This is a genomic window from Alteromonas sp. 1_MG-2023 (genome assembly GCF_030547075.1).
GTDB lineage: Bacteria > Pseudomonadota > Gammaproteobacteria > Enterobacterales > Alteromonadaceae > Alteromonas.
Map to the genome: position 1 here is coordinate 288357 of NZ_JAUOQH010000003.1, position 57671 is coordinate 346027.

Genomic DNA, 57671 nt, shown 5'->3' on the forward strand with positions numbered 1-57671 from the left:
ATCTTCTTCAGAAAGAATATCTGACAATGCACTTTCATCAATAACAACGAGAAACTCACTATTGCTTTCAGCTGTATATACAGCACCACCTTCAAAACCTTTATATAACGTTTTATTCGTTAGTGGATCTTCGTTCATGTACTGTATTCCCGACAAATATGGGGTCCCAAAAGGAGGGCAGAAAACTTTAACAACGATTAAAGTACTCTGACCCCATTATTCAGTAAACGTCCAGGCCACAAAGCGACTTTGTTTTTGCCCCTGCCCCATGTCTACTTTCAAAAATTTCGTTGCACCGTAGTAATTTATACTGGTTTCAATGGGCTTTAGGTGCTCGCTTTTTGACACTAAGCAGGTGAACCAATCTACTTGTTTTTTATAGGCCACACTCTCGATGATCATGCGCTGAATGAAGGCAAGTTCGCCCCCTTCGCACCACAACTCGTTGCCTGTTCCTGCAAAATTTAGCTTTATGTTACTAATATCGGGCTTCGCGTTTGTATTAGCATTGGCATCAACACGAGGCTTTTTCCCACTTCGCTTTTGCATATTTCCCTTAAGGCCGATGGCCTTGCGCTCGCTTCCCAGCGCAGCAGCTTCGGCAGATTTGTGAAACGGCGGGTTACACATAGTAAAAGTAAAGTGCTCGTTAAGCTGAATAACACCTTCAAATATTTTCGATTTTTTCGGCTGCTTTCGAACCGACAATAAACGGGTAAGCTTAGGATTTTTAGTGGCGATTGATTCGGCCGACTTCACCGATACCGCATCGATGTCGCTTCCTACAAACTGCCAACCATAGCTTTGACTACCAATGATAGGATAAATAGCATTAGCGCCTATACCTACATCCAGCCCTTTTACGCTTTTACCTTTCGGGATAACCCCTTTATTGCTAGACGCCAATATATCGGCAATGCCATGAATATAATCAGCACGGCCAGGCACCGGAGGACACAAATAACCATTGGGTATATCCCACGTTTTCAATCCGTAGTAATGAATTAGCAATGCTGCATTTAGGGTTTTAACCGCGTCTTGGTTGGTAAAATCGATACTCTTCTTGCCGCTTTTTGCATCAACCACATAGCCAGATAATGCAGGGTGTGCTTGACATAATGCAGCTATGGGGTAGCCATCTTTATGTAAATTTCGAGCATGCATGGTAGAGCCTGCTTTACCTCTAGATTTTAACGAAGGCTTAAGCGAGCTTTTTGTTTTGTGGCTGGAGTTGCTGTTTGAGTTGCTGTTAGGTGTGGAGTCTACCAAGGCGACTATCCTATTTTTAGGTATTTGGCTAAGTGAATTTCTAAATGAATTTTTAATCGCCATCGAGGCTTTAAGCATCATTTCAGAAATAACTAAATAGATGAGAAAAGGCTATTTTATAACAGTATCGCTAGGGCTATCGCCTAGTAAGAATCGAGCGCCTGCCCCTTTCTCGGCAATGCGATCGTGCTTATTGTACAAGTTACATTTGTCTAAAGACAAACACCCACAACCAATACAGCCCTCTAACGAGGATTTTAATGCCGTAAGTTCAGCAATACGGTTAGTAATATGTGCGTTAAATACTTCACTAAGCGTAGCCCAATCTTCCTTATTCGGCGTGCGGTTATCTGGCAGGGTTTGCAGTAGTTGTCGAATATCATCAAGTGCATACCCCATGTTTTGTGCAATCAAAATAAACGATACCCTGCGAATGACTGAACGAGGAAACATTCTATTTCCTCCTTGGGTTCGCACGGAAGGAATCAGGGCTTCATTGGCGTAATAGCGAATAAGCGATACTGCGTTACCGGTTCGCTTTGCGACAAAGCCAATACTTTCTAGGGGTTCTGGTGCCATTTTAAAAAGTACGCATTTATTACTTGATCTAAAGTTAACTTAAGATATTAAGCTGTTGCTGTCTATTAATCCACTGCGCTTTTCAACCAAAGAGTTAGCAGTAAAAAATGCGCAACAGTAAATAAGGAAATACCATGCAAGCAGCCTTACTTGAACACGCCAATATTACCGTTAGCAACCCAGATGCTATTGCTGACGCCTTGTGCCAACTTTTTAACTGGCACATACGTTGGAGCGGCCCAGCCAAAGACGATGGTTATACGGTACACGTTGGATCAGATACCGCTTATTTAGCGCTGTATAAACCAAAGCAGTTCGGTTCTAACCAAGGTAGCTTAAATGGAATAGCTGATGATGCTCACTCTCAGAACACATTTGATCACACCACCGTAGCCCACATAAATCACTTGGGTATTGTGGTTGAAAATTTAGATGAGGTTGAAAAAAAAGTATTCGCTCTAGGATTTGATACCTTCAACCATGGTGATTATGAACCAGGAAGGCGTTTTTATTTCATGCTTGGAGAAGGGCTTGAAGCCGAAGTGGTGTCGTATACCAGCAATAAAACGCAGCGTCCCCCTATTTTAAGCCAAGGATCAGGGAGCCAAATTCAGAGAGCCAAATCTCAAGAAGGCGTAGCTCTGCAAGGCATAGCTCAGGAAGCCCCAATTCAGGACGATAAAATTCAAGAAGCAAAAACGAGGGGACGAAGATTATTGTTCAATCAGTAAGGTTAAAAATTAGGGGCACAGTGAGTTTAGTACAAACTGACTCGGCCCCTACAGCTTATTCTACCTCTCCCTCAATAGGCGCTAACCCACCACCTAACACTTTATAAAGCGTAATACGGTTTGATAGGTCGGCCTGACGAGTTGTAATAAGGGACTGGCTGGCACTGTACATAGTACGTTGCGATTCCAATGCAGTTTGAAAACTATCTACGCCATTTTCATAACGCGCAACAGACAACTCATAACTTCGTGTTGAAGCCTCAACCAAGGCATCTTCAGCATCAAGTTGATCTTGAATAGTTGCGCGTCGTGCCAGTGCATCAGCCACTTCGGTAAAGGCACTTTGAATAGCATATTCATAAGCCGCTAAATATTTTTGTTGCTGTGCTTCACTGTAAGCCAAGTTTGCCTTGTTCTCGCCACCATCGAAAATGGGCAAACTAATACTAGGCGCTATACTCCATATAGAACTGGCCCCGCCACTGAAAATATTCGATAAAACTGAGCTGGTCAACCCGCCGGTAGCGGTTAGCGATATGGTAGGGAAGAACGCAGCGCGAGCCGCACCAATATTCGCATTGGCGGATTTTAAATTATACTCGGCCGATAATACATCAGGGCGGTTAAGTAGTACTTCTGATGACACATCTGCCGGCACGTCAGTGACTAATTGATTACTATCTGGCAGTGAATAAGCCAGCAAGCTATCGTCGAAGTCTTCACCGACTAATAAGCGAAGCGCGTTGATATCTTGTTCTACCTGAGTTCGATAACTGGCGATATCAGAACGAGCAGAATAATAGATAGTTTCAGCGCTAGCCACATCAATGCGTGAATCTACTCCATAAGATAACCGTTTATTGGTGATCTCCATCGCTTGTTGAGCGTTGGTCGCTGTTTGCTCGGCAAGTGTAAGCAAATTACTATCAGCCGCCAACGTCAACCACGCATTGGCAATCTCACCAATAAGCGTTATTTTGGCCGCCTTCGCTGTTTCTGCGGTAGCAAGATAAGTTTCCATCTCTGCTTGAGTTAAGCTACGATTCTTACCGAATAAATCTATTTCATAACTGCTGAACCCTGCTTCTGCTTCATAGGTAGTGCTGATATCTCCCGTCGAAGCCTTTGACCGATTCCCACTTAAACTTGCATCCACGTCTGGGAATAAATCTGATCGTTGAATTCGATATGTAGCTCTAGCCGACTCTACGTCAGCTAATGCTTCTTGAAGGGTTCTACTGCTGTTTAACCCCATATCGATTAGGCTTACCAAGCGTTCATCTTTAATAAAGTCTTTCCATGGAATATCTAACGCTTTCTGCGAAGACAATCCTTGTGTTTCTTCTACTTGTTTAAGCTGCCACTCATTGGCGACCGATGAGTCTGAACGCTCATAATCTGGTGCCATTGAACTACACCCTGCTAGCACCATTGCAGTAGCAATAGGCAGCAACTTAGCGCTGCCTATTGATTTAACAAGGTACTTTTTAGCACGTTTTCTTACAGTAGAGAGTTGAGAATGCTGTAATTTCAAATTATTAGTCATGGCCATTCTCCAACTGCTTTTGAGATGAGACTTGTTCTGTATGTTCATTAATTGTATCGCTATAAACTGGACGACGAGCTGGGAATAAGCCGCGTACTAATACAAAAAACATAGGAACTAAAAAGATACCCAATAACGTTGCGGTTAATGTCCCGCCAATAATACCTGTACCTATTGATATACGACTATTTGCCCCTGCTCCCGTTGAGGTAGCCAAGGGTAAAATACCGAACATGAAGGCCAACGATGTCATAATAATTGGGCGCAATCTTAGACGAGCAGCGTTTACCGCAGCGTCAATCAACGACATCCCTTTTTGGTAAGACTCTTCTGCAAACTCAACAATTAATATGGCGTTCTTGGCTGCAAGACCAATCGTTGTCAAAAGTGCAACCTGAAAATAGATATCATTTTCTAGCCCTCTTACTGTAGAGGCCAATGCGGCACCCACTACACCTAAAGGAATAACCATGATCACCGAAAACGGCACAGACCAGCTTTCATACAAGGCTGCTAACGCGAGGAACACCACTAAAATAGATATAGCGTACAATGTGGTCGACTGGCCACTTGCAATTTGTTCTTGGTAAGACAGCCCGCTCCAAGAGTAAGTCAATTTACCTTGGCCTACCTCTTCAACTAAACGCTCCATTTCAGCCATTGCTTCACCTGAACTAACACCGGAGGCGGCAGAGCCTTGAATTTGATAAGACGCGATACCGTTGAAGCGAGATAAGCTTTGAGGCGCACTTGACCAAGAATACGTGCTAAACGTTTCAAACGAGGTCATTGTGGTCTCGCCATCGGCATTGCTACCACGAACATACCAATCGTTTAAATCTCGAGGTTTAGAGCGGTATTGTGCATCACTCTCGACGTACACTTTTTTCACCCTACCGTCATCGATAAAGTCATTTACATAATTACCAGCCCAAGCTGCCGTTAACGTATCTGAAATATCCGACATCGCCAGACCCAGGGCATTTGCCTTACTATTATCAATATCAATATTTAGTTGAGGCGTATTACTTAATGCCCCTTCACGAACACTAGTGATGAGTTCGCTTTGTTGTGCACGGCCCATTAACTCGTTTTTTAACGCAGTTAACTCCTCACGGCTGGTCCCTGCTGCAGCCTGTAACTCAAACGTAAAACCGTTGCTTTGTCCTAAACCTTGAATAACCGCTTGATTTAAGGCAAACACACTTGCATCGCGTATCCCCGATAAGTTTCTGTTAATACGATTAATGAGCGCATCAGCACTTTCATCGTCCTCGGTACGATCATCCCACGGGTGGAGTGAAATAAAGCCCATACCTGCATTCTGACCAGTTCCTGAAAAGTTAAAGCCAGAAATAGAAAAGGCTCTATCAACAACATCAGGCTCTTCATTCAACAGGTAATCTTCCACTTGCGAAACGGCTGCGTTAGTGCGTTTAATAGAAGCACCTTCTGCCAAGTTAACTTGAAACATAATGCTTCCCTGATCTTCATTAGGTAGGAAGCCTGTTGGCATACGAATGATTAAGACACTCAGTCCGCCGATGATAATTGCATACACCACTAACCAACGAACTTTTTGGTTAACAATCTTACCCACACGGCTCGAATATGATTTTGTTAACTTATCAAACGTCGCATTAAATTTAGCGAAAAAGCTCGTACGCTTAGTCTTACGCTGATTTTTATCAGTGCTATCTTTAGGCGATTTATGCTTAAGAAGAGTGGCACACAGTGTTGGACTTAGCGTTAATGCAACAATAACTGACAATATCATCGAAGATACAATAGCCACTGAGAACTGCTTATAAATTACGCCTGTAGAGCCCCCAAAAAACGCCATTGGAAGAAATACAGCAGAAAGCACAACAGCAATACCAATCAAGGCTCCTGTAATTTCTGACATGGATTTAATTGTGGCATCTCGCGGTGAAAGGTTCTCATCTTCCATTAATCGTTCAACGTTTTCTACCACAACAATGGCATCGTCAACTAGGAGGCCGATAGACAACACAATCCCGAACATGGTCAACGTGTTAATAGAAAAGCCAAAAGCTGATAGCACCCCAAAAGTACCAAGTAAAACTACAGGAACCGCAATAGCGGGAATAAGTGTGGCACGCCAGTTTTGTAAGAACAACCACATAACCAAAACAACGAGTACTACCGCTTCTGCTAAGGTGTGTACCACTTCAGTGATGGAAATTTTGATAAATTCAGTACTGTCTTTGGGGAAAGCAATTTCATAACCCGCCGGCATATTAGCGGTCAATTCTGCCACTTTATTTTTAACAGCTGTTGCAGTATCTAACGCATTCGCACCTGGCGACAGCATGATTGCGATACCAGAAGCAGGGTGACTATTTAAGCGCGAAATAACGCCATAACTTTCACTTCCTTTTTCTACTCTAGCAACATCACTCAATAGAACATTAGCACCTGTAGAGCTATATTTGAGGATAATATTGCGGAACTCTTCGGCGGTTGACATCATCGATTGCGCCGTGACCGTCGCATTTAATTCTTGGTTTGGTAATGTGGGGCTAGCTCCAAGGCTACCCGCGGGCACTTGCACGTTTTGCGCTGTTAATGCACTCGTGACATCTGAGGGCATGAGATCATAGGCAGCTAGTTTTGTAGGGTCCAACCAAATACGCATCGCGTATTCTGATCCAAATACTCGAGTATCACCCACCCCTTCAACACGCGCTAAGGAATCTTCCATGTTAGAAGAAATATAGTCTGAGATATCAGCTGCGGTAACTTGGTCATTTGAATCATAGACCGACACAACAAGTAGAAAATCGGTGTTCGATTTGGTAACTGTCACCCCTTCAGATTGTACTGCTTCAGGGAAACGAGAGCTCACTTGCTCCACTTTATTTTGAACCTGTACCTGCGCATAATCAGCATCGGTATCTTGTTCAAAGGTAATATCTACTGATGCTGAGCCATCTGACGTACTTGACGATGAAAAATACAATAAGCCATCAAGTCCCGTGAGTTGTTGTTCCAAAATCTGCGTAACACTGTTTTCGACGGTTTGTGCATCTGCGCCTGTATAGGTAGTGCTAACACTAATAACAGGTGGAGCAACACTAGGGTACTGAGCGATGGGTAGTGACATTATTGATGCCAAACCCGTTAGCATAATGATAATAGAAATAACCCATGCAAAAACGGGGCGGTCGATAAAAAAACGCGCAAACATGAATTAGTTACTCCCTGTGGGTGTGGTAACAGAATCGCTATTGTTATTACTATCAATAACAACGCCATTGCTATCTACTTTGACCTCTACAGGTTTAACTTGACTGCCCTCTTTTACTTTTCCTGCACCTTCAACGAGTAGCTTCTCATTAGCTTCTAATCCGTTAATAACGACCCATTGATTGCCTATGGCAACCGCTGTCACTACAGTACGTTTTTCTATTTGGTTTGATTGATTTATGACATAAGCGTATGCCTCATCAGTCGCGCTATGATAAATGCCCTGCTGCGGCACTAAAATGGCCTGCTCATCTACTGCATCACTGACGGTGGCTCGTACAAACATTCCAGGTAGTAAAAGACCATCTGGGTTCGGGAATTCAGCACGTAAGGTTACCGCTCCCGTTGAGGTATCTACTGCCACTTCCTGCATTTTCAGTTCACCTGTTAAGTCATAATCACTTCCATCTTCTAGAGAAAGCGTTACCTCAGCAGTGCCCTCATGAATATTACTTTCGCTTATTAATTTTCTTAGTCTCAAAAGTGCTTTACTGCTTTTTATCATATCCACGTAAATAGGATCTAGCGCTCGAATTGTAGCCAATGAGGTATCTTGTTGCGCAGTAACAAGCGCCCCTTGAGTGACAGAAGATATTCCGATTCGACCCGAAATTGGCGCTAACACTTTTGTGTATTCAAGATTAATTTTCGCGGTATCTAAAGCTGCTTCATACATATCAATATTGGCTTTTGCTTCTAAGTATTCCGCGTGGGCATCATCAGCATCTTGTTGAGATATCCCCTCAACTTTTAATAAGTTAGCGTAGCGTTCATCTTTAAGCTTAGCGGTTGCTTCCGCAGCTTTTGCATTATTTAATGTTGCGGCCGCCTCGTTATAGGCTGCTTGATAGGTTTCAGGGTCAATTTGGTAAAGTGTCTGTCCTTTCTCGACAAGTTGACCTTCGGTGAACAAGCGCTGTTGAATGATGCCACTCACCTGAGGACGCACTTCCGCTTCTTTGGATGCCGTGATCCTTCCTTGTAATTGGGTATCTATTTTATGACTGCTGGGTGTGACAGTTATGTATGAAACTTCAATTTCTCTAGGTGCCCCAAAACCATCTGAAGGACTTTCGTTTTGTTGTCCGCAGCCGCTAAGTAGCGCCCCAAATACTAAGAAACCTAGCGGTAATGTTAAATTCTTCTTCATAAAGTTTCCTTATTAACTCCACAATAAAAATAGGCAGAAGCAGCTAAATCTGCAAGAAACAACTATTTGTTAGATGTCGCAAACTGTAAATGGCGAAAGGTTAAAGAGGGGTTAAGGTTGCACTTACTTGCGTTTAATCGTCGAATAAAGAGATAAGATGCATTTGAATTTGTCGGACAAAGGGTTTCTCATAAAAAAGCCTGAACAAACTCAGGCTCTTCGTTGTGGTAACGCTTTCACTGGTAACACTGCTAAATGCGCATGCGTTTTGATGACTTACAATATTAGTTAAAAGCCTCTGGTCTCGTAGCTCGTAGACTAGCCTTTAATTTGCGCCATTAAAGTGAGCAAGTATTTTACTCACCTCACTGATACGGCGTTCAAAACTCGATTTGCTCGCACGCTCATGGATGGTGTGATCGCCATCCCCGTATGGACCAAAGCCATCAAGAGTAGGCACGCCGGCAGCCGATACCACATTCGCATCACTCACCCCGCCACGTTTTTCCAGCTTAAGAGGGGCACCTAACACACTTTCTAGTTCAGCGATAAACTGCGCTTGTTCATCTGTAGGTTGCATAACATCACGTTGCAAACCACCCGTCACGGCCACTTTAACCCCTTCAACAGCAGGGTTTTGCGTGACTTCTTCAAACGCAGCTAACACTCTATCTCGCTCTTCTGATTGAGTGAACCGCGCTTCTACCGTTAAGCTAGCACTAGGAGAAATAGTATTTGCGCCTAAGCCACCTTTCATTTTGCCGGCGTTAACCGTGGTACCTTTTTCAAGGTCGGTTAAATTAGTCAGTGCAATTAACATATGAGCCGCAGCCAAGTTCGCATTAATACCGTCGGTATAATGGTTTCCTGCGTGTGCGCCTTTACCTTCAAATTCGATTTGAAAAGTTGCAATACCTTTACGAGATATGACCACATCATGATCGGGACCGGCCGCTTCAAAAACCATACAGGCGTCGTAGGCTTTGGCTAATTCACTGGTAAGCAGCTTACTGTCGTCACTACCACTTTCTTCATCGCTCACCAATAGCATATCAATGTTCGCGATATGCCCCTGCTCGGCAAATACATTTCTAAGTGCTGTTAGCGCAATATAGTTACCGCCTTTCATATCACAGACACCTGGACCATAAATCCATTCATCATCTTCGCGGAATTCGGTAAAGGTGTCTGGAGGAAACACGGTATCTAGGTGACCAAGTAGCAGTAATTTTGCGCCTTCACTCTTTTTAGACAGGTAGTGAACATGGTTACCAATTGCTTCACGTCGATGGGTTTCTACAGAGAATCCAAGTTGCTCCATCCACCCATTAAAGATGTCAGCATTGAGATCTACACCCTCTTTATTTTTAGTGTAAGAATTAAGCGATATAATTGTGGCAAGTTCGGTAAAGTTCAGACTACTATTCATGCTATTTATTCCAAGTATTGATTAAAACCAAACTACGTTGAAGCCCTTGTTTTAATTGGGCAATTAACAGTAATCACACATGCTTTAAACGTTAAAATTACAAATATTGAAAATAATTCTCATTGAGCAAAAATTAAACTTGAATAGTTCGTAATTTAGCCGTTTAATGGCGCCGCTTTTGGGAGGGACTCCTCGTACCAAGACGTACCCTAAAGTCTAATATATGTCATATTTCTCATCTAAAATAGATATTTACCACCCATTTTGGTGCAAATATTTGTTTTGAGATGTCTTCTTACTTAAACCGAACAGAATGTCAATTCATCGGTTCAAAAAAATAGGGTTAAAAGTCGTGCCAAAGTATACAGTCGGGATGTGGATGTACAGCAACAGCGGCGGTACTGCCATACAGGCTAAAATCGTCAATCAATTACGAGATCGTGATATCGAAGCAATCACCGATCTTAACTTAGGCCATGCAAACGCACATAACGGAACCATTACGTGTCATAACGTAAATATGGAAGAATTAGATGCGTTCTTTTCATACAATGCAGGCCAACAAACGCCATATCAAGTTTTTCTTTATCAAGTATTAAATGAATCAATTCCGTGCCTTAACAGTTTTGAGTCATTTTCGTTATCTGAAGACAAACTGCGTACATCACACCGATTATCTCGAGCAGGAATTCGCACGCCTGATTACCGACTATGCAATACCAAAGACAAGCCTATGCTTAAAAACACCATCCGCGAATGGGGTGGACGCTTAGTGTACAAGCCTACCGATGGTTGGGGCGGCATGGGTATTGTTAAAGTAGAAGATGAGCGTTCTTTAGATATGCTTATTCCCTTTTTGGATCAAACCAATATTCCTCACTTCTACGTTGAACGCTTTATTAACTACGACATGACAGACTATCGCATCGATATTGTTGATGGTGAATTTGTGGGCTGTTACGGGCGTCAAGCGCCAAAAGACGACTGGAAAACCAATGTTACCAGCGGCGGTTCTGTTATTCGCCGTGAACCCAATGATGAATTAGTTGCCCTAGCCATTAAAGCAGCAAAAGTTACTGGCCTAGATATCGCTGGGGTTGATGTAATTTATGACCAAGAACATGAAGAATATGTAGTATTAGAAGTAAACGGTATTCCTGCATTTGCAACACCTGAACAAGAAGCTGCAGGCTTAACGTTTAATGAAGGAAAAATCGAGCGGATCGTTAATTTGATTGAGCGAAAAGCAATTGAAAAGCGCGCTAGTATGCAAGCTGCGCTAACCTCTCAACTGTAAACGAGAAAGTAAAATGTCTACGACTAAACTACCTACTATTGGCCTACTCTATTTAGACCACGTACTGCGCTTTTTCGACAAGTCTAATTTTAAAGGCTGGCCAGATAAAATTGAAACGGTGTGTTACCACTGGGGTAACGACAAAGCCCGTTTCATTCGTGAAGTAAAAAGCAAAAATATCGACATTCTTATTGGTAATATTCCTGCTACGGCTTATGAGACGTTTCGTGAAATAGCGCGTGAACTACCTGATGTTCGCTTTTTGCCTTCAATGGACACGCAGTTTGCCAATAAGTCGAAAGAAAATGTAACCCATTTTTGTGAAAAGCACGACTTACCTATTCCAAAGACTGATATTTTTTACGAAAAAGACGAAGCAATGGCGTTTTTACGTAAAACCAGTTATCCGAAGATTATTAAAAAGTCTTACGGACCGTCTAACTATGGCGGCTACTTCGTACATAAAGTAGATAGCTTTAAAGAAGCGGCTGAACTGCTTAAGAAAAAGAAATACCACCCCGTTTACGTGCAAGAATTTGTGCCTATGATGGCAGATATTCGCGTGATGCTTGTTGGTCATAAACCTGTTTGTGCATTCTGGCGTCGTCCTCCTGAAGGCGAATGGCTAACCAACACCAGTCAAGGCGGCTCAATGGATTATTCCGGCGTGCCTAAAGAAGCGTTACAAATAGCAGTGAATGCGTCTAAAGCCGCTAAAGCTGAATATTGGGCTTCTGATATTGCATTAGGTGTTGATGGTAAGTTCCGTATACTAGAATGCGCCACTGCATTTGCCGCCTTCCCCTATATTCGTGATTGGATTGGCCAGTATATTATGTGGACCTTGTGTTCAGAGCGCTTTAAGAAGCCGCATATTCCTTTGTATAACTGGGAGGAACTGGGTAAAATTCGCACGCCGCTATTACGTACCATGAGAAACATTACTTTTGGGGAATATACCCCAAGTTGTGATAGCGCAGACTCAGCGGCAGTGACTAACCCTGAGCTATACCCATTACTACCTGTTGAATTGCAGCTAGATGAAGAATGGCCAAGTGAGTCGTGGAATTTTCAAGATAATTACACGCCAAAAAGTAAAGCTGAAGTCATTGCCGACCTACACATGGAAAATCAAGATGTAGGTGAAGATGATGGTCTACCTGAAGTAGACGGCGATGGCCTCGAAAAAGTGCTAAACATAAACAATGATGAGTTAGAAGAAACGTCTGAACTTAACGCACCTGAAAGTGATGCTCCTGAATTTAAGAGCAGTGAAGCGAAAGCAGACGAACTTATTTTAACAACGCCACAAATAGAAGCGTTTTTTAGTGGCGTTAAAGGTATAGGCCCTAAACTTACAGAGGTGATAATCAGTACTCTGGGTGAAGCGGGCACGTCAAAAGCGATTTACGCTGATCCAAGCGTGTTTCTGACGGTTAAAAACATTCAGCAGAAGAAAGTCGATGCAATTATCGCGCATTGGGATAATTTCAAGACTACGCTGGTAACCACTGATTTCTCTTAGTAAAGAAGAAATAATGAAAAAACAATATACCTCGTATCAAGAAACAATGGCGTTTTTAGAACAAGCTCAGGAAAAATACCCTGAGCTTATTCGCGTGCATAGCATTGGAACGACGTGGGAAGGTAGGCCAATTATGATGGCTACCCTTTCTGCTAACATTGAAACTGCGGACAGTAAACCCGCTATGCTTTTTACAGGAACCATCCACGCTCGTGAGTGGATTGGCAACGAGTTAGCCATTAAGTTTATTGATAACGTGCTAACCAATATTGATCACAATCCATCTATACAACAGGCGTTAGGCCGCAATACCTTATATATGGTGCCTTGCTTGAACCCAGATGGGTTTGAGTATTCTCGTACCCACTTCTCTTTTTGGCGAAAGAACAGACGCGACAATGGCGATGGCACCTTTGGTGTAGACTTGAACCGTAACTTTGGTGTTCGCTTTAAGCGCTCTGCCGATACCACGGTTAACACCTACTCAGGCCCAGCGGCGTTTTCTGAGCCAGAAACTGCGGCCATTCGTGATTTCGTACTCACGCATAAAAACATTACTATTGCGCTAGATTATCACTCGCAAGGTAACGTGTTTTTCCCTGCGCATAAGTTTAATCACGAGTCTGAAATTGAAGGCACTGACTTAAACGTATTGTGCGCCAATATGAACCGTGAAATTCATAAGGTTACAGGTCGCCAGTACGGTATACACCGTGGTAAGCCACCTACAAACCTTATCAACGGTAGTGGCCGTGAGTATTATTATTCGCTAGGTATTATTTCTGCTGTGGTAGAAGTAGGCACTCGCAACATTCCTGATTACATGGCGAATATGTCGCAAAGTGTTGATGAGAATGTGCCTGCTGTACTTTATGCACTTTCAGAAGCGAAAAACTACTCTGATGAAGCACCTGCTCGAGTAGATAACTTCACTATTGAATCAGTGGGCGTTTACGAAGCGACCCTATGCTGGGATTACCCAGAATCTGATGATATCTATTTTGAATTGTATCGTTCTGAAACGGTGAAAAGCCCTTGTCGGGAAGATAACCTTATTGCGATTATTGGCAAACACGCGTTCACAGATGTGCAGCTTAAAAGTGGCCAGAAATATTTCTACAATATACGTGCGGTTAATAAAGTTACCGATACCAAGTCGCCTTTCAGCCCTGAAATTAAGCTTAAGACCCAGCTGTCTGAAGACGAATATTTCAGAGGTTTGTTCCCATCGAAGCGCGATATTGGTTATGTAGGTCAATATACCCTTGAGAAGAACCGCGACCATTTCGGTTACAACTCATTGTTTGTAGGTGTGAACAAACGCCGTGGTATCTGTTACGGTGTTATTGCGTTCAACATGGAAAACTTACCTGAAGAAGCCCGTATTAAGAATGCGAGTTTCTCTTTGTACCCAATGAACCGTGTTAACGCGAAGGTAGAAAACTTTGGTGAGTGGACGGTATCTATCCTCGACCCATCAGAAATTTCTGACATCACAGACTTTAACCAAATTCATCAAGCGAAGCCTATTCAAACACTAGGCGATGAAATTCGCTCAGATAAGTTAACCCAAGGTATCTGGTCACACTGGGATTTGAATGTGGCAGAGCGTCGCATTATTCGTAAATCTATAAAGAACGGTACCTTGTTGCTTCGCGTTGAAGGCCCAAGAAAACTTCCTCTTGGCGCAGACTCGCAAATGATGCAATTTGATATTGGTTACGGAAAGTTTGGTTCAGGTATTCATTACCGCCCTAACTTGGAAGTTATTTATACGCTTCCAAGCAAACAGGTAGAGCTAACGCCATCATCACTTAGCACTGTGTCTAAAGCCGAAGTGAAGCAAAACGAGCTTCAGTCTGGTTTCGATGCTAACGGCGATGTGGTGTACGGGCAAATGACCTTCTTAACCGAAAATCTACCTGATCCCAAGAAAACGGTGATCACTGAAGCCTACTTAACAATGAGCAACGACAATGCCTTGCCTACATCGCAAGATATTCGTTTCACCATTGAATTAGCAGGTCTTGAAGATCTTGACTATCAAAGCGTTAAAAATAGAGAGAAAAAAGAGTTTATTGGTTATGAGGTGAGTAATGCTCAGCTTAAAGACAAAAACTCTCACAACTTTATTTTTGATAGCTATTGCCGTGAAGCGCTAGAAGAAATGCATGCTAAGCATGCGCCATTCCATTTCGTGGTTCGCTCAACATCATCAAGTGCTGAAAAGAACATGTTAGTGAATTGGCATGACTTACACAGTAACCAAGTGTGTAAGTTGGTTATTAAGTACATTGAGCGCCGTAAAGAGCCTTTACCTGCGCCGGCGAACTTAAACGTAACTTTAGAGAATCGTCAGGTGAAACTGAGTTGGAGTAACCCTAAACATGCCGATTTGGTTGGCGCGTTTGTGGTAAGAAATCGCTTCCACTCACCACGCTCACCGCTAGACGGGGTGAAACTTTACGCAGGTTCTGATGAGTATACCTACGACAACTTTGGTAACCCCAATGTTGAAAAGTACTACTCTGTATTCGCTTACGATGATGTGCCTAATTATTCTGCGCCTGTCAGTGTTTACTATTCTTCTGAGGAAGTTATTCCTGTAGAAGAAGAGAAATACGAGAAGCAGGAAGAAGAAGACGACGATGAGCCGTTAATTGATTAGTCATTAGCTGCTACGTTGTATTTGCGGTAAAAACGGGCTTATACGATAAAAGCGGTTTATGTGGTATGAAATGAGAATAGGCGCTTAAAGCGCCTATTTTTTTGCCTGCGTTTTATCTATTTTCTGATGTACTCACTATTTTCAATGTACTCAAACCTACTATTGCAGATACACTAAATGACAACATTGCGGCAACAGCAATATTTGCATTTATAGACAAAGAAACTGCCACCTTAAGGGACTCCCTATGACAATAATAAAAAAAGGATTACTTGGGCTTAGCATACTGCTTTTGGCTGTGGTTATAGTTGTGCTAGTGCGCACCATAACTTTCACTCCAGAAACCTACCAGCCCTCCCCCGATACCACTATGGTCTCACCAGATGGCAGCGTGATAGCACAACACCTTTCACAGGCTATTCAAATACAGACAATCTCTTATGAACGTGCTGAAGATCGTGACCGCACTGAGTTTCAAAAATTCATCACATGGTTGGCCAGTACCTACCCTGAAGTGCACAAAAACTTAACGCTTACTTTGCTAAACGACTACACTTTACTCTTTAAATGGCGCGGACACGCATCCTCCAAACCTAGCGTGTTGTATTCGGCCCATTATGATGTGGTGCCAATTAATCCAGGCACAGAGTCTCAATGGCAGCACCCACCCTTCGCTGGCGTAATTCAAGATGGAATTATTTGGGGCCGTGGGGCACTTGATGACAAAAGCGCAGTAATCGCCCTTATGGAATCGGTAACCTTATTACTCGAAACCTCATATACCCCAGAGCAAGACATCTACATTGCCTTTACTCACGATGAAGAGATAGGCAGCCAATTTGGAGCAAAAGCGGTTGCAGAGTATTTCACCAATCAAAATATCAAGCTTGCTTGGTCTCTTGATGAAGGCTCGTTTATTCTTGATGGCCTAGTACCTGGCTCAGACAAGCGAGTAGCCAGTATCAATGTGGCTGAGAAAGGGTTCCTTACCCTTGAGCTTATTGCAAAAGGCGAAGGTGGGCATAGCTCGATGCCGCCACAAGATACCGCTGTGAGCATTCTAGCTGAAGCCATAGTGAACGTTAAAAACTCGCCAGTGCCTGGTGGGTTAGAAGGCCTCGGTGAAACCATGTACACCAATATTGCTAAACACATGGATTTCTTCAAGCGTATGCTCTTTGCCAATCAGTGGCTGTTCAAGCCACTGATAGAGGCGTCAGTGTCTCAGTCGCCTGCGGGCAATGCCATGTTGCGCACCACCACAGCCCCCACCATGCTCTCGGGTAGTGTGAAAGCCAATGTTCTCCCGGCAACTGCGACCGCCACTATCAATTTTCGTATTCATCCCAGAGACACGATTGAAAGTGTAACAAGTTGGGTAGAAGCTGCTATCGACGACTCTCGTATCACCATTAAAACATCGCAAGCATTTAAGCCGTCAAACGTGGCCAATAGTGAAAATCAGGGGTTTAAAAATATTGCCGCGGTGACACGTGATGTTCAGGGCGATATTATCGTTACCCCTGGGTTAACTATCGCTGCGACCGATAGTCAATTTTACTCAAAAATCACTGATGCCTATCGCTTTAACCCGATGAACCTGACACCTGCTTATCTGTCAGGGTTTCACGGCACTAACGAAAGAATCGATATTAAAAACATGGAAGATGCGGTTAAATTCTATACGCGACTAATGCGCCAACCGGCGCAGTAGTGCCATATTAATGCACCACATCACAGGCAACGCAAAGGCGTTGCCTTTGCGCACTTAACGTTCATTGAGCGCTGTGGGTTCTTTAGTATGGATAATGTTTCTCGCAGCAAGCTCTAAGGGCAATCGTCTAGATGTTCTGACAGTCGACGCTTTTTGCGGTATATCAAAATATATTTTTGCATCAGTAATGCTATCCACTACTTTCTGAGTGATTAATATCACTCCCTTCTCGCTCACTGAAAATCCGAAGTGTTTGGCAATGTTAACGTCGTCAATCGCTAAGTTCGCGGGAATAGTCACGCCTTTATCTACGATAACATTTTTTAATCTAGCGCCGGCCTCGATAGTCACATCAGGCAGCAATACACAGCCTTGAAGTGAGGCGCCATCAGCAACTGTGCAATTGGATGACAAAACAGTGTGGTGTATTCGGCAATTGTTCAATTGGCAACCCGTGCCAATGAGTATTTGATTAAGATCGCACTGGCCTTTTTGAGCCCCGCCCCGTATTTGGGTTGGCGCGCTAGACAAGGCACTTCCCCAGATAGGCCAAGCCGGATCGGCTAAATTCAACATGTCGCTGTTGTTTAGCAAATCCATATGAGCACGCCAATAGCTATCGATAGTACCTACATCGCGCCAATAGGGAATTTGGCATCCGTCGGCACTTCTGAAGCGATGCGCAAACACCTTGTGCTGTTCAATTATATTGGGAATGACATTTTTCCCAAAGTCATGGTCTGACTCAAGGGTTTTTGCATCGTCTTTAAGTAGTCGATAAAAAACCTCTGCATTCACTACGTAATTTCCCATTGAAGCTAAACAATACTCTGGGGCATCTAATAATGGGTGAGGCTTACTTGGTTTTTCGTCAAACGCGGTTACGTGCCCTTTACTATCAGCGCTTAACACCCCCAATTGATTGGCCGCATTTTTAGTAGGTACTTCTATACAAGATACTGTCATTTCGGCGTTATTTTTCACATGTTCAGCCAGTAGCTTTCGGTAGTCCATTTGATAAACATGATCACCTGATAGGATCATCACATATTTTGGCGCTCGGGATTTGATATAGTCTATGTTCTGAAAACACGCATCCGCAGTGCCCTGATACCAATTTTCAGATTGTTGTTGCGATGCTGGAAGAATATCTAAACGCCCACCGAAGCTGTTGTTTAACGTACCCCAATGTTGCATTAAATGCCGAATTAAACACTGAGACTTATATTGTGTGAGTACTGCAATTCGATTTAGGCCAGAATTGACACAGTTTGAAAGGGGAAAATCAATAATTCGACAATGACTGCCAAACTCTAGAACAGGTTTAGCACGGGTTTCAGTCAGTGCTTTTAATCGTGAGCCCTGCCCACCGGCTAGCACTAACACCATGGTATTTTCTATTATTTGCTGTAAATCAATCTCTGCATTCATAACTGGCTCCGGCTAGGGTGATACCTAAATCGATGATGATTAAACTGCAATCACAATTTAATATATCTATTGAAGGAAAATTGCCGACATTGAATTCAAAAAAAATTCTACAACATGCCTTTCGCGTTAAGTCTAAGTAAACAAGGAATTTTCGTTTAGCGTATTGATCCGCATCAATACGATTGACGATGCGCGTCCATGAAGGCTTATACTCATTATAACGCCAGGCTATATAGCGTTTTCATCTGGCATCTATCTGGGTTTCATTTAGCGTGTATTGGCTTGAATGAAACAAACCAACTCCCCTCATTCTTAATTATAGTCACCATTGCTGAAGCTAAACCGCATGTGCTAGTTTGATTAATTACATGCTTATAATTCAAACCAATAAGGAAAGGGAATGAGAGCAGTTTGTACACTTGTTTTATTGTTAGTGAGTTTGCAATGTATGGCCAAGGATGTCATGGATATGCAGGCAAGGAGCGAGTTGGTTGATGAAATACTCGCACAACGATTCGAGCAGGTTTTACCCAGTCTTATGCAGCGTACTAAAATTGATATGTGGGTAATCATGTCGCGGGAATACAATGAAGACCCCGTAATTAAAACTATGCTGCCATCAACGTGGCTATCTGCTCGCAGGCATACCATGTTGGTTATCTATAACCCTGGCGAAGGAAAACCTCTAGAGCGCCTCGCCGTAGCACGTTACGCAGTGGCCGATTTATTCGAAAAAGTATGGGACAAAGAAGCTCAGCCTAATCAGTGGGAAGCACTTGCTGACGTTATTGAAGAGCGAAACCCTAAACGAATTGCAGTGAATGTGTCCGATGCATTTGCACTTGCTGATGGTATGAGTAGCACTGAAAACCGCAAGTTTATGGCCGCCCTTTCTCCTACCTTCAAAGACCGTGTGGTATCAGGTGAAAAACTTGCTATTGCTTGGCTAGAAACTCGTAGTAAGCTTGAAATGCAACACTACCCTACCCTGACTCAAATTGGTCACAAACTTATTGCAACGGCTTTTTCAAATGAAGTTATTACCCCAGGAATCACCACCACTGACGATGTCATATGGTGGCTTCGTGATCAAAGCAAGGCATTAGGGTTAGAAAACTGGTTTCATCCTTCAGTGTCTATTCAACGTGCCGACAATGAAAAATTTGATCAAATAAAAGCGTTTAGTAAGCGCGCTGGTGAAAATGTTATTCAGCCAGGAGACCTTATCCATGTTGATTTTGGCATTACTTACCTGCGCTTAAACACCGACCAACAACAGCATGCCTATGTATTGAAAGCTGGCGAAACTGCGCCTCCTGAGAGCATTATAAAAGCCTTCGCGGCAGGTAACCGTTTGCAAGATATCCTTACCAACCATTTTAAAGTGGGTCGTACTGGTAATGAGATTTTAAAAATGTCTCGAGAACAAGCCATAGAAGAAGGTCTGACACCCGCTATTTATACTCACCCCCTTGGGTTTCATGGTCACGCAGCAGGCCCCACCATCGGTATGTGGGATGCACAAGAAGGGGTTCCCGTTCAGGGCGACTATCCTATGTATCCAAACACGGTTTATTCCATTGAACTGAACGCCGCAACCTATATTCCAGAATGGGATAAAGACATACGCATTATGTTGGAGGAAGATGCGTTTTTTGATGGTGAAAAAGTAGAGTATCTCGACGGAAGACAAAAAGTACTGCATCTCATTTCTTCCCCAGAACAGTAATCTACAGATTAATGCGCGCTTATTAATGTATTTTAAGCGCGCCCCGAGTTTTCAAGATACGGCTATTGTTCCGTCCTCACTTTCGCACCGCTCACATGATTTATTTACCGCTTATATAAAAAAGCTCATACCTCATTTTCTTAAACGTAAGCTGGCTCTACTTACTTAAGAGGAAATAAAAATGAAATCATATTTACACGTAACCATCGCGACCGTACTTGCCAGCAGCCTTTTCTTTAATTGCTCTGCAGCTAATATTCAGTCACTTAATAATGAGGCTAGCCCCAAAAGCTTGAGTAGCGCCGTTGATTCAGACGCATCAACTTCAACAGTTTCCGTAAACAATGAAGGCATTAGTCGGGAAAAATTTGTAGGCCATTGGAAAGGGCAATTAAGCGTCAGCGAAAACCAAAGTATTGAATTTGTGTTTAACATCAAGAATTCAGAAAGTGGCTTGCTAGCCACTTTAGATGTTCCAGCTCAAAACCAGTTTGGCCTTCAATTCGACCGTGTTTCGCAGATAGGAAATGGCATTACGTTAGTATTAAATGCCGCAGGTATACGCTACGAAGGTACATTGGAAAAAAATGCAATAAAAGGCGTTTACCAGCAAGGTAGCTTTAGCGCACCTGTTGACTTGGTCAAAACCCAAGTCAAGGTTACTCGCCAAGCTAAACCTCAAGATCCAAGTCCAACGCCCCGCTATACGGTAGAGCAGGTTAGCTTTGAAAATGAAAAAGAAGGGCATACGTTGGCCGGCACATTGTTTATACCCGACCAGCCTTTTACTCATACCGCTGTTATTTTGTCAGGCTCAGGGCCAACCCAAAGAGACGGTGATATTGTTGGCCACAAGCTATACGCCGTGCTCGCTGATTTACTCACTAAAAAGGGTATAGCAGTGCTAAGATTCGACGACAGAGGCGTTGGTGAATCAGGCGGGGAGTATGTTAGCGCCACCAGCGAAGATTTTGCTAACGATGCAAATGCTGCACTTAGGTTTTTAAAGCACCATGATACAGTGGCTTCAAGTAAAATAGGCTACATCGGCCACAGTGAAGGCAGTCTCATTGCCGCCATCGCGTTGGCCAATACAAAGAATACTTCTGCCGACTTTTTTATCTCACTCGCGGGACCCAGCACAACAGGGGGTGAGGTATTAATCGACCAATCCTACCTGATTCAAAAGGTGCGGGGTATGGCCGGTAGTGAACTTGAGAAAGACGATAAACTGCAACGAAAACTGATACAGGCTGTAGCACAAAATCGTTCTGACGAAGATATAAAAGCACTGATATCAGCTGCCGATATACCCGCTTCTCAGCAGGATGCACAAGTGTCTCAGCTAACGTCTGTATGGATGCAATATTTTATTAAAACCGACCCGAAGACTTACCTTCAAAAGTTATCCCTTCCCGTTTTCGCAGTGCATGGTGCTAAAGACTTACAGGTTCCGGTTCGTCAAAACATCGATGGCTTTATTCAATCTATTGATAAACAATGGCTAACTTATAAAATTTACCCTAACCTAAACCACCTATTACAACCCGCAGACAAAGGCTTACCAGAAGAGTATGCAGGGATTAGCACAACCCTATTTCCCGAAGTCGTTGAGGATATAAGCCTTTGGCTAACACAACAATGAAGCAAAACATAAGCTTTTGGCTGTTCCAAATTGCTATTTGGGGCAGCTTAACCTTGTTCAACTTATTAGCCCGTGGTTACTTTACCCATTATAAACTGGGCGAGTTGGTAAACTCCTTGAGCTTGTTTTTTGCGCTTCTTGCAGCCAGCGGTTTTCTTCAAAGATTTTATCGAGACCAAGTTTCAGCTTCCATTCCCAAAGGGGTTGGGCAAGCAATATTAGGCAGTGCTGCTGCGTCGTGTATCGCTATATTAATAGTTGGCTTAGTCTTACTACCCAATCAACAGTATTTATTTGGCGACGTGGGCAGCTTACCCATACTGCAACTCGTGGCCTCCTTCCCTACTATTTTCATTTTTTTGCTATGTTGGTCAGCGGTTTACTTACTTCTAAAACGTCAAAAATCGTTGAAACTAGCCTATCGACGTGAAGCCGAATTACGCCAAGCGTTAGCGTCAAGTCAGATGGACTTGTTGATTAATCAGCTTAACCCTCACTTTATGTTCAACGTCATTAACAATATTCGAGCACTTATTTTAGAAGACACTAATAAGGCCAGAGATAGCTTAGCACAACTGTCGGAAGTACTTAGAACTACACTGCAAACTAAGCAAGACAAAGTATGGTCATTACCCCAAGAAATTGATCTTACTAAAAGCTTTATTCAATTAAATAAGCTTCAATTTGAAAACCGTTTGCGGGTAGTTTGGAACGTGTTTGGCAATACTGAAAAGTGGCAGGTGCCTTGTTTAGCACTTCAATTGCTGGTTGAAAACGCCATAAAGCATGGCATTGGGGCACTAGTATCTGGGGGCACTGTTACCATTAATATAATTGCCGATAACAATTTATCAATTGAGGTTGTTAATCCAGGTAATTTAACGCCTTCAAAAGGCTCTACAAGTTTAGGCATCACTAACATTAAGCAGCGTTTGAATTTACTTTACGCCGACAGCGCACAGTTCTCTCTAACTGAAAACCAACATCAAGTGTCTGCAAAAATTGTTATCAAGGAAGGTCAATGACATCAACCCCGCAAACCAGAAGTTATAGTGCGATGATTGTAGAAGATTCTCGATTGGGTCGTGTCGAGCTAAAATCTCAACTTACCCAAATACCCAATATTACGCTGGTAGCCGAAGCGGAAAATTTAGCCCAAGCTAGCGATGCTTTAGCCCAGCATCAAATAGACGTTATTTTTCTAGATATAAATTTACCCGACGGAAACGGGTTTGATTTACTGACTGAATTGCTGCCCGCTCCAAAGGTTATTTTCACCACTGCCTTTGAACAATACGCTTTAGATGCATTCGAAAATAACGCCGTAGATTATTTACTAAAACCAATTACACAAACCAGACTTGCGCAAGCCTGTAAAAAATTATCCCTAAGCTTAGCATTGGAAGAAACTAAGACCTCGGCTGCTTCACCTATGACAATGGAGGAGCGTTTTTTTGTTAAAGATGGTACCCAATGCTGGCTAATTCCGTTATCTAAAGTAGAACGCTTCGAGGCCATGGGCAATTACACTCAAGTACACTTTGAAGGTAAACACCCAATGTTGAATAGAACGTTAGCCCAAATTGAAAAACGCCTTCCCGACAACCACTTTTTCCGTGTAAGTAGAAGCTTCATCGTACAGTTAGATAAAATAACTGCCGTTCAACCATGTAGCTCTGGTGCGTTAGAGTTGACAATGGAAAGCGGCGCTAAAGTGGAAGTGTCGCGAAGACAAACCAGCTTATTTAAAGGCAGGTTTGCGCTCTAACATCCCACGTTACCCTGTTTACTTTTCTTATTCTGCGACCTCTTTAGAGGTTAAGCCTGTTCCTTGCGCTTCTAGCGCTTTAATATCCGCTATCAAATAATCGACAGAAGCGCTATTGAGCCCGTTGTATATGCCTCTAATATGACGATTCTGATCTATTAATAATAGGCTTTCGGTATGCAAAAAATCTTCTGTATTTTGCAAGTTACCCAAGTCGTCGCTGGCGAAGTACGCACTTTTTGCCAGTGAATAAATAGCATCTCGCTCGCCTGTCGCCAAATGCCACTTTTTACTTACAATACCGTTTTTATCCGCATAGGCTTTAAGCAATTCAACCGTATCGGTATGCGGCCTAATCGAGTGCTGAAGAATTTTTACGTTATCGTTATCAATAAACGTCTCTTGCACCTTCGCCAACTTAGAGCGGATCATCGGGCAAATACCTGGGCACGTGCTGAAGAAAAAGCCCGCTACATAGATTTTATTCTCGAAGTCTTTCTCGCTAACTTCTTCCCCATCTTGATTGATGAAACTAAAGGGCGGTATTTGGTGAAAATCGCTAAGTTCTTTGCTTCCGCTTTCTATCCAATGAGGCGTGAACTCTTTACTGTTGTAGTAAGGTATCTGGTAAGCTAAATCGTCAGCACCGCAGGCTGCAGTTGCCGTCATTGCACCGGTACTGCCTAGCAGCAACAATACGCTAGAAGCTAAGACCTGCTTGATTTTTGTAGTAATCAATAGAGATAACTTCATCTTCAAGCCCCACACAGTTGTTTGCTTTTCTAAGCCCATAAATCCGCCCATTTTTGTATTCGAAATTTGAGTATAAGGTGCCGTTTTTACGCCACGCTTGCTGCAAGCCCGTTGGTTGCCCGCTGTGATAATTAAACTTCTTAAACTTGGCACCACTTCTATACCAACGCCATCCTTCACCTTCGACCTTGCCGTTTTCATATACGAATGCCGAACGAAGGTTTCCGTTTACCCACCATGTTTTTGCGCTGCCCTCTCGTACCCCAGAAACATAGTAAGCTTCGTAACCTAAGGTGCCGTTCGAAAACCACTTTCTAGCCACGCCTGCACGGCGTCCGGCAATGAACTCATCTTCTGTCGCAAGTGTGCCTGAGGAGTGATAGCGCACCACTTTTCCTGTAAACGGTGCATTTTGAAATATGCGAACGCCTTGTTTATTAAGTGATATGTCACTTTCATACACCACTAACTGTGGTCTATCGCTAAAAGCTACCGCCACGTAAGTTGCAGCTAACCAAAGTGCGCAGAACAGCAGCACTTTGTAGGCTGGTGGTTTAGTTAATATCACTCGGCGTACCTTGAAAGTTACCTGGAAAAATAAGGTAATAGTCGCCATTTAAGTATTGTTCAGTCGATACATGATAGTGATATTCAGCATCCTCTTCTGAGGCACCGGTATAAAGGGTAATTGATGTATGGCCGTTAGATTCATCAAGGTCGGTCGGGTAGCCTACGGTTGAGTAACAACGTCTTCCGAAGATAAAAAAACCGTCAGCCATAATGCCTACCAGCGAATCATCATCGTAGGAGATAGCTTGTGGCTCTAAATGGTAGTGATAAGTTTCTGGGCCAGTGTGAGCACCATTGCGATCAAACCCTTGTATTACACCTAGCGATACATCTCCCGTACCTTCTGAATCGTTGAAAATGGGCGCGCCGCTTAAGGCAATGCCTATTGCACCTAACGGCGTGGCTGATGAAGTTGCCGCAAGCTCAGGTGACACGGGTACAGTTAAGTCGTAATCGTTAATATAATCTTCAATGTCGCCAGGAGAGCGTTGTTGGTTAAATAAGGTTTCATCTTCAGGTTCAACATATAAACCGCTGGCATTGCCTGAATCCCAGTACGACGACGTATGGTCAGGTTTTCCGGCCGACTCCAGCGACACTGTGCATCCATCTTCAGACAACACAATAGTGACATTAGGTGCTGCTACAAATTCAAGATAGGCACTTGAAAGCTCCGTCATAGGTGAGTCGCACGTTGTGGTACTCGAATCACTGTCGCTACCTGTATCTACTCCGGTTCCGGTATCAACACTGGTACCGCTATCTGCCGTTTCATCGGTAGACGAACTTCCGCCACACGCTGTTAATACCGACAAAATACTTACACAAAATAATGCACGTAGTGCGTAGTGGCTTTTCGACATAGTGATTCTCTCTATTGGTATTTACTGCAGCAATATTCATACGTTTATACACAATGCAAACAAACGTAAGGATCGTGAATAGTCAGTAAATTAGCACAGGGATTGCGTGCACAATGTGCATATTCAAAGGAGATTGAAGTTGGAAAAAGGGATAAACGAATGACCAGTGAATGGTGGCTACTTTTGTTGGTGATAAAGTACAGGGCCAGTAGCTTTAAGTAAGTAGCGCTAAGTAATTAGCATTAATAAACAAGTGTTGAGGTTTTAAGTAGGTGTGTATTTGTGTTGGTTAAAGAGGCGGATAAAGCGCAGATGCGAAGGTGTTAAATAAGTTACTGGCCCACCCAGTTGCCGAGTGGGCCATGAAACTGTAAACGAACGTTAAATCAGTGTAGCTGAACTATTCAGAAAGTGGACGTACAACTACTGATTCTGTGCTGTATGCACGAGCAAATGCTGACATTTCTTTATGGTTACAGATAATGGTTTCGCCTACTAATCCGTGCTTAACAAGTGCTTTTTCTGTACCGATTGAAACCGCATCAAGACATGCTTGTGAAGCAATATCTTCGTTCTTAGCAACAAGCGTTATCGCTTTAGCTTCTGGTGCGGTTTTGTTGCTGTATAAGTCTGCAAACTTTCTGAGGCTTACATCGTTACAAAGCAATGATGCACTGAAAGACTCAACGTTTAAACCATTCTCACGGATTAAGCGTTTTGCTGCTGTGTAGCCTTCGGTAGCGGCAGTGTAGCAAGCTTGAGTTTCAATATTTTGGTTAACTGGGTTTAAACGAACGTCTTGAGCAAAAGCATGTAAAGACGCTACTGAAGAGATTAAAGCAATGGCGAAAGTTGACAGTTTCATAATGTAGTACCTATTGTGTAATTAAATTAGAGTTTTCTTAAGCAACGAGTACATTATGACTAAAAATTACGTAAAAGAAAGCCTATTTCGTAATTTAATTACAGAAAGCGGCAAATAATTGTACTTTTCACATCAGTTCTGTAAGTTTTTTACAAAAATTAACTTTTTTAACAATCGTTGTTACAAAATACGACAATATGCAACGTACATAATTGTTATTTAATATTGAAAATGGCTATATTAAGCATGCGTGATCGTAAATTTTTGAAATTATCGAAGTGCTTAACTGTTTAAACGCATAGACCTACATTCCCAGATAGTGAAAGTGCTATGGTGGCAATGGCGGTAATGGGGGCGCTTTAGAATGGCGATAGTAAAAGTAGTGGTGATGGAAAGAATAATGGCATTAGTCATGACGATGACGGTTGGTCATAGGCTGCGTCCGGTAGAGTAATGAAAGGTGTCACACAAAAATGCCCACCGGCTTTAGTGCGGCAGGCATTAGTCATTAAGTTAATAGCGCTAACAGTTTTTATACTTTAACTACTAGGTGATTAAATCATGCATCCAGTTCAGTGAAGGAAGTTTGCGATCTTGTTGATAGAACAAACGGTTCAACCTGCCTAATAAATTCACGGGTCGAGAGGGATCGTGAGATTTCACCCTATGGGCGCTTTCATTAAGCATGAATTCCCAAGGTTGAAGGTTCATTTCATCAATCTCTTCTTGGCGCACACCTAAATTCGTTAGCGTAGATAAAATGCGTTCTGTTTTACTTTCTATCACCGGCAAAATAGTGCTGCCGTATAAATCAGTCAAAGGTGCATTAATTGCCACTAATGTATGGTTAATCGCCGACCACACCATATCATGGTCAAACTTCCAACCACGCGGAGCATAGTAGCCTTCAATTTCCCATTCTAACTCTGCGTTACTTGCTGCAATGCTACTTTCCGCTTCCGGTGAGTACGATAAGTCAGGACGCGCGCCAATATTGTAGGCATCTACACTCATGGCAACACAAATCACCAAATCGCCACACATTTCCTTGTTTTGATACAAAGCTTCAAAAGCAGCTCGCTTTACCCCCATCCAACCATGCACTTTTGAAGGCTGTTCAACAAAATGGCGGACATCGTTAGGTAAGTCTTCGCCATATAAATTAATAAGCAATGGCAAAGGGCTTTGCTCTGGCGCTTCGTCTGGCATCCATACTTCATACTCCTGCCGGTTGTCAGCCTTTCCGCGGCTTTTAATGCCATAGGAAAGGTTAACTGGGCGACAGATACTCCTATCTTCATCAACGCGATGAAAATATTCAGAGCGCATACGCTTGATAAAGGGAGCATCTAAACCCGCCAAAGCGGCGGTAGGATAGCGATAACCAATCTCGCTGTTATCTACCATGGTGAGCGTAGGAATGGCTTTTTCAAGCTTACTTTTCACGCCCTTAAGTTGCTCAACGTTTGGCAACACAATACTTCGCTCGGGCTCAATAGTTAGCCGACGGCCGTCTTCTGCAACAAACTTAGGGGTTTTATGAAATTCGTACTGAGAGAAACCTAAGCCTTCAACAGCAAGGTTGCGATACCGAGACAACTCACTGAACAGCGCAGTGTGATTTCGAATGTGTTTAAACAAAGGGCGGTTTGACGTCATACTACTTATTCCATGTCACGTATTTAAGTTAGCAATTTTTCTTTGTATAGCTTGGCAAACAACGGTCGGTAATTCGAATTACAGTGTGCCACAAAGATAACATCAGGCAAGCACCTCCGTGCTCGTACCTGTCGCGTCATTTATTGATATTTAAAAATTCATACCAGACTTCAGTGCCAGCTTTATCGTACTCTTCCACTTTAGCGCGAAAAGCTTGTCGCAGCTCTACGTTCACTAAAGGTGCTGGGAGCAGCGGATCGAACACTAAACGTTTTAGGGCATTGTCGCCCACTACATAGTATTCCTTTGCAGCATCGTCTAATGACAAACCATCTATACGCTTGCGCGACCGAGCGAGTTCAATTAGCCCTTCTTCGTAGCTTGTTTCAAGTGCTTTTGTTTGCCATAGGCCTGAGGCTTTTTTCACTGTCGCTTTGGCAAAGTCTGAGCCATTAAAAACGATGGCACTTTTATCTAATCCTAGTAGATACAATCGCTCACGTATTGTATCGACGCTGTCATTTAGATTATTCGGCCTGACATAAAAATCGGCTGAAAGCTTTTTCAGCCCCAATAATTTCAGCGCTCTGTCTTGCGCTCGAATAGCCTTGCGATCACTTTTGGCCAATGCACTGGTAAGTACGGTGATCCAGTCTCCTCGCCACTCACATAATCTAGACTCTGCAGTGTGCCAGCTACTAATTTCAGCAGCAAATTGCTCGCCTTCCTTACCTAATTGATAATAGCCTCGTTCCACCAGCTTAAGCAGGTTTGCTGACTGCAAGCGGGTAAGGGTTACCCGAATATTATTTTCAGAAATACCAAATAAGGCACCTACTCTAACCGCACTGGCTGCATCCATTTTTATACCCGGCCGAGAGCCAAGTAGCTTCATTAGCAGGTGGCGAGCCACAGGTTTTACGGTAGTTTTTCCACTACGCTGTTCGGGTAGCATATTGCGTTACCAATCTATGAGTAATTAAAACGACATCTATTGAGCACTTTACCTAAATGTCATGTATTTACAAAGAATATCCTCTTCCCTCCTACTCACTTAACCTAAGTCACTCGACTAAATTACAAAATTTGACACAAAAAGACACCAGGAGTAATGTTCAATAAATTTCTCAGGCGAATTTACTATGTCTTCCTCTACTATTAGCGCACCTACTTTTTTTAAAACTCATGATGTCGAAAATCAACCGACGCCTTTACCCGCCTATAATTTGTGGGAGCAAGACGCACTGCTAAAACACGCGGTTCTGACTAACTTAACATCGCCAAATGCTGATCCAACTACTGCACCAAATGCTAAAATAGAAACCCAGCTAAGTACCTTTGGAAAAGTAGTGGGCTTTGAATTAATGGAGCACGGCGAACTTGCCAATAAGAATAAGCCAGAGTTTCACCCTTTCGACCGCTACGGTCGCAGAATCGATGATGTGGCATTTCACCCTAGCTACCACGCGCTTATGAACGCGGCCATGTTCGGAAATGTGCATAATTACTCTTGGCAAAATGAAAGCCAGCAAGGCGCCCATGTGGTAAGAGCCGCATTAATATTTATGCAATCTCAGGCCGATGCAGGTACCACCTGCCCTCTCACCATGACCCATGCCGCCATTCCAGCACTGAGACAAGCTAAAGATTTACCAAACTATTGGGTAGATAAGGTAGTGCATGGCCAATATGATAGCCGCACACTAGCAGCAGAACAGAAAAATGGTCTATCCATCGGTATGGGAATGACCGAAAAACAAGGTGGCTCAGATGTACGTCGCAACACGACTACCGCCACCAAGCAACAAGATGGCAGTTACCGTATTGTGGGGCACAAGTTTTTCTTTTCTGCCCCTATGTGCGATGGGCATTTAATTCTTGCGCAAACTGACGCTGGACTTGGCTGCTTTCTACTACCACGAGTTATGCCTGATGGCACCTTAAACGAAGTACGCATTCAACGCTTGAAAGACAAGTTAGGCGACTGGAGCAATGCGTCATCTGAAGTAGAATTTCAAGGCGCTACAGCCCATTTAATAGGTGAAGAAGGTCGAGGCGTACGTGTGATCATTGATATGGTTTCCCTTACTCGGCTTGACTGTATGATTGGCTCTTCGGCTTCTATGAGACAAGCGCTAGTGCAAGCTCATCATCACGTTAGTAACCGTGAGGCATTTGGTGCCAAACTGATTAGTCAGCCTTTAATGCAAAATGTAATTGCCGACCTTACTCTTGAATGTACCGCTTCGCTGGCACTAACCATGCGAGTGGCCCGCGCCGTTGATGCAAGTAAAACTGATCTGAAAGAAGCCGCGCTAGCACGCATCGCAACCGCCATCGGAAAATACTGGATTTGTAAGCGCACGCCCGCTTTCATTAATGAAGCCCAAGAATGCTTAGGGGGCATTGGATATGTGGAAGAAAACATTTTACCTCGGCTGTATCGCCAAGCCCCGCTTAATTCGATTTGGGAAGGCAGCGGAAATGTACAATGCTTAGATGTACTTCGCGCCTTAAACAAGGAGCCAGAATCCAAAGCTGCGCTTTTCGATTTGCTTAATAGCGCAAAAGGGAAAAACGCTTTCTATGATATCCACCTGCAAAGCCTTATAGATTCTTTCGAAGACACCGCCACTCTTGAAATTCGCAGCCGCATTATCACGGAACAAACCGCCCTTGCTATGCAAGCAGCCTTGTTAATTAATGATGTTGACAACGTGATGGCAGATACATTCTGCGAAGCAAGGTTAGGTAAACAACAAGGGCTGGTGTTTGGCACCCTACCCGCTACCACCCCGTTTGAAGACATTATTGAAAGAGGGGCATTAGTCTTAAAGTCTGAGGAAAAATAGACAGTAATTAGTCTTTAAAAATTAGTAAATGATAGTCACAAGTGACTGACAGCTAATCAGAACAAAGGGTTGAGGCAGGAAAGGTAATATGGCGGGTGTAATTTTCAATGATTGAGTCTAACACCCCTGACCGTTTGCTTTCTGCTAAGAAGCTATTGATGCGCTGACGTAAACTCTCTAGTGCTGGTCGCATGCCGAATACCAGATTGACAGTACTTGTAGGTTGTGGCGACTGATAGCTCTTTTGCTCACAAACTTCCGGTTGAGAAAATACCTGCCAAGCATTGTAGTTATTTAGTACAGCATAATCACATCGGTTTGCCACCAGCATAGATGCCATGAGTTTCTGGCTACTGGCTTCAATGCGCACAAAATCACCGCGCTCAAAGTATTCTGTTAATCCGCTATAAACGAAACCTTCACGTGTGCATATTTTTGCAGGGATTAGGTCTTGCAACAAAGCATTAGCATCAAAGGGAGTGGCACTATACAAAAATGTTTGATGGCTAACGACAGGGTCGGTAAATATTAGCTTTTCTGGCTTCTGTAGCCATAAAGGTGTGGTTAAGAAAAGATCGAAATCGCCGCTTCGAACAAAAGCTTCAGTCCTCGCACTATTTGAATCTATATAGTCTGCATTGATGCCGCTTTGCTTCTGTAAGTGTTCAAATATCCTAACTACAATTCCACTGTAATCTGAATTTTTTTCATTCAAATAAAGGTACGGGTAAGAACCTGGGGAATTTACGCCAAAATTGTAGATATCCGCTTCAGAAAGTTCGGATTTTGGCAAATCGGGCGCGAGACTAGCTTGGGCTGTACTTGAAAAGCCAGCCCCTGCTAAGCTTGCGACAGCTATACACATACAAATGTTTAAAATAAATTGAATAGCTATTTTCACAACGCATCCAAGTAATACACTGTTTAATTATTGTTCTCAAACAAAGATATTAACCAGTTAACATGTTAATGGGTATAGGAAAGTATAAAATTTTTAAAACGGGTTAGTGCTGTAACCCTGCTCACTTAATCGGGCATGGGCTGTCATTGCAGATAAGTCCATTTCAACGCCCTCTATTAACATGTCACTTTGTACATCATTGGCTGCCGATGATTGGCCGCACACTATCACTCGCACCCCTTTATCCATAAGCACACGTAGTAAGTTCAGATTGCCGTTATCTTCACCATTTCGCTTCTGATACGCTTCGTTATTAATAACATCGAGCGTAGCTGAACCATGAACCACTAACGCTAGCTGAATGTTTTCAAGCTTTGCGCCATTCGCCACATGCATGTTAATAAAACGAGCAAGCGAGTCGAATTTCCGATTTATTTTTCCCGCATCAGCACCTTTTGCCACATCGAAAGCTACTTTGAATTGTTGCTGCGGCGACACACTCACACCCGGCACGGGCGCATGCTTGCCGAAATTTTTGAAGACTGGGCCTGCTGCAAAATTGTCACTGCCAGCATAGCCAAATGAGGAAACCGATAAGGCTGATATTAAAACAATAGAAGGTAAAAACTTCATATTTACTCCACGCGACTGCTATTAAGTTATTGTTATATAACTTATTGAAACAAAAAGCGCCCTTTCGTACAAACAAAAGAGCGCTTTGCCAATCCAGAGCAACTATTTTCCGAATATATTTATTTGCCGAACGTAGCTAGTCGCTCGCTGTTTTCAAAGTTGCAGCATAATCTTGGGCTTGTTTAAGTAGCCTTAACGCATTACCACTCCATATATCTGCTAAATCTTCCTCGGTATAACCTTCTTCAAGCAGTCGCTGAGTAATCATGGGTAGATTAACTACATCCATCATATCTTCTACGCCACCGCCGCCATCCCAGTCAGCACCTATACCCACATGCTTAGGCCCCACGATCTCTAATGCGTGTAAAAAGTGTTTCATATATACGTCAAAAGACGCTTTAACGGCGGGATGTTCATGCTCAATTTCTCTGCGCTTTTCTACCAAAGTTTCAGGCGCAACACCTTGCTTAACCATGGCCATTAAACCTTTGTACGCTTCTTTGCGTTCAGGGTTTTCAGGTAATGCGGTAAGGTAATCACTATAGGCATTCATTTGAATGACACCGCCAGATGCCGCAAGCTCTTTAAGCAAGTCATCATCTATATTTCGCGGGTGATCGTAAATGGCTTTTACACCGGTATGAGACAAAATAATGGGTGTTTTAGACAGCTTAATCATGTCTTTAACCGTTTCATCGTGAGCGTGGGAACCGTCTAAAACGATGCCAAGTCTGTTGGCCTCAGCCACAAAAGTTTCACCTAATGGCGATAGTCCATCCCACTTCACGCCTTCAGGATCGGTAGAACTATCACCAAGCTGATTGTTTTTGAAATGTACCGGACCCGCCATTCGTAACCCAAACTTGTAGAAGGTTTCAAGTAGACTCATATCCGTACCTAAAGGGTACGAATTTTCCATACTTATATAAACAATATGTTTACCGGTTTTCTTAATTTCACTCGCATCTTCGGGATCGAGCGCTAACGCAAAAGTTTCAGGGTTTTCGGTAACCATGGTGCGCACTGCAAGGGCTCGTAATAAAGCCGTATCGCGGCTTTGCTGATAACCTTCAGTAGTTAGAGGTCCTTGAGGGGTGTAAAGCACCCAAAATCCACCATCTAGCGCCCCATCTTGCATTCTTGGTACATCAACTTGTGAAAAGTCATGACCATAAGTATGCCGTTTCATAATATCAAAACCGGGCCTAACCAAATGCGCGGGAGTATCAAGGTGGGTGTCCAAGGTAACCAGTTTGCGTTGAATAGCTTCCGCTTCTTCTAACGATACCGAATTAGCGGCACGCGCTACCGTACTTAGTGTTGTAGCACTAAGGCCCAGAGCGACTACGACCGCAACCATTGCTTTATTTAACGTATTCATATTTGTTTTCGTTTTAAGTGTCATATTAGAAAGCCACCGTTAATGATGCCTGCACATTACGCGGGCTTAATGGGCGATAGAAAGCTGACCCTACAAAGGCGAACGACAGCACTTCTTCGTCAAAAAGGTTATCTACGTTTAACCGTAAACTCACGTTTTCAGGCATACCGAAAGGGTTAACACCACCTAAATCCACATAGGCACTTACCGTGGTGTAGCTATCCATTTCATAGGTTTCGGCATAATCGGTATAACGACTGCTGGTATATTTTGCAGACACATTCGCTACTAGCCATTCTGTTGGCTCGTAGGTAATGCCACCTGTCATCACCCAATCTGGGCTGTCGGCCAAGGCGCTGCCCTCAGGGTTACTGCCAAAACCGTCTACTAAGCTGGCATTTTTGTACGAGACATTAGCGTTCATGTATAACTGTTTTTTAAATACTTCAGGCTGATAAACGCCTGACAATTCAAATCCGTAGGCTTCTGACGCGCCGCCATTAATATAAAAGCTCTCTGGCTGTCCCGTGGCTGGGTTTAATACGTTGCTGGCAAATAAGCGGTTATCGAAACGGGTATAGAACAATGCTAATGCCGCATTAAAGTTTTCTTTATTTGTGCGGTAGCCTAATTCAAGGTTATCGGCTTCTTCACCTTCTGGAGTATCAGGTTCGAAACTAACCGCATTGTCATAAATGTCATCTGTACCATTAGGCAGTGCGTAGTTTTTCGAGTAAGACGCAAATATTTGATCGGTGTCATTTAGGGTGTATACCGCGCCCACAGAAGGTAAGAAATGGTTGCTGAATTTGCCGCCCACAGATTGAGGCCCATAACCCGCTTCACCGTCAATTTCGTAATCGTTATAATCACGGTACCCGTCTAGTGAATAATCAACACTTAGAGACTTAATACCCAACTCAAGCTTTAAGTTGTCGTCCATTAAACTAATGGTATCTTTCACGTATAACTGCGTAGTTTCACGTACCGAGGTGTAATCACGACGATAATATGCCACCTCGTCCCAAATTACGTCACCGTCAGCGCTGCCACCGGTTTTATTTAAGCGCTGTTGTGTACGATGGTAAGTGTCTTTTTCTTGCCAACCACCAAATTGTATATCGTGGGCATCGAGGGTTAAGTTGAAGTCGGCAACAAAGCCTTTTCTATCACCCCCTACCGACGATAAACCATACTGCACACCACGTGGATGCACTACATCTAACCCGGCTGCCGCCTGATCTTCATAAATGCTTAAAGTATTGCTGTACGAATCAGGAGAGACACCATAACCATCTTTATCTTCAAAATAGTATGTACCCGTGAACAACAAGTTATCTAAAAGATAGGTTTCTATCTGGGCAGAATAGAGTTTATCGTCACGAACGTTTACGCGATCTTCATAGTAACTTGTACAATTACTACCGGTAAACACAGGGGTAAAATCGCTTTCATCCGCTACCCCATCTTGGTTGAAATCGTAAACACCCGTTAATGGGGCAATACAGCCTTCAGGAATGGCATCTAGGTAGCTGTAATAATAGTTATCATCAAAAGTCGCTTCGGTACCTGATGGCGAATCATAATCAAAAAAGTCGTTCGCTACATAGCTAACGGTAAATTTCGTTTCGTCACTAAATGCATAAATTGCTTTACCTTCAATGTGCTCTCTGTCGATGGTGCCTGGCCCTCGCCATAAATCGCTATCGGTTTTAGAGCGGCTCACATAGGCTTTAAAGCCATTAATATCACCAGTTTCCAACTTAACAAAGGAGCGATTTAAATCATCATCGCCAATGGTGTAAGACATCATGCCACCGGCTTCGTTAGATGGGTCAACTGAATAGTAAGAAGCAATGGGCCCTAAGGTAGAATAACTTGGTGCGGAAACATCACCGGCCCCCGGAGATGCCACTACAGATGCTAAGTTCTCATTATCTACATATCTAAAAATAGGGCTGCCGCCGAAGGCATCTGAGCGCCCCATGGGTACGCCGTTCAATACAAAGCCCATTTGGCTTAAATTAAATGCGCGTACATTCACAGAGTTTCCAAACTCATACAATCCTAATGCACCGTCCGTTTGAACATTAAATCCAGGTAAACTTTCTAACATTTTTAGCCCAGATATACCGCCTGGGGCCGACAACAACGCGTCGCGAGTTACTGCTAACGTATTGGTGACTTCACCAGTACCAATCGCAACCTCGGTAGTAGAGATACGACGACCAACTACTTGAATCTTTTCTTCTTCAGCTTCAGCACTGGCGGTTTCACTTTCTTGTGCATACGCAGGGCTGACGGCAAACATCGCCGCAATGGATACACTTAATAGTGTGGGACGCAACGGTGTATTTGTTTTTATCATGAGTGTGTTTCCTGCTGTGACTGCAACTACGTACCAACTCGGAGGAAAACCAAGCGGGTGTTCAATCTACACATCACAATAAACATACCAACTACGTTAGACTTTAGTATAAATCCGAGGGCAATTTAACTTAGACTAGCATTCGTCGGGCTTGAACAACTCATCTGAGGAGTTTTATCTTAATCGTTTTTGATAGTAACTATTCCCTCATCACTTATTAACAATAAGTGATGCACCAACAACTCACTTAGGTAAAAGTCTGATGCACCAGAAAAGTGATAAAAAATACTCATTATTAAAACACTCTTTAAATTATAAACGCCTAACTTTGAGTATGAATCGGTAGCAATGGCGATATTTTTTAAGCGATACACGCGAAGTAAAACTGTATTTGGGTTGCTATTAGCCTTTCCAGTTTTTATATTGCGTAAATGAGCCCATCAGCCAACTAATTGACTATTCATGGAACCGAATTACGACAATTACTCGTATCGCGAGTTACTTGAGGCATTAGAAAGCATTGACTGTGATGCATTTCCTGGGCGAGTTAATAGCATTAAAGCCAGATTAGCCACACTAGATGAGGAGAGCGATAGCGTATCTATTCGTGGGGACTACAAAGACATTAGCTTATTACTATTTTTAATTAGTTCGGTAATTGGTGCGATATGCACTTGGACACTAGTTAAAGGAAGCGAGGATGATTTTAGGCAAATAGTTGGCGCCTTAATGCTACCCGCCGCCCCCGTTTTATACTGGTACTACAAGAAAAAGTGGAAAACTCATGCCCAGGACCACTTCATTCTAAATAAAGAGGGCGTGCTTTATAGCTTTAAAGGGCAAGATGCCAAATTAGCATGGGCGAATATTACGTCCATCGAGTACTCCCGAACCAGATATCATTCCACTCTATTCTTTGAAACAAACGATAGGGAAAAGAATATCTATATTGATATAAAAAAATTCCGATGTAGTCAGTCAATGGTGGATAGCTTCACTAGACAAAAGGCCATCAAATACAAGGTGACGTATTATAAAAGCACGACATGGAGGGGGAAAAACAAGTAGTATAAGCAAGGCCCTCAACTTCCAAAGCCCTTAAAAAAGCGGCTCACATTGAAGACCTTGCATTAGCAATGTGGGTCTTGAACTAGCCTACGCCAGTTTAGCGTTAAAAAATGCTATGGTTCTAGACCATGCTAACTCAGCATTGTCTTTGTCAAACCGCCCCGTAGAATCGTTATGAAAACCATGATTTGCATTTTTGTACATATGCATTTCGTACGAGACATCATTCGCTTTTAAGTCTTCCTCGTATTCTGGCCAAGTTGCATTTACTCGCTCGTCTAATTCGCCGAGTTGAATAAGTAAAGGCGCCTCAATATTTTTGCGTAGTTCTTTGGCTGCTGGGGTACCGTAAAAAGGAACACCTGCATCTATAAGACTACTATCGATGGCAGCTAGATAATTCACCATATAACCACCAAAACAAAAGCCGACTGCGCCAAGTTTTCCGCTAGACAATTCATGCGCTTTGATAAATTCAGCGGCGGCTACAAAATCGTGTTCTATTTTCGAACGATCGAGAGTTCGCTGCATAGCGCGACCTTCATCGTCATTGCCAGGGTAGCCTCCTAATGGAAACAACGCATCGGGAGCAAACGCAATAAAGCCTGCCTTCGCAAGTCTTCTGGCTACATCTTTAACGTAAGGGTTTAGCCCGCGGTTTTCGTGTACTACCAATACTACTGGCGCTTTCTTTTGTGTGGTTTCATCTTGGGTTAAGGCGTTCGGTACGACTAAATAACCCTTACCTTCTCCATGGCCTTTGGTTGAAGCAAAGGTTTCGTAGGTTGCGGTAATCTCAGGATCGTTGAAGGATATTTGTTCAGCCAACGCATAGTTAGGCAATAATGCCGAAGTTAAGAAAGACATGGAATAACCAAGGGCGACTAACCCTGTGAGCTTGGTCATGAATGTACGTCTATCCATGCCGCCGTGGGCATAAGCGTCGTACCAATCGAAAGCTTCTTGTGGAATGGCTTTGTTTTCCTGCTGAGGGCTGTTTTCCCGCTGAAGGCTCATAGTTAATCCTTAATTATACAAAGTGGTAGGGCTAGGTAAGTGAACTGCTAGTTAATAACTAAATGAGTGTAGGTGTCCAGAATATTATCCAATATCTTATGAGAACAGTCGTGTTTTTGCGTCGTACCGCATTTATGGCAGCGATAGTCGTAAATGTGCTGCAAAAGGTTTCATTACCACCAAGAAGGCGTTAACTTTACTGCGTTAATTTTATTTCGATACGTCATTATGATGTAGTAAACCATGAGGCTTATATGGCAACGTTAAAAGAACAAACTCAGGCGAAGGTTGAGGCTGGCCGTAAAGGCAACCCAGATTTCATGAAAAGGGTAGATGCAGAAATAGCAAAAGCTAAGTCGTTTCAGCAAGGCAGTGATGCATTGGCAATTGGTGAAAAAGCACCTGAATTCACGCTGCCAGATGCAAAAGCAAATACTGTTTCCCTCTCCACCCTTTTAAGCCAAGGGCCTGTTGTAGTGACTTTTTATCGCGGAAGTTGGTGCCCCTATTGTAATTTACAGCTTAGAGCACTTCAGTCTCGGTTAGACGATATTAAACAGCTAGGAGCAACACTAGTGGCTATAAGCCCGCAGGTGCCTGATGATTCGCTCAGCGAAGATGAAATTAGCAAAATGGATTTTATCGTATTGTCAGATCAAAGTGCTAAAGTTGCAGCCCAGTACGGCGTAGCATGGGAAGTGCCTGAATTTCTCATTGAGCACATGAAAAACGATAGGCAACTCGATCTAGAAACCATCAACAACGGTAATGGTAACATTCTGCCTATTCCAGCAACCTTTGTGCTTAATCAAGATGGCGACGTAATCTGGCGCTATGTGGATGTAGATTATCGAACCCGTTCAGAGCCGCAAGATATTATTGATGCGCTTAAAAATATATAAGCTTTATTTGCTAAAGCTTATATAAGGGCTTTGGCAGGAAAGGCTGTAACTACTCTTGCGGACGCTATTGAAATCACATGGCGCTCATGCTCACATGGCAGTCAGTCTAACGAGCCGTTAGAGAGAAGTTGAAAATGGGTAGGTATAGTTAGAATAGCAAAAAGGTGGCCATGGCCACCTTTTTTAAATTACGTGCTGAGCAACAACAATGTCTCAACAATACTCAGACTTGTTTGTTCTTACTTCTTTGAGTTTACCGCAGCCAAATCGATAATATTTACGTTAGTATTAAATTTACCGTTGGTTAAGATATTATTCATTTTATCTGGATCTTCTGCATGATCTTGCACAAATGCTAAAATATTTTGATTATTACAAGTTACACTTTCTGCAATATAACTTTTACTCAAACCAGAATCTTTAATTGATTTGTGAAGTTGAATTTTGCTGCCTTGCGCTGCAACAACACATAATTTAGAAGTAATTGAGTCGTCTGCTGCAAATAATGAATCTGCTGCGCTTGCCATACCAATAGTAGATAAAGAAAGTGTAATTGTAGCTAGTGTTTTAGTGAAAGTGTTCATCATTGTCATCCTTTAGGTTAAGTCAAAGTTAATTTTGCAACCTGAATGCCAACTAAATAAAGATACTAAAAATCATAAAGTTAAATCAAAACTATCACTATTCAAGCTTGTGTCTTAATATTTAAATAACTTAAATTTAGTTTTTTTGACCAAAATTTAGCCTAATAATAAACACCTGACTTTGTGTTTTTTTAAAAACCTATGAAAATCACCCAAATTTAAAACAAATCCATTCACATCCCGTCTTATAGATATAAAAAGCCGCTACTAATAGCGTCTAGAAATAACCACCAGTAAAAAGTGCTTTAATTATAATTAAAAAGAGAACACTAAAGCGTAACAATTAAAGTTTTGGCACCAGGATTATTCATGATCCCATTAGTTACTTAATCAGTATTTTTAAGGGGGAATCACCCGCATTGAAAATCACTTACGGAGATTAATGACATGTTAACACGAAGGAGTTTCATAAAAGCTGGTGCTGGAGCAGGCGCGGCGCTAAGTCTTGGTTCTATAATGAGTTCAACTGCTGCGGCACAGGAACTTAAGCTCAAGACTTCTGCAGGGCCGCTAATGCCTACCCTTGGGGAAATCGAAAAAGGCGCAAGCTTACCCACCAATACGATGATTAGCAGCAAACATTATCGCCCAAAATACCGAATGGGATTAGGTGGGCTTGCTGCGGGAAATGGGTTTAATACCATTTCTAGCGATGAAGAAATTCTACAAATGCTTAATACGGCATGGGATTCGGGAATTCGGCACTTTGATACATCGCCTTTCTATGGTTTAAGTTTAAGTGAAAGACGCTACGGCGATTTACTGCGAAATAAAGAGCGGGATGAATACGTGCTTTCTTCAAAAGTAGGCAGGCTGTTAACCGCTTCGTCGAAGCCATTGGAGAACAGTTGGCACTGGGCTGATCACTCACCGTTTCATTACCGCTACGATTACACCGCATCAGGCACTCGTCGCTCTATCGAGGATTCATTGCAGCGCATCGGCGTTTCATCCCTTGATATTGTGTACATACACGATTTGTCGCCTCAAAATAGCGATATGGGTGACGATTGGGTGCACTACTTTGATCAAGCCGCTAAAGGCGCAATTCCTGAATTAGCGAAGATGCGCGATGAAGGAATTATTAAAGGCTGGGGCTTTGGTATTAATACTCCCCATGCAGCATACAAAGCCCTTGAAATGTCAGACCCCGATATATTTTTGTTAGCCTTGCAGTATTCCATATTGGATCATGATGAAGCCTTAAAGAAAACCTTTCCGTTACTGGATAAGCGCGATATGTCTGTAGTAGTAGGCGCCCCATTAAATGGCGGCTTCTTAGCCGGTAGGAATCGATTTAACTATTCGAGCAAAATTCCAAACGCCATGTCACAGAAGTTTGCTGCTATTAACACTGTTGCCATGAAACACGGCATTGATATGAAAACAGCTGCATTGCAGTTTGCTGAAGCCCCGGATACCGTCTCTGCCATCATTCCTGGCGCTCGCACCATGGAGCAAGTCACAGCGAATGTTAAGGCGATGAAAGTGAAAATTCCAAGTGAATTTTGGCGTGAGTTGAAGTCTAAAAACCTTATCGCTCAGAACGCTCCCGTTCCTAGCTAATCGTTTTATAGATAAATTTTTAAGGTAATGTATAGATAGGCACTCATAGTTTTATGTTTAATAAGTAAAGTAAACAAGAGTGCCTACCTTTCCTCCACGCTAGCGATGAATTCTAAAGAGGCCATTTCTACCAATCGGCTTTTGGTGCGCTCAAATTCAAACATAAGCGAGCCACTGGTATAAATCTCTTCTTGAGGCACGTAAGCCGTCATGATTAGACTAGTTCTACTGTCGTAACATTCATCTACCAATGCTATAAATCGGCGTAATGCATCATCCATGGGTGCTAAAACCACTTCCCGCTCTCCGGTTTCGGCAGAGGCGATGTTAATATTCGAACCGTTATCTTCAGTGCCCCGCGCCTTAATTCTCTCGTACGCCTGGCCACTCATAGGTGGCACGTTGAACACTAATATGGTTTTGTACAACTTGGCTAATTCTACATAATCAAAGTGGCTTCGAGGCCCTTCACACAACGCCGAAAAATCAAAGCAAACGGCGCTGTTACTCAAACCTGATTGGCTAGTTTCACTTTGTGCAATAACGTTAATATGGCGACCTAACACCGTTATGCTCGAAGCCGCAACATTAAGCGTTAAGTCGAACTCGCGAAGGAGAGTTTGATGCAATGCCGCCTGCTTTGGCAATGACTCAGGTAATTCGAAATAACGCTGAGTGTAATTAAGCGCTCGCTTTCTATGGTCTTGTTCGCCGTTAAGGTGCACTACTTTTAAATGAGTTTTAATTGCTGCGATAGCGGGTAAAAAGCGCTCCCTCTGCAAACCATTTCGATAAAGCTCGTTCGGTGCACAGTTGCTGGTGCACACCACCACCATGTTAAGTTCAAACATGTATTGCAGTAAGTTACCCAATAACATGGCATCGCCAATATCAGACACAAAGAACTCATCAAAACACAACACTTTGTACTGCTGACTTAGTTGCTTCGCAATATGGCGCAACGGCTCAGACTTACCGGATAGTTCAGTCAGCCGCCTGTGAACGTCTTGCATGAAGTGATGGAAATGTTGTCGTTTACACACAGTACTAGGCAAACTTTTGTGTAGTAAATCCATTAGAAAAGTTTTGCCACGCCCCACCTTGCCCCACAAATAGATACCGTTAATATTTTCTAGGGTACTTTTGTAAATAACTTCGCTATCGCTATTGGCATTGTGCAACGAAAGATATAGCTGCTGAAGCAACTCAATGGCGTGATGTTGAGATGGATCTTTAAGAAGTTTGCCCGAATCGACTAACTCTTGGTATTTGATAAGCGGGGAGGAATCTAGCATTCAAATTTAACAGGGTTTGTTACCGAGAAAATTTGCGTTACGCTTAATTTAAATCTTCATATTTTTGCACCTTTAATTCGGGTGCAAAGCGTAACGCCCGATAGTTATCAGTTAACGATTAAGAGGTTTTACCCCACACTGAACTTGGCTTATTGGCTTTCTCTTTCGCTTTTTGGGCTTGCATATCAGCTTTTACATTTTCGCGTACTTGCTCTTTCGTATGTGCTGTTTTTTTCGCATCAGGACGGTATTTTTTCACCATACCTTGCAATAAGTTTCGCACTACCTGATCACCCGCTACTTTATAGTTTCTGTGATCGGGTTTTCTGAAAAAGGCAGAAAGTTCGTTCTTACTTAATCTGAAATCAGCCATTTGAAGCGCATTAATCATGTCTTCGTCTTTGTAGCTCATAGCAATACGAATTTTTCTAAGCACTTCGTTATTGCTTAAACGCTCACCGGCTTTCAAAATAACGGGCTCGACGCCTTCTTGCTTACCACGCCTTTTTATAATTAAGCCGTCTAAGAACAGAGATATAATTTTGTCTCTGCAAGGTAAATACCCTTCTTCCCCTTCTTTTTTCATAATTGAGTGAAGGTAGTCTACATCCATGTCGTAGTTTACTAACTTGAAAATACCGATAGCGGCGGTATCGTTGATAGCCAAAGCAAAACGTAGGCGTCGTAGAACATCATTGTGGATCATGGTATTTAGTCTTAATCTAGAAGGGTCTAATGTATTATGACGTAGTTTATCGTAATGGCTAATAGACCGCGAATTAAAACCACTGCTTTGCCCTAAATGTGCGTCTTTAAAGGTGGAATTTGCGTTATTTTGATAAAATTTCGATCCTAATCCGACGTTTTCATCTTTAAACAACTATAGCAGTTTCTTATTTGGCCTATTTATGACACTAACAAATAGAATTAAATACACAGCAAGAAAACATGTATCTATGACTTTCGCTTTATTGGTGCTGGCGTTTTTAGCCGGTTGTGCCAGCAAGGGCCCACAGATTAACTTGGATGAAAGCCAAAATTTTGCTGAAATAAATACCTTCTTCGTTCGCGCTCCGTTAAATAGCGTAAATCCTGAAATAGAAAATCAACTCACTTCTGCAATAAGCCGAGCCCTCATTGCCAAGGGGCTGAAGCCCTCTTCCGAAGAGGGAGCAGATGTGTTGGTGGGTTTTCTTCCATCTACCGCTAGTGAAGAAAACGATACGCGTTTAAATCTTGGACTTGGTACCGGTGTTTTTGGTCGCTCGACAGGCATTTCTCTTGGTAGCATTTTTAGTGTGCCTATTGGCGAGCGAGTCACCCAATATCAAAATCTTCAAATTGATGTAGTGAAAGGCGAAAAGTTTATCTACAGTGCTGTGGGTAGTGTGGAAGTAGAGTCTACAGATTCAGTCACTATTCAAAATAAATTGGGCGAGCTGGTTGCCAATCTACTTGAAGCCTTTCCAGCCAAGTAGAAGACAGTTAGCTTAGTAAGTGTTATAAAACGCCCTATTAATCTTGTTTTGGCATAGCCATGAACTTTAAGCATTTAAAAACCTTCGTTGAAGTGGCGCAGTGCGGAAACTTTTCGGTAGCAGCCACTAGGTTGCATACCGTACAAAGTGCCATTAGCCGGCATATTAATGCCCTTGAACAAGACTTAGGGGTAACACTTCTGAGCCGCACCACTCGCCATGTCGCACTAACACCGGCCGGAGATGCATTTTTAATTCACGCCCGCTCAATTATCCAGCACTGTGAACAAGCTAAATATGAAGCACAGCAAGTAGAAAGTGGTAAGCAGGGCATATTGCGCATAGGTTATTTAAGTTCAGCATGTGCCCACTTCTTGCCCCAAATGTTACGCCGCTTTGCCGAAGCGTCACCGCAGGTAGATGTACAAATATTTGAAATGACAGCCGGCCAGCAGTTAACCGCCTTTAGCGGAGGCCTACTCGACATTGGTTTTTCTCGCCCTGTGGAAGGAGGTTATGAAGGGCTAATTGAGCACCTGCATTTAAGCAACGACCCTATTTATTTAGTGGTTTCGAACCTTCATCCCTTGGCAGATTCAAAAGATATAGACTTAAACTCACTATCGCCCTACCCGTTAACCTTATTTGCCAGAAACCAAGCACCAAGTTTGTTCGACGCCATCATTAGTGCATTCCATCAAAACCAAATTCAGCCAATGGTAGCCAGTGAACCTTCGTCTATGCAAGCACTGCTGACTCAAGTAGCCAGCAGCAACAGCGTGGGTTTAGTGCCCGGCTGTATTAAAAACTTACAAACACAAGGCTGCCGTTTTATTCCCTTATCTCTACCTTTGCATGTTTCACTAGAAATGCATTGGCAGGCAAAACCCAGCGCGACCGCACAAACATGGCTCAATTGGTATCAAGAGCAGCCTCGGATAACCGAGAAAGCAGCAGTGGAGCCGTAGGATTTCATTTGATGCACTAGTTTTTGTTTTAGTCGCTACCTACTGCTGTATCAGCGGCCTAATGATGACTTATTTATATACACGTTAGCGAACATCTTATGAGACACTCACCTACATTAATCGCTGGCTATAAAAACTCTATACAGAAGGTTTACTATGAAAGTTATATTCTTTGCTATTACCTTATTTCTTACCGGATGCGCCAGTACAAATGGCCTTGCGGTTTTCTCTTTTTCTAATGCTGAAGTGCAGTCGTTACTTAGCAAGCAAATTCCTAATTTAACTGAGAACGTAAACTTAATGGGCTTACCCGTGAAGCTTAATGTGAACGACGTTAGTGTAGACATAGGCCCTGACAGTCGCGATGTAATTTCACTTGGCTTAGACACAGGCGCAGAAATAAACGCGTTCGCATTTACCTACCCTGTACGGCTAACATTCCAAGTTGAAGGCAGCCCTTATTATGACAGCGAGCAAAAAGCGGTATTTTTGCGTAATTTGAATTTGTTAGATTCGAGCGTAGAAGCTGGCAGCTATAAGGGAAATTTAAAGCCGCTAAATAGCGAGGTAATGAACCTTTTAAATGCTTTTTTAGCAACAAACCCTGTCTATAAATTGGATATGAGTAACCCTAAGGTGGCACTTTTAAGTAAAGTACCATTAGATATGAAAGTGGTTGAAGGTGCCGTTCAATTAGTGCCTAAGAATTGGAATAATTAGCCCATTATAAATAAGAAGAATAGGTATGAAAATTACATTACCCCGCATACTCGCTTTGACCATATTAGTGCTAACACCATCGCTAGCACTCGCTTTTACCGCTGAAAAAACGAGCCCTTATACAGCGGGCACGAAAGCAATTATTCAGCCTGCGCCTTTGGTGTCAATTGCTAATCACGATAGCTTTTTTAACAGTATTAAAGCGTTATGCGGAAAAGCGTTTGCCGGAAAAATAACGATAGATAATCAGGGGCCCGGTAGCATGTCTGGCCAAACTTTAGTCATGCATGTTAGGCGCTGTACAAATGATACGTTACAGATTCCGTTTCATGTAGGAGACGATGCTTCTCGTACGTGGATCGTTACTAAAACGGGTTCAGGCCTATCGCTAAAGCATGATCACCGCCATCAAGATGGTAGTTATTCTGAATCGACCATGTATGGCGGCCATACGCTAGATGCCGGCTGGCCGCAGGTTCAATCGTTTCCTGCAGATGCTTATTCTAAAGACTTGTTTGCTAAAAGCGGTATTCCCCAATCAAGCGCTAATATTTGGCAAATGTTTATTTACCCAGATACATTTACTTATAGACTGATAAGAGAAGGCAGAGAATTTCGGGTAGATTTTGATTTAACTCAACCAATTACACCGCCTGCTGCGCCATGGGGATATGCCGACTAACTGTACTGCTTCTGCTCACTGGTACTAGTTATCCACCGGCGCTAGCTCTCAACCGGCGCTAGTTCACTGCTTTAGCCACCGGCATCGATTAGCACCGGTAGTAGATAGCTCTCGGTAGCTAATTAATGCCGGCGCTGTTTAACAACAGAGCCGGGATGTTAGGGCTAAGGCTATTTACACTACTTGGCTAAATGCGGGGCACATACTTTAGCGATTTGAGTAGCATCGAAGATTTCAATCCAATAACCATCTGGATCTTTAATAAACCCAATACCTTTCATTGCGCCATCATTTGGGCGTTTTTGAAACGGAACATTTAGCGCTTCAAACCTTTCACACGCTGACTGTAAATCGGGGACGTGAAAACCAATATGACCAAAACCTTTCGGCTCACTATTTCCATTATGGTATTGGACAGTCTCGGCAGTATCACCCCAGTTATGAGTAAGCTCTAACATTGCCGGTCTACCAAAAGTTTGGGCAGTGCGTTTAATGTCGTCTTCGCTAATATAGGAAAAATCATCACCAGCGGCTAAAAAATAAAGGCTAAATTTCATCTCTTCAAAATCTAAGCGTTTTAAAAGTGTCATTCCCATCACGCGTGTATAGAAATCAAGAGATCGCCTAGGATCGGCAATTCGCAACATCGTTTGGTTAAAAACAAAGCCTTCAGTGGCATCATCTTTGTCTTCACATAACCCTTCGGCTTTATCAAAATGTCGGCTCATTACTATTGTATCCTTAAGTTAATAACGTGATTAGTAGTCAAAATGGGGACAAACGACGCAATAAACAACATATCTACACAGCTAAAGATGCCCTATTTCACAATGCCTTAGACTATTTTATGATGCTTAATCCAACATTTGCACTGTTAGTACAAAGCTTGACCATTTATACTTTCACACACCCTGTTTCGGTTAGTCCAATTTATAAAAATGCGAATTTTTGTTTTTATTCTGCTTTTACTTAGCGTCAGCATGTCTAACGCGCAGCAAGTCGCCCCGCCGTCACAGGATAAAAACTTATCTCAGCAAGCCAATACCCTTCTCTCAAAAGCACGCGTATCCGAGAAAAACTCACTTCAGTTGCGAATTGAGTGGGCCAATAAAGCATTACAATTATCCGAAAATTTTGAAGACTTAACTATTAATGCACAAGCTCACTTTCTGCTGGGCAAGTTAACATCGCAAGCTCTTGATAATGACGCCACCCAACAGCACTTTTTAAAAGCATCCAAAATATACCAGCAACTTAACGACACCGAAAATTACGTACTGTCGTATGCCGGCTTTATCAATGCATTAATAGAATCCAAGCAATTTACCCAAGCTGACACTGCCATTAAAAAGCTGGTGCCCGCGGCTTTCCAGCATGGTGAAGCTTTACCTATTGGCATTATCCTTAACGCTAGAGGAGATAGTTATTATGAGCAAAATAAATATGACCTAGCCATTGTGCAATACCTTATGGCGGTCGAGTACCTTACAGGTGACGACGCCTCAACTCAGCGATTGAATGGGAGAATATTGGTAAAAATTGCCCAAGCTTATAAACGTTTAAAAGCGCGAGAAAAAACGGCTGAATATTATCAAAAAGCATTAGCCGTATTTACAGATTTAAACGACACCCGATCAATGGCTCGTACGCTTAACACCTTGGCTGAAGCAGAGCGATACCTAGGTCACTTAGTCCTGGCACTAGACTTCGCATTGCGAAGCCTCTCACTGCACAATCAGATAGACGATGCAGACGGACAGGCTAAAGCGTTAATGGGAGCGGGTATTATTTACCGCCATATTGGTCGCTACGAACAATCTTTAAAACTTATCCTACAAGCTCATAAATATTATAAGCAGATCAACGATGCCACTGGTATTGCAAAAACATCGAATCAGATAGGTCACATCTATTTTAGGTTGGAACAATTCGACCAAGCACATTCTTTTTTTATGCTTACTATTAGTTTGGCAGAAAATAATGTTGCCCCCAAAACTCTTGCAACAGCGTTGAGAGAAAGTGCAATTATTGATTGGAGTAAGGGTAACTATACTTCTGCTCTAGAGTTGGCGCAAAAAGCCGATACCATTTACCGTGAAAGTGGTGATAGGGAGATGCAGTCGGTTACTCAGCGAATATTAGCGAACGTGTATCGAGACCAAAACAATCTGTCAAAAGCTCATTTCCATTATCAAGCGTCACTTTCTTTAGCGACTGAAATATCAAGTGAATTTTATCAAGTTAAGACGCTTATTCCTTTTGCCGCCATGCTAATTGAAACCAATATTGAAGAGGCTATAGATAGGTTGAAAACATCTCTTACCCTATCTCTTAAAAATGGCTATAAGGATTATACTCTAGAGAGTTATCGCTATCTTAGGTTAGCTGAGAAAAGTAGAGGCAACATAGCCGCATCGTTAGAATATGCAGAAAAAGAAATCGCCTTAACTGAACTGATTCAAGAAGATATTAATAACAATGAACTTGCATTGGAAAAAGCTAAGTTACACTCGTTGCGGTTAGAAATAGAGTTAGAAACTTTACGAGAGAAGACAAAGCTAGATAAACTAGAACTGGCTCGAAAAAATAACGAAATAGAAATAGCACAACAATCGAATGAGATAGCCGAATTACAGCTAATTAAAAACAGATATGCCAGTGTAGCCTTAGCGCTGGCACTTGCAGTATGCTTGATACTGGTTGTACTTACCTACCGTCGCTTTGTTGTTTCAACGAAGGAAAACCAAGAACTCGATTACTTGGCTACTCGAGATCCATTAACCAATTGCTTTAACCGCCGAGTGTTATTCGATTCGATGGAACGGGACTTTGCCAAATCTCCCCTACCCGTTGAATATTGTGTGCTTATGATTGATATCGACCACTTCAAAGCGATAAACGATAATTACGGACATACCATCGGTGACTCGGTACTTTGCAATGTTGCAAACACCTTACAAAACTGTGTCCGTCAAGATGATGTAGTCGCCCGATTTGGGGGAGAAGAATTTTGTATTTTGTTACCTAACACTATCTCTCAACAAGCCTTACACATTGCTGAAACAATGCGTAAAGCTGTACAAGACAGTCGATTCGAGTCTATTGAGGTAACCTGTAGCGTCGGCGTAACCTCAATTCGTTTCAAAGCCCAAACGCCTTCTGAACTTATTGTTCAGGCCGATTTGGCGCTATTTGAGTCGAAATCTTTAGGCCGCAATAAGGTTACGCTTTGGAACGAATCACTGGCTGAAGCTCAAGACCCAGTTCGTAAGTCCTGAAGCCGAAATTTAAAACCCGCGACTTAAAACGAACCTTATCTCACTTAAACTACAGTGATCACATCGTCCATTGGCAAACGTGCCTTAGGTAACCCATGGTTCCAGTCTTGTTCTACGTCAGCATAACCAAGTGCTAGCGCAACCTCACAGATATGCCCATCTAACTCTTCACTAAACAATTCGCCAATCAGGTCGACATCAACACCTTCCATCGGTGTAGACGCAATACCCAATCGCGCTAGAGTGTGAAGCAAGTTGCCAAACGCTAGGTAAACCTGAGCTTTAGTCCAAGAGCCGTTATAGCCGTTCTCATCTGTGTTTGCTTCGGCAAACGCGTAAGCGCCCATAAATGAATCTCGCATTGCTTCAGGGAGGTGACCTGAAGCCACTTCCGCATCAACCCGCTTCACAAATTTTTCTTTTGTGAACTTAGGATCGTAGGCAAACAAAATAGTGTGCGATGCTTCTTTAGCATGTAATTGGTTGAACTGATGCTTGTTAGCAAAAGTGTCGTGTAAGCGCTGTTTTGCGCCATCACTTTCTACTACAACAAATTTCCAAGGCTGAGAATTTATTGAGGAAGCAGATAACCTTAACGCTTCTAAAATTACAGCCAAATCTTCAGACGAAATACGCTTGTTGCTGTCGTATTTCTTAACGGTATAACGCTGGTTTAAATCACTGATAATTTGATGAGACACTACCTGCTCCTAATGTTTAATTCTGAAACTTTATTTGCGAAGAAGTGTAACCAGTTATACGAAAGACGATAAGCCCGCTAATTATTGAATGAGTTTACATATTTTTTTGATAATAAAAGAGTGGCTTATGAGCTGTGGTTACACAATCGAGTAAAAATATGAGGCAATTAATAGGAAATCACGCTATTTTTGTAGAAGTTCAAGATAACGACGAGCAGTAATGATAGAGCAACCGCCGCTCTCAAAGAATAAGAGTCTCACCATTCGCTTGCTGCGAGTGCTTAGATACAATAAAGCAAGGACAGAACGTGCCTTAATGCTTATGCCTGCAGAGCAAAAGCCGCTGTTCTACGTATTGCCCTTTTTGCTGCATGTTAATCATCCAGAACTTCCAGGTTATATTGAAGGGGATGACATTCCATTTGGGATCCACAACTATTCATTTCGGCATGTCGTCGAGCAAGCGCTTTTCCAGTGCTTTCCTGAAAAGCGCGAATTATTATCTGACATCAAGCCACTTTGGCCACGCCAACGCGCCATAGATTCTTTAGTGCTGATGGGCAGTATTGGCTCCATTGCCCAAACTGACACCTCTGATTTCGATTACTGGGTGTGCGTAGATGGCAATAAAATGTCCACAACAGCACTCCAATCCCTGCAAGAAAAATTAACCGCAATCGAACTATGGGCCGAGGCAACATTTACAATAGAAGTACACTTCTTTTTATCTGAAATTGATAATGTACGGCGTAACGATTTTGGCATAGCGGATGGAGAAAGCTCGGGTTCTGCACAAGCGCTTTTTCTTAAAGCGGAGTTCTATGCCACTAATATTGTGGTGGCAGGTAAAGCACCTTTTTGGTGGTTAACACCAGAAAAATGTAATGAGCAACAATATCACGGGTTACAAAAAAACTTAGAAGACGGGGGTTCGCCCGACCCTCGTTGGTTTATGGATCTTGGTAATATTGAGCGACTAGACGCCAATGAACTATTTGGCGCAACAATTTGGCAGTTAAGTAAAGCCATGGACTCCCCTTTTAAGTCACTGCTTAAAATTGCCAAGCTTGAGGTGTATTTAGCCGAAATAGACGACGGACAACCTTTATGTAACCTCCTAAAAAAACATGTTCACCGAGGCGCTAAAGCGCTAAGCAAAGTGCCCGCCGTCGACCCTTATGCGCTTATGTTTGATCAACTCATCATGCACTATGAGAACAACGGACAGCCAGAAGATGTACTGCTGCTTCAGCAATGCCTTTATCTAAAATGTGATTGCAAACTTAGCCTGCCTATTGAGCCAGATCGGTCAAGCACCTTCAAACGCCAGATAATTTCGGCGTATGTTATAAAATGGGGTTGGACCAAAAAAGACTTGGCATATCTAGACAATCAACAGGTCTGGACACTTAAAGAGCGCATAGAATTAAGCCAGCGCATTCATAAATTTCTGTTGAACTGTTACCGGCGCATTTCCACTCAGATTAGCCCCGAACAACAGAAAATGAACAGACAAGATATGACGGTGATAGGCCGTCGTTTAAGTACTTTCTACGCCAAAAAGTTAAACAAAATTAAATTCTTACGTCGAGCTTTTGATGAAAACCTTCATTGCGATACGGTTACGGTATCGGTAAAGCGAAATAAGGCTGGGCTAGAGACATGGAGCGCATTTGCTGGAGATCAACTAAGCCGAACTGGCAAAGTAGATCAAAGTCAGAAGATAACCCAAAGTCGTTCGGCAATAGAATTAATAGCCTGGTGTGTGGCCAGTCGTATTATTGATGCTAGTACTAAAGTGCTTTTAGATTATCATGCTGGTGATATGAGTGAGTTAGATTTAAGCGACTTATTGAAACACGTTTGCCGCTACTTTCCCCCGATAAAAGTGTCTTCACTGCCAAGAGCGGATTTATTGTCACCCCAGCGCGTAACTACATGCTTTGCCCTTGTTAATTTTCAAACTGCTCGACAAAAAGCATCCGTCGAAGAAGTGTCAGTGTTATATAACACCTCCTGGGGAGAAACCTTTTTACTGCATGGAAAGGATGCACTCGACAAGCTTTGGTTTGAAATTCAAAGCGCGTCACCCACCCCATCTTGTTACGTTTTAGTCCCTAGAGGACATCAGCAGTCACGTATTCAAGGGGAGTTTTTAGAGTCTACCGACATTGAGTTTTCCCTTTTATATTAGCTATCAGGCTATGCGGTTAAGACTTACAAAAAGATAAACATGAACATTTATTTTGGGTGATTTATTTGCTGAAAACGTTATGCTAACCACTCTATTTGATTCTTCTTGAGCGGTATTTCAATGCTTAACCCTGGACGCACTTCCTCTTCTCTACGCGGTGTAACTTTTATTACGTTGGTGTGCGCATCGCTAAGTGCGTGTCAAAGCTCATCAAACTCTGGCGCTGCACACGACTCATCCACAACATCTGCTGCGCCAGAATTAATAACGCTGGTAGATAAAAACCGAGTTGAGAAAAAGCTAACTGCCGAGCAACTTATTGAATCACTAGATTTAACTGGCCATGTTGAAGGTGGCTTTTATCGCCAAACGTTTAAAGCCAATCACCGACCTATGATTAGCACAGACAATGGCGATAGAGTGAATATGACCTCTATCTATTACTTACTAAGCGCAAAATCTCCTATCGGGCATTTTCATATGAATCGCTCAGATATCATGCATTACTTTCACATGGGCGACCCCATTACCTATTACTTAATTAACCAAGACGGCAGTCTTGAAACCCATGTATTGGGGCCTGATCCCACTCAAGGTCATAAAATGCAAATGGTGGTTAAAGGCGGTACATGGAAGGCATCAAAAATATCTACCACGGGCAGTTATGGTTACGGCTTAATTGGAGAGGCTGTGGCACCAGGTTTTGAATACGTTGATATGCAACTAGGTGAACAAGCCGAGCTGATTAAGCAATTTCCACAACACACAAATCTCATCACATCGTTAACGCGATAGATCATATACCTTTAAAAAAAAGGGGGTTGGTAAAAGTCCACCTGCCTTCTTTTGTGTAAACTCTTGATGCGTGTAATCCCCCTGTTATAGTAGGTGTTAACCCACTATCAAATTAATTATCTACTCTACAAATTTATCCACCCTATAACTACATCAATTATAACAATAGAGAAGGTCAACTATGAGCCCACGCACTGTCGCATTTTCAAGAACACGTTTAACTGAGCTAATGGTTCCCTCTTTTGCCAATTTTGGCGGAAAAGTTCATGGGGGAGTTATATTGTCCCTGATGGACAAAGTGGCTTACGCCTGCGCGAGTAAGCATGCTGGCGCTTATTGCGTGACAGTTACTGTAGACGGCGTTGAATTTTTGCAGCCAGTAGAAGTAGGCGAATTATTATCGCTAGACGCAACTGTGCATTACGTTGGTAACACTTCTTTGGTGGTAGGCATTAAGGTTACGTCGGAAAACATTAAAAACAACAAAGTGAAGCACACCAATAACAGCTTCTTCACTATGGTAGCTAAAGACGATAACGGCGTACCGGTGAAAGTACCAGAATTGGAACTCAGTAACCCTCACGAGATGCGCCACTTTGTAACAACGATTAAGCGTAATAAAGTAAAACGAGAAGCGCAGGCAAGAATTCAAAAGGAACACGACGACTTCATTCCAAAAGAAGACTTTGTATTGCTTGATAAACAGCGCTGCACCATTACCTTCGACAAAGATGCGTCTTATACCCAAGAGTAAGATACAAAAAAGCCCCTCCTGTTGAACGACAGCAAGGGGCTTTCTATTGTATAGATATATTATCAGCGCTAGGGTTAAAGACCTGCGTGGTACTGACTTACCGTGGAAGCTGGCACCATACTATTTAGCTTATCTTCTACCTGCTTATCACCGGCTAATAGCTGTTCGAATTGACGAATTAGCGCGACCTTGTCTGGCGATACTTTGTCTCCAGCACCAATGTTGGTTAAATCAATCATGAAGCCGTCGAACAAGTCAGATAAATCGTTCATCACTTCCATATTTAAAAATTGATCTTCGTTGTAAATACTCGGATAACCGGCTTTTTGTTTATCGATGGCGAACGACATGCCTTTCATATTAGTAATGCTGGTTGATTTGTCGCAAGAGAGCATGCACCCATTATCGATACGCGGCTTCTCGCAACCCACACTTTGCTGGAAGAAACACTGTCTGCTGGTCATCAACAAAATAGGGTGATAAATACTGTAAAACAGTTTGAAGTTTTCAGGCCGTGCAATGTTCTTCATTTGCATGCGGTTTAGCTCGTTTGAAATAAACGCACCATGACAGTCGAAATCTTCTTTCATGGCCATTAATGCGTACGAGTTTGTGGTATTTAAGAAAGGCCCTGCAATCCACTTTATGCCTAACTCGGTAGCTTTGTAGGCAATTCCAGTATTGTTGGTCACAATTAATGGCGGCATAACTTGTTCAAGTATATTCACTGCCACATCGTAATCTTTGCCAATGAGCACCGCAGGGAACCACGGAATTAAACGGGGGTTCTCTTTTAAGAAGCCTACATATTTGGTGCAATTACGCTTGTAAGCATCTGGCAACTTAAAGTAAATATCAGCATCCGTTGCATCGGCTAAATGCACGTCTGCCTCATCACAGATTAGCAATGAAAGCGCTGGCTGCTTATCGGCTTCGCTTTTAGGGTAACTCGTAAGTTTTGGTAATATCACTTCAGGTATTAACGACTGTTCACCGTTAAGCTGCTTCATGGCTTCGTTTTTAAGCGCCGTTACATCACGAAATGGCAAACTAAGGCCCTTACCTAATTGTGTAACATCTAGGTCAGCGATGCGGTATTCGCCATTGCCTAAATTTTTAAAACGCTTCTCTAGTAAGGCTTCGTCTAGCGCATTTTTCTCACTTTTAGACAACACACCTTCAGAACGTAGCGTAATGGTTTTAGGGGCAATAGTGTTGATGCTGTCCTTACCAAGCTCGCTTTGAACATCTTCAGCATTAGACGAGTTGCCCGCTGCTAAACCATGGGTTTTGATAGTGAGAGTTAAACAACTCCCCTCTTCACCTGAAAACACTAGCGTAGTAGGTATTTTATCGATAGATAAATACTGAATCTTCTCTCTTACCAAGTCGTGTAGTTCGTTCTTCTCTTGATAAAGGGTTTGTTTCACTTCTTGTATTTGCACCACTGAAATACGGTTAACGTCTTTCGTCGACGCATCATTTGCGCTTTCAGTTTGAACCGCTTTTTCAATAGCATGATTTTTTGAGTTATCACGTGGATTATCAATAAACATCGATTGATTCAAATCGCCACGTAAGAACGCGTTAGAAAAGTCTCGGTTGAATACTTTATAAAGGCGTTCGCCGTCTTCTAATAATTCACCGGTTTCCAAAAATCCATCTATCTGCTTTCTAAAACTGTCGATGACTGTATGAACGTAACTTGCGCCTTTAATCCGGCCCTCTACTTTAAATGAATACACACCAGCTTCTATTAATGCTGGCAGGTCGAAAAAGGCCGAGTTGTCTTTAATATTTAACGGGAAGTTATGTCCAGATTCAGTGGTTTCGTATTCTTCGCGGCAAGCCTGACTGCAGCGCCCTCGGTTACCCGAGTTCCCCGCGCTAGCAGAAGTTGAATAACATAAACCAGAGAACGCCACACATAACGACCCATGCACAAACACTTCGGTTAGCACGTCGTGCTCGAGGCTAACCTTGGCAATGGCAGTAATTTCTCGTAGGTTCAACTCTCTAGATAAGTTAACCCGTGATGCTCCTAGCTTTTTAAGAAAAGGTATTTGCCCCACATTGTGTGTAGTCATCTGGGTAGAAGCATGAATATCTAACGTAGGAAAATGCTTTTTGATAAGGTTGAACATACCAATATCTTGCACAATCACACCATCAAGGGTGGTATTAACCAACTTACTTAATAGCTTGGCAAGCGTTGGAAATTCTTTTTCCAGAATAACGATATTCAACGTCAGGAATATTTCGCAGTCGTATTGATGCGCCAATCGAATAACGCCTATCAGCGCATCGAATGAAATATTAGACGCACGATTTCGAGCGTTAAAATTATCTAACCCGCAGTACACCGCATTGGCGCCTGCAATAATGGCGGCTTTAATCGCATCAACATCGCCACCTGGGGCTAATAATTCAATTTTCGGATTCGTGTGAGTACTGTTCATCTAGATGCTATATTGTGGGAAACTTTATGCCGAGGATTTTACCTACATATTTGCCTAATGAATATCATAACGGCAGATTAATCGAGGTAAATGGAGATAAATCACCTAATGCCAGAAGCAAAACCAGATTTCGCGACTGTATTTTCACAAGAACACGGTGTTGAACTCGAATCTCACAGGGTTCAGCAACCCATACTCTACTCTTTACGCAATTGCCCTTATGCCATGCGTGGAAGAATTGGTTTGTATAAAGCGGCGCAAGACGTTGAAGTGCGTGAAGTGGTATTGAGTAATAAGCCCGCCGCTATGATAGAAGCATCGCCTAAAGGTACCGTGCCCACGCTAGTATTGCCAAATTCAAACGGCACCAATACGGTAATAGATGAAAGCTTGGATGTGATGTTGTGGGCACTGCATCAAAACGATCCCGAAGACCTATTGCATCAGCAAGACCCTACCGCCCTGCCTGCCATGCTAGCATTAATTGCAACATTCGATGATGAATTCAAAACTCAGCTGAATGCCTACAAATGCGCTAAACGTTATCGTGA

Annotated in this window: 46 protein-coding genes and 2 pseudogenes (2 of these 48 cut by a window edge); 23 read left to right on the forward strand and 25 right to left on the reverse strand. The window is 42.7% G+C overall.

The genetic code is table 11. The annotated features are described in order from the left end of the window. Together Q4561_RS04920 and rlmF are read right to left on the reverse strand one after the other, a co-directional pair. Window positions 1–138: the 5' portion of a hypothetical protein gene (locus Q4561_RS04920; RefSeq protein WP_303458022.1), read on the reverse strand. 84 nt of this gene lie to the left of the window's left edge; 138 of the gene's 222 nt are visible here — the first part of the coding sequence; it begins with the start codon at window positions 136–138; its stop codon lies beyond the left edge, outside the window. A gap of 78 nt (window positions 139–216) precedes the next feature. Next, the gene (gene rlmF, locus Q4561_RS04925) at window positions 217–1164 is read right to left on the reverse strand and encodes a 23S rRNA (adenine(1618)-N(6))-methyltransferase RlmF (RefSeq protein WP_303458024.1); all 948 of its coding nucleotides are present in this window, start codon (window positions 1162–1164) and stop codon (window positions 217–219) included. On the opposite strand from rlmF, the gene Q4561_RS04930 reads away from it, so the two are divergent. Further along, the gene (locus tag Q4561_RS04930; protein ID WP_303458026.1) at window positions 1163–1369 is read left to right on the forward strand and encodes a hypothetical protein; all 207 of its coding nucleotides are present in this window, start codon (window positions 1163–1165) and stop codon (window positions 1367–1369) included. The two genes, rlmF and Q4561_RS04930, sit on opposite strands and share 2 nt — an antisense overlap. Before the next feature lie 11 nt (window positions 1370–1380). Here Q4561_RS04930 and soxR read toward each other — a convergent pair whose 3' ends face one another. Next, window positions 1381–1848: a redox-sensitive transcriptional activator SoxR gene (gene soxR / locus Q4561_RS04935; protein WP_303458028.1), complete on the reverse strand. Its 468-nt coding sequence runs from the start codon at window positions 1846–1848 to the stop codon at window positions 1381–1383. Between the two features lie 134 nt (window positions 1849–1982). Here soxR and Q4561_RS04940 point away from each other — a divergent pair. Beyond that, window positions 1983–2408 (forward strand): annotated as a pseudogene (locus Q4561_RS04940) (hypothetical protein); the annotation flags it as partial. 226 nt (window positions 2409–2634) lie between these two features. Here the strand turns inward: Q4561_RS04940 and Q4561_RS04945 are convergent. The 4 genes from Q4561_RS04945 to Q4561_RS04960 all read right to left on the reverse strand — a co-directional run bounded on the left by Q4561_RS04945 (window position 2635) and on the right by Q4561_RS04960 (window position 9974). Next, complete coding sequence (locus Q4561_RS04945; protein WP_303458130.1) at window positions 2635–4011, reverse strand: efflux transporter outer membrane subunit; 1377 nt, start codon at window positions 4009–4011, stop codon at window positions 2635–2637. A gap of 106 nt (window positions 4012–4117) precedes the next feature. Continuing rightward, entirely contained in the window at window positions 4118–7336 is a 3219-nt protein-coding gene (locus Q4561_RS04950) for an efflux RND transporter permease subunit (protein WP_303458029.1), read from the reverse strand. A gap of 3 nt (window positions 7337–7339) precedes the next feature. Then, window positions 7340–8545, reverse strand: a complete 1206-nt coding sequence (locus tag Q4561_RS04955) for an efflux RND transporter periplasmic adaptor subunit (protein ID WP_303458031.1) — start codon at window positions 8543–8545, stop codon at window positions 7340–7342. Window positions 8546–8870: 325 nt separating this feature from the next. Next, window positions 8871–9974 carry a M20 family metallopeptidase gene (locus Q4561_RS04960; RefSeq protein ID WP_303458033.1) on the reverse strand — a complete coding sequence of 368 codons (1104 nt, stop codon included), beginning with the start codon at window positions 9972–9974 and terminating at the stop codon, window positions 8871–8873. Window positions 9975–10326: 352 nt separating this feature from the next. On the opposite strand from Q4561_RS04960, the gene Q4561_RS04965 reads away from it, so the two are divergent. From Q4561_RS04965 to Q4561_RS04980, 4 genes are all read left to right on the forward strand, one after another. Beyond that, window positions 10327–11271 (forward strand): RimK family alpha-L-glutamate ligase, encoded by a 945-nt coding sequence (locus Q4561_RS04965; protein ID WP_129739696.1) that lies wholly within the window; start codon window positions 10327–10329, stop codon window positions 11269–11271. Window positions 11272–11284: 13 nt separating this feature from the next. After that, complete coding sequence (locus Q4561_RS04970; RefSeq protein WP_303458035.1) at window positions 11285–12796, forward strand: RimK family alpha-L-glutamate ligase; 1512 nt, start codon at window positions 11285–11287, stop codon at window positions 12794–12796. A gap of 13 nt (window positions 12797–12809) precedes the next feature. Then, window positions 12810–15464, forward strand: a complete 2655-nt coding sequence (locus Q4561_RS04975) for a M14 family metallopeptidase (protein ID WP_303458036.1) — start codon at window positions 12810–12812, stop codon at window positions 15462–15464. A 247-nt stretch (window positions 15465–15711) separates the two neighbouring features. Continuing rightward, entirely contained in the window at window positions 15712–17178 is a 1467-nt protein-coding gene (locus Q4561_RS04980; protein WP_303458038.1) for a M20 family peptidase, read from the forward strand. A gap of 54 nt (window positions 17179–17232) precedes the next feature. Here Q4561_RS04980 and glgC read toward each other — a convergent pair whose 3' ends face one another. After that, on the reverse strand, window positions 17233–18609 hold the full coding sequence (gene glgC, locus Q4561_RS04985) for a glucose-1-phosphate adenylyltransferase (RefSeq protein WP_303458039.1): 1377 nt from the start codon (window positions 18607–18609) through the stop codon (window positions 17233–17235). A 400-nt stretch (window positions 18610–19009) separates the two neighbouring features. On the opposite strand from glgC, the gene Q4561_RS04990 reads away from it, so the two are divergent. The 4 genes from Q4561_RS04990 (at window position 19010) to Q4561_RS05005 (ending at window position 23751) form a co-directional block, all read left to right on the forward strand. Beyond that, entirely contained in the window at window positions 19010–20338 is a 1329-nt protein-coding gene (locus tag Q4561_RS04990; RefSeq protein WP_303458042.1) for a M24 family metallopeptidase, read from the forward strand. Window positions 20339–20519: 181 nt separating this feature from the next. Then, window positions 20520–21983, forward strand: coding sequence for an alpha/beta hydrolase (locus tag Q4561_RS04995; protein WP_303458043.1), 1464 nt, complete (start codon window positions 20520–20522; stop codon window positions 21981–21983). Continuing rightward, window positions 21965–23008 (forward strand): sensor histidine kinase, encoded by a 1044-nt coding sequence (locus tag Q4561_RS05000; protein ID WP_303458044.1) that lies wholly within the window; start codon window positions 21965–21967, stop codon window positions 23006–23008. Before Q4561_RS04995 ends, Q4561_RS05000 begins: the two co-directional genes overlap by 19 nt. Continuing rightward, the gene (locus Q4561_RS05005; protein WP_303458045.1) at window positions 23005–23751 is read left to right on the forward strand and encodes a LytTR family DNA-binding domain-containing protein; all 747 of its coding nucleotides are present in this window, start codon (window positions 23005–23007) and stop codon (window positions 23749–23751) included. The genes Q4561_RS05000 and Q4561_RS05005 overlap by 4 nt, the downstream gene beginning before the upstream one ends. A 27-nt stretch (window positions 23752–23778) precedes the next feature. Here the strand turns inward: Q4561_RS05005 and Q4561_RS05010 are convergent, their stop codons facing one another. The 6 genes from Q4561_RS05010 to Q4561_RS05035 all read right to left on the reverse strand — a co-directional run bounded on the left by Q4561_RS05010 (window position 23779) and on the right by Q4561_RS05035 (window position 29416). Further along, entirely contained in the window at window positions 23779–24504 is a 726-nt protein-coding gene (locus tag Q4561_RS05010) for an SCO family protein (protein ID WP_303458047.1), read from the reverse strand. Next, entirely contained in the window at window positions 24452–25072 is a 621-nt protein-coding gene (locus Q4561_RS05015) for a toxin-antitoxin system YwqK family antitoxin (RefSeq protein WP_303458049.1), read from the reverse strand. Before Q4561_RS05015 ends, Q4561_RS05010 begins: the two co-directional genes overlap by 53 nt. Continuing rightward, complete coding sequence (locus Q4561_RS05020; protein ID WP_303458051.1) at window positions 25059–25937, reverse strand: YHYH protein; 879 nt, start codon at window positions 25935–25937, stop codon at window positions 25059–25061. Before Q4561_RS05020 ends, Q4561_RS05015 begins: the two co-directional genes overlap by 14 nt. A gap of 400 nt (window positions 25938–26337) precedes the next feature. Then, complete coding sequence (locus tag Q4561_RS05025; protein ID WP_303458053.1) at window positions 26338–26802, reverse strand: DUF3718 domain-containing protein; 465 nt, start codon at window positions 26800–26802, stop codon at window positions 26338–26340. Window positions 26803–27348: 546 nt separating this feature from the next. Further along, on the reverse strand, window positions 27349–28461 hold the full coding sequence (locus Q4561_RS05030; RefSeq protein WP_303458054.1) for a hypothetical protein: 1113 nt from the start codon (window positions 28459–28461) through the stop codon (window positions 27349–27351). A 136-nt stretch (window positions 28462–28597) separates the two neighbouring features. Beyond that, complete coding sequence (locus Q4561_RS05035; protein ID WP_303458056.1) at window positions 28598–29416, reverse strand: PaaX family transcriptional regulator; 819 nt, start codon at window positions 29414–29416, stop codon at window positions 28598–28600. Between the two features lie 187 nt (window positions 29417–29603). On the opposite strand from Q4561_RS05035, the gene Q4561_RS05040 reads away from it, so the two are divergent. Next, on the forward strand, window positions 29604–31313 hold the full coding sequence (locus Q4561_RS05040) for an isovaleryl-CoA dehydrogenase (RefSeq protein ID WP_303458058.1): 1710 nt from the start codon (window positions 29604–29606) through the stop codon (window positions 31311–31313). A gap of 52 nt (window positions 31314–31365) precedes the next feature. On the opposite strand, the gene Q4561_RS05045 is transcribed toward Q4561_RS05040, so the two are convergent. The 4 genes from Q4561_RS05045 to Q4561_RS05060 all read right to left on the reverse strand — a co-directional run bounded on the left by Q4561_RS05045 (window position 31366) and on the right by Q4561_RS05060 (window position 36599). After that, window positions 31366–32214 carry an ABC transporter substrate-binding protein gene (locus tag Q4561_RS05045; protein ID WP_303458060.1) on the reverse strand — a complete coding sequence of 283 codons (849 nt, stop codon included), beginning with the start codon at window positions 32212–32214 and terminating at the stop codon, window positions 31366–31368. 93 nt (window positions 32215–32307) lie between these two features. After that, on the reverse strand, window positions 32308–32847 hold the full coding sequence (locus tag Q4561_RS05050; protein ID WP_303458062.1) for a DsrE family protein: 540 nt from the start codon (window positions 32845–32847) through the stop codon (window positions 32308–32310). 136 nt (window positions 32848–32983) lie between these two features. Beyond that, window positions 32984–34231 carry a dipeptidase gene (locus Q4561_RS05055; RefSeq protein ID WP_303458064.1) on the reverse strand — a complete coding sequence of 416 codons (1248 nt, stop codon included), beginning with the start codon at window positions 34229–34231 and terminating at the stop codon, window positions 32984–32986. A gap of 25 nt (window positions 34232–34256) precedes the next feature. After that, window positions 34257–36599, reverse strand: a complete 2343-nt coding sequence (locus tag Q4561_RS05060) for a TonB-dependent receptor (RefSeq protein ID WP_303458066.1) — start codon at window positions 36597–36599, stop codon at window positions 34257–34259. 462 nt (window positions 36600–37061) lie between these two features. Between Q4561_RS05060 and Q4561_RS05065 the strand changes: the two genes are divergently transcribed. Beyond that, on the forward strand, window positions 37062–37667 hold the full coding sequence (locus tag Q4561_RS05065; RefSeq protein ID WP_303458067.1) for a hypothetical protein: 606 nt from the start codon (window positions 37062–37064) through the stop codon (window positions 37665–37667). Window positions 37668–37754: 87 nt separating this feature from the next. Here the strand turns inward: Q4561_RS05065 and Q4561_RS05070 are convergent, their stop codons facing one another. Beyond that, window positions 37755–38684 carry a dienelactone hydrolase family protein gene (locus Q4561_RS05070; RefSeq protein WP_303458070.1) on the reverse strand — a complete coding sequence of 310 codons (930 nt, stop codon included), beginning with the start codon at window positions 38682–38684 and terminating at the stop codon, window positions 37755–37757. A 254-nt stretch (window positions 38685–38938) separates the two neighbouring features. Here Q4561_RS05070 and Q4561_RS05075 point away from each other — a divergent pair, with 254 nt between their 5' ends. Beyond that, window positions 38939–39586, forward strand: a complete 648-nt coding sequence (locus Q4561_RS05075; RefSeq protein ID WP_303458072.1) for a peroxiredoxin-like family protein — start codon at window positions 38939–38941, stop codon at window positions 39584–39586. A 239-nt stretch (window positions 39587–39825) separates the two neighbouring features. Here Q4561_RS05075 and Q4561_RS05080 read toward each other — a convergent pair whose 3' ends face one another. Then, a complete protein-coding gene (locus Q4561_RS05080; protein ID WP_303458074.1) occupies window positions 39826–40173 on the reverse strand; it encodes a DUF3718 domain-containing protein in 348 nt (115 codons plus the stop codon). A 444-nt stretch (window positions 40174–40617) separates the two neighbouring features. Between Q4561_RS05080 and Q4561_RS05085 the strand changes: the two genes are divergently transcribed. Continuing rightward, window positions 40618–41796: an aldo/keto reductase gene (locus Q4561_RS05085; RefSeq protein WP_303458076.1), complete on the forward strand. Its 1179-nt coding sequence runs from the start codon at window positions 40618–40620 to the stop codon at window positions 41794–41796. A gap of 83 nt (window positions 41797–41879) precedes the next feature. Here Q4561_RS05085 and zapE read toward each other — a convergent pair whose 3' ends face one another. Then, window positions 41880–43091, reverse strand: a complete 1212-nt coding sequence (zapE, locus tag Q4561_RS05090; RefSeq protein ID WP_303458078.1) for a cell division protein ZapE — start codon at window positions 43089–43091, stop codon at window positions 41880–41882. A gap of 118 nt (window positions 43092–43209) precedes the next feature. Next, on the reverse strand, window positions 43210–43797 hold the full coding sequence (locus Q4561_RS05095; RefSeq protein WP_368411518.1) for a DUF1456 family protein: 588 nt from the start codon (window positions 43795–43797) through the stop codon (window positions 43210–43212). Between the two features lie 250 nt (window positions 43798–44047). On the opposite strand from Q4561_RS05095, the gene Q4561_RS05100 reads away from it, so the two are divergent. From Q4561_RS05100 to Q4561_RS05115, 4 genes are all read left to right on the forward strand, one after another. After that, window positions 44048–44569 carry a DUF4136 domain-containing protein gene (locus Q4561_RS05100; RefSeq protein WP_303458083.1) on the forward strand — a complete coding sequence of 174 codons (522 nt, stop codon included), beginning with the start codon at window positions 44048–44050 and terminating at the stop codon, window positions 44567–44569. A 59-nt stretch (window positions 44570–44628) separates the two neighbouring features. Next, window positions 44629–45537 (forward strand): LysR family transcriptional regulator, encoded by a 909-nt coding sequence (locus tag Q4561_RS05105; protein WP_303458084.1) that lies wholly within the window; start codon window positions 44629–44631, stop codon window positions 45535–45537. A 156-nt stretch (window positions 45538–45693) separates the two neighbouring features. Then, entirely contained in the window at window positions 45694–46257 is a 564-nt protein-coding gene (locus Q4561_RS05110; RefSeq protein WP_303458085.1) for a DUF1439 domain-containing protein, read from the forward strand. A gap of 25 nt (window positions 46258–46282) precedes the next feature. Next, complete coding sequence (locus Q4561_RS05115) at window positions 46283–46939, forward strand: hypothetical protein (RefSeq protein ID WP_303458086.1); 657 nt, start codon at window positions 46283–46285, stop codon at window positions 46937–46939. 179 nt (window positions 46940–47118) lie between these two features. Here Q4561_RS05115 and gloA read toward each other — a convergent pair whose 3' ends face one another. Next, a complete protein-coding gene (gene gloA, locus Q4561_RS05120) occupies window positions 47119–47667 on the reverse strand; it encodes a lactoylglutathione lyase (protein WP_303458087.1) in 549 nt (182 codons plus the stop codon). A 252-nt stretch (window positions 47668–47919) separates the two neighbouring features. Between gloA and Q4561_RS05125 the strand changes: the two genes are divergently transcribed. Continuing rightward, window positions 47920–50217 carry a tetratricopeptide repeat-containing diguanylate cyclase gene (locus tag Q4561_RS05125; RefSeq protein ID WP_303458089.1) on the forward strand — a complete coding sequence of 766 codons (2298 nt, stop codon included), beginning with the start codon at window positions 47920–47922 and terminating at the stop codon, window positions 50215–50217. A 44-nt stretch (window positions 50218–50261) separates the two neighbouring features. On the opposite strand, the gene Q4561_RS05130 is transcribed toward Q4561_RS05125, so the two are convergent. Beyond that, window positions 50262–50918, reverse strand: coding sequence for an NAD(P)H-dependent oxidoreductase (locus tag Q4561_RS05130; RefSeq protein WP_303458091.1), 657 nt, complete (start codon window positions 50916–50918; stop codon window positions 50262–50264). A 220-nt stretch (window positions 50919–51138) separates the two neighbouring features. On the opposite strand from Q4561_RS05130, the gene Q4561_RS05135 reads away from it, so the two are divergent. From Q4561_RS05135 to Q4561_RS05145, 3 genes and pseudogenes are all read left to right on the forward strand, one after another. Further along, the gene (locus Q4561_RS05135; RefSeq protein WP_303458093.1) at window positions 51139–53112 is read left to right on the forward strand and encodes a class I adenylate cyclase; all 1974 of its coding nucleotides are present in this window, start codon (window positions 51139–51141) and stop codon (window positions 53110–53112) included. Window positions 53113–53400: 288 nt separating this feature from the next. Continuing rightward, window positions 53401–53907, forward strand: a pseudogene (locus Q4561_RS05140) (cupin domain-containing protein); the annotation flags it as partial. A 181-nt stretch (window positions 53908–54088) separates the two neighbouring features. Next, on the forward strand, window positions 54089–54661 hold the full coding sequence (locus Q4561_RS05145) for an acyl-CoA thioesterase (protein ID WP_057790312.1): 573 nt from the start codon (window positions 54089–54091) through the stop codon (window positions 54659–54661). Between the two features lie 74 nt (window positions 54662–54735). On the opposite strand, the gene Q4561_RS05150 is transcribed toward Q4561_RS05145, so the two are convergent. Continuing rightward, window positions 54736–57120 carry a peptidase U32 family protein gene (locus tag Q4561_RS05150; protein ID WP_303458096.1) on the reverse strand — a complete coding sequence of 795 codons (2385 nt, stop codon included), beginning with the start codon at window positions 57118–57120 and terminating at the stop codon, window positions 54736–54738. A 108-nt stretch (window positions 57121–57228) separates the two neighbouring features. Between Q4561_RS05150 and Q4561_RS05155 the strand changes: the two genes are divergently transcribed. Further along, window positions 57229–57671, forward strand: partial view of a glutathione S-transferase gene (locus Q4561_RS05155; RefSeq protein ID WP_303458097.1) — the 5' portion only. The gene runs 301 nt beyond the window's last position; only the first 443 of its 744 coding nucleotides appear in the window; the start codon lies at window positions 57229–57231; its stop codon lies off the right edge, out of view.

Excerpts from the sequence above, each read along its gene's own strand:
- Q4561_RS04930 (WP_303458026.1), top strand. The coding sequence starts at position 1,163 with ATGGTAGAGCCTGCTTTACCTCTAGATTTTAACGAAGGCTTAAGCGAG.
- rlmF (WP_303458024.1), bottom strand. The coding sequence starts at position 1,164 with ATGCATGCTCGAAATTTACATAAAGATGGCTACCCCATAGCTGCATTA.
- soxR (WP_303458028.1), bottom strand. The coding sequence starts at position 1,848 with ATGGCACCAGAACCCCTAGAAAGTATTGGCTTTGTCGCAAAGCGAACC.
- Q4561_RS04945 (WP_303458130.1), bottom strand. The coding sequence starts at position 4,011 with ATGGTGCTAGCAGGGTGTAGTTCAATGGCACCAGATTATGAGCGTTCA.
- Q4561_RS04950 (WP_303458029.1), bottom strand. The coding sequence starts at position 7,336 with ATGTTTGCGCGTTTTTTTATCGACCGCCCCGTTTTTGCATGGGTTATT.
- Q4561_RS04955 (WP_303458031.1), bottom strand. The coding sequence starts at position 8,545 with ATGAAGAAGAATTTAACATTACCGCTAGGTTTCTTAGTATTTGGGGCG.
- Q4561_RS04960 (WP_303458033.1), bottom strand. The coding sequence starts at position 9,974 with ATGAATAGTAGTCTGAACTTTACCGAACTTGCCACAATTATATCGCTT.
- Q4561_RS04970 (WP_303458035.1), top strand. The coding sequence starts at position 11,285 with ATGTCTACGACTAAACTACCTACTATTGGCCTACTCTATTTAGACCAC.
- Q4561_RS04975 (WP_303458036.1), top strand. The coding sequence starts at position 12,810 with ATGAAAAAACAATATACCTCGTATCAAGAAACAATGGCGTTTTTAGAA.
- Q4561_RS04980 (WP_303458038.1), top strand. The coding sequence starts at position 15,712 with ATGACAATAATAAAAAAAGGATTACTTGGGCTTAGCATACTGCTTTTG.
- glgC (WP_303458039.1), bottom strand. The coding sequence starts at position 18,609 with ATGAATGCAGAGATTGATTTACAGCAAATAATAGAAAATACCATGGTG.
- Q4561_RS04990 (WP_303458042.1), top strand. The coding sequence starts at position 19,010 with ATGAGAGCAGTTTGTACACTTGTTTTATTGTTAGTGAGTTTGCAATGT.
- Q4561_RS04995 (WP_303458043.1), top strand. The coding sequence starts at position 20,520 with ATGAAATCATATTTACACGTAACCATCGCGACCGTACTTGCCAGCAGC.
- Q4561_RS05005 (WP_303458045.1), top strand. The coding sequence starts at position 23,005 with ATGACATCAACCCCGCAAACCAGAAGTTATAGTGCGATGATTGTAGAA.
- Q4561_RS05010 (WP_303458047.1), bottom strand. The coding sequence starts at position 24,504 with ATGAAGTTATCTCTATTGATTACTACAAAAATCAAGCAGGTCTTAGCT.
- Q4561_RS05020 (WP_303458051.1), bottom strand. The coding sequence starts at position 25,937 with ATGTCGAAAAGCCACTACGCACTACGTGCATTATTTTGTGTAAGTATT.
- Q4561_RS05025 (WP_303458053.1), bottom strand. The coding sequence starts at position 26,802 with ATGAAACTGTCAACTTTCGCCATTGCTTTAATCTCTTCAGTAGCGTCT.
- Q4561_RS05030 (WP_303458054.1), bottom strand. The coding sequence starts at position 28,461 with ATGACGTCAAACCGCCCTTTGTTTAAACACATTCGAAATCACACTGCG.
- Q4561_RS05035 (WP_303458056.1), bottom strand. The coding sequence starts at position 29,416 with ATGCTACCCGAACAGCGTAGTGGAAAAACTACCGTAAAACCTGTGGCT.
- Q4561_RS05040 (WP_303458058.1), top strand. The coding sequence starts at position 29,604 with ATGTCTTCCTCTACTATTAGCGCACCTACTTTTTTTAAAACTCATGAT.
- Q4561_RS05050 (WP_303458062.1), bottom strand. The coding sequence starts at position 32,847 with ATGAAGTTTTTACCTTCTATTGTTTTAATATCAGCCTTATCGGTTTCC.
- Q4561_RS05055 (WP_303458064.1), bottom strand. The coding sequence starts at position 34,231 with ATGAATACGTTAAATAAAGCAATGGTTGCGGTCGTAGTCGCTCTGGGC.
- Q4561_RS05060 (WP_303458066.1), bottom strand. The coding sequence starts at position 36,599 with ATGATAAAAACAAATACACCGTTGCGTCCCACACTATTAAGTGTATCC.
- Q4561_RS05065 (WP_303458067.1), top strand. The coding sequence starts at position 37,062 with ATGGAACCGAATTACGACAATTACTCGTATCGCGAGTTACTTGAGGCA.
- Q4561_RS05070 (WP_303458070.1), bottom strand. The coding sequence starts at position 38,684 with ATGAGCCTTCAGCGGGAAAACAGCCCTCAGCAGGAAAACAAAGCCATT.
- Q4561_RS05075 (WP_303458072.1), top strand. The coding sequence starts at position 38,939 with ATGGCAACGTTAAAAGAACAAACTCAGGCGAAGGTTGAGGCTGGCCGT.
- Q4561_RS05080 (WP_303458074.1), bottom strand. The coding sequence starts at position 40,173 with ATGATGAACACTTTCACTAAAACACTAGCTACAATTACACTTTCTTTA.
- Q4561_RS05085 (WP_303458076.1), top strand. The coding sequence starts at position 40,618 with ATGTTAACACGAAGGAGTTTCATAAAAGCTGGTGCTGGAGCAGGCGCG.
- zapE (WP_303458078.1), bottom strand. The coding sequence starts at position 43,091 with ATGCTAGATTCCTCCCCGCTTATCAAATACCAAGAGTTAGTCGATTCG.
- Q4561_RS05095 (WP_368411518.1), bottom strand. The coding sequence starts at position 43,797 with ATGATCCACAATGATGTTCTACGACGCCTACGTTTTGCTTTGGCTATC.
- Q4561_RS05100 (WP_303458083.1), top strand. The coding sequence starts at position 44,048 with ATGACTTTCGCTTTATTGGTGCTGGCGTTTTTAGCCGGTTGTGCCAGC.
- Q4561_RS05105 (WP_303458084.1), top strand. The coding sequence starts at position 44,629 with ATGAACTTTAAGCATTTAAAAACCTTCGTTGAAGTGGCGCAGTGCGGA.
- Q4561_RS05110 (WP_303458085.1), top strand. The coding sequence starts at position 45,694 with ATGAAAGTTATATTCTTTGCTATTACCTTATTTCTTACCGGATGCGCC.
- Q4561_RS05115 (WP_303458086.1), top strand. The coding sequence starts at position 46,283 with ATGAAAATTACATTACCCCGCATACTCGCTTTGACCATATTAGTGCTA.
- gloA (WP_303458087.1), bottom strand. The coding sequence starts at position 47,667 with ATGAGCCGACATTTTGATAAAGCCGAAGGGTTATGTGAAGACAAAGAT.
- Q4561_RS05125 (WP_303458089.1), top strand. The coding sequence starts at position 47,920 with ATGTCTAACGCGCAGCAAGTCGCCCCGCCGTCACAGGATAAAAACTTA.
- Q4561_RS05135 (WP_303458093.1), top strand. The coding sequence starts at position 51,139 with ATGATAGAGCAACCGCCGCTCTCAAAGAATAAGAGTCTCACCATTCGC.
- Q4561_RS05145 (WP_057790312.1), top strand. The coding sequence starts at position 54,089 with ATGAGCCCACGCACTGTCGCATTTTCAAGAACACGTTTAACTGAGCTA.
- Q4561_RS05150 (WP_303458096.1), bottom strand. The coding sequence starts at position 57,120 with ATGAACAGTACTCACACGAATCCGAAAATTGAATTATTAGCCCCAGGT.